This window comes from Pseudomonas rhizozeae (genome assembly GCF_031583775.1).
GTDB lineage: Bacteria > Pseudomonadota > Gammaproteobacteria > Pseudomonadales > Pseudomonadaceae > Aquipseudomonas.
Window position 1 is genome coordinate 57,456 of the sequence record NZ_JAVLSB010000072.1, and the last position, 54,825, is coordinate 112,280.

A 54,825-nucleotide genomic window follows, 5' to 3' on the forward strand; every position below is an offset into this window, starting at 1 on the left:
CGCACAACCCCAGCGTGATGCTCGACGGCGTGACGCTCAACACCGATGCCCTGACCTTGAGCCTGCGCGAAGGCGGATTGCCGATCATCGAAGTCCGTCCGAACGGCCTGCCGGCCTATCGCGTGCAACTGCCCGACGCCGCCTACAGCCTATACGTGCAGAACAGCCTGGAGTTCGTCAGCGACCGCATTCGCCTGCGTTATGAGGCCTTGAACCGCCCGGCCCAGGTGCGGCAACTGATCCTCGCCAGTGGCGAACAGACCGTGCTCAAGGAAACGCCGGTACTCGGTGTGTTCGACGCCGATGCCTATGTCAGCCAGCGCTTGTGGGCCACGGCGCCGGACGGTGTGCAAGTGCCGATCAGCCTGGTGGTGAAAAAGGAAGCGCTGGGGCAGCCGGTTCCGTTGTACTTGTACGGTTACGGCGCCTATGGCTCCAGCCTGGATCCGTGGTTCTCCCACGCGCGCCTGAGCCTGCTCGATCGCGGCGTCGCCTTCGCCATTGCCCATGTGCGCGGCGGCGGTGAGCTGGGGGAAGCCTGGTACCGCGCCGGCAAACAGGAACACAAGCACAACACCTTCAGCGACTTTATTGCCTGCGCCGAACACCTGATCGCCGAAGGCTTCACTACTTCGCCGCAACTGGTGATCAGCGGCGGCAGCGCCGGCGGCTTGTTGATCGGCGCCGTGCTCAATCAACGTCCGGAGTTGTTCGGCGCGGCGATTGCCGAAGTGCCGTTCGTCGACACCCTCAACACCATGCTCGACCCGGAGCTGCCGCTGACCGTTACCGAATACGACGAATGGGGCAATCCTGACGAGCCGGACGTTTACGAGCGGATCAAGGCCTACGCCCCCTACGAAAATGTGCGTGCCCAGGCGTATCCGCCGACGCTGGTGATCGCCGGCTACAACGACAGCCGCGTGCAATATTGGGAAGCCGCCAAGTGGGTGGCTAAACTTCGCGCCAGCAAAACCGATAACAATCTGCTGCTGCTCAAGACCGAACTCGGCGCAGGCCATGGCGGCATGAGCGGCCGTTATCAGGGATTGCGTGACGTAGCCCTCGAATATGGATTTGTTTTCAAGGTTTTGCGGATTGCCTGAGGAACTCCGTTCGGCGGCCGAGTCTTAACTCGGTAGGCGTAGTTCCTGTGGGAGCGAGCTCGCTCCCACGCAGGGCAACTGCGGCAGCAAGCCAAACAGCACTAAACACAAGAAAGACATAAAGCCATGTCAGAACCCACTTTTTTGAACAACGAAATTCGCGACTGGCTGATGGATTGCGGCCTGTTCGACCAACTGTTGCCGGCAGATTTCGCGGCGGCGTCGGGCTATTTCAGCATCACCTCGGTGGTCGAGGGCGAAGAGATCTTTCGCGAGGGCGATGCCGGCAGTTTCATGTGCATCATCCATACCGGCCAGGTGGCCGTGCAGAAAACCACCGAAGACGGCCAACGCGTGACCATGGCCACCCTGCGCAGCGGCCGGGCGTTCGGTGAAATGGCGGTGCTCGACGGCGAGCGGCGGTCGGCCAGTTGCGTGGCGGCGAGCAACTGCCAGTTGCTCAACCTGGGCAAAGATTCGCTGGAAAAAATGCTCAACGACGCACCGAAAATCGCCGCGAAAATCATCCGCGCCCTGGCCGTGTCTCTCTCCAAACGCCTGCGCATGGCCGACGGGCAACTGCTCTCGCAGCAGGTTTAGCCTCCCGGCGATTTCGACTTCGGTGGGGTGTCCTGCAGCCCCGGCAGTGGCTGATCCTTGCTGGGCGGGCTGGGCATTTCGATTGGCACCAATGGCGGGCCACCGCTGCCCGGCCCGGTTCGAGGCAGTGGCGCCGGGCTGATCTGTGGATACGGCGTGGGGGTGGCAGTGCCGGGCGAACCGGGCATCGGCATCGGGCTGCTCGGGACGCTTTGCAGTTCCTGGGCTTGCGCTGCAGTTATCGAGAGCGCGGCCAAGGCAATGACCGTTAGAATGGTGCGCTTCATCAATGGCTCCGTTGGCCTTGTTGTCTGTTTGCAGGCTACTCCCAACCGCGCGAGTTTGCCTTCCCCTTAAGAGACCGCCATGAAACGTTTCGTTCTGCTCGACACCGCGCCCATCCCTGACAACGGCGGCGCCCTGTGCCTGTTCGAGTATGGCGAGGATTTCGTCATCAAGATCCAGGGCGGCGACGGCGGGCAACTGATGAACACCCGCATGCACGGTTCCGAAGACGCCCTGGCGGAAATTCCCTGCCGCAAAGTCGCTGGCCGGCCAAACTCGCGGGTATTGATCGGCGGCCTCGGCATGGGCTTCACCCTCGCCTCCGCGCTCAAGCACCTGGGCAAGACCGCCGAAGTGGTGGTCGCCGAGCTGGTGCCTGGCGTGGTCGAGTGGAACCGTGGCCCGCTGGGGGAAAAGGCCGGCCAGCCGTTGCTCGACCCGCGCACCGTGATCCGAATGGAAGACGTGGCCAAGGTGCTGCAAGCCGAGCCGCAGGGCTTTGATGCGATCATGCTCGACGTCGACAACGGCCCCGAAGGCCTGACCCAGCGCGCCAACAGTTGGCTTTACTCCGCCGGTGGCCTGGCGGCGTGCGCCAAGGCCCTGCGCCCCAAAGGCGTACTGGCGGTGTGGTCGGCCAGCGCCGACCGGCAGTTTTCCGACAAGCTGAAGAAGGCCGGCTTCAAGGCCGAGGAAGTGCAGGTCTTCGCCCACGGCAACAAAGGCACGCGCCACACCATCTGGATTGCCGAGAAGCTCAAGGGCTGAGCTAAACTCTGCACATTGTTCGCAACTGTCATTAGTCTTTTTTACAAAGGTGAACCCATGAGTTCGTCAACCGACACCTCGAAGCTCGACCGCATCCTCGCCGACGCCAAGCGCGATAAAGAGATGGGTTACCGCGACAAGGCCTTGAAGATGTACCCGCACGTGTGCGGGCGCTGCGCCCGTGAGTTCGCCGGTAAGCGCCTGAGCGAATTGACCGTGCACCACCGCGACCATAATCACGACAACAATCCCCAGGACGGTTCGAACTGGGAACTGCTGTGCCTGTACTGCCACGACAATGAACACTCGCGCTACACCGACCAGCAATATTTCGGCGACGGCTCCTTGAGCAGCCCGAAAACCGCCAAAGCCACGCATAATCCGTTTGCCGCGCTGGCGGGGTTGATGAAGAAGGAAGACTGAGTTTTTCGATCGCCTTGGCTGGCCTCTTCGCGAGCAGGCTCGCTCCCACAGGGAATTTGTGAACGACGCAGATCCAGTGCGGGAGCGAGCCTGCTCGCGAAGACGACGTCACGATCAACCCACTTCTGACCACCCCTCCCCCATTCCCCCGTATAATCGCGCTCTTTTTCCCAAAGGCACCCCGCTCGTGGCAGACAAACGGTACAGCTGCATTGGTTTGTTCAACCCCAAATCACCGGAGAACGTCGGTTCGGTGATGCGCGCCGCCGGTTGCTATGGCGTGGCGTCAGTGTTCTACACCGGCAAGCGCTACGAGCGCGCCGCGGATTTCGTCACTGACACTAAGCGCGTGCATTACGACATCCCGCTGATCGGCATCGATGACCTGAAAAAAATCCTGCCGCTGGGTTGCGTCCCGGTCGCCGTGGAACTGGTCGAAGGCGCCCGTTCGCTGCCGGAATACACCCACCCCGACCGTGCTCTGTACATTTTCGGCCCGGAAGACGGCTCGCTGGATCAAGACATCCGCGATTGGTGCGAGGACGTGGTGTACATCCCCACCACCGGCTGCATGAACCTCGCCGCCACGGTCAACGTCGTGCTCTACGACCGCATGGCCAAGGGCCTGAATACCCGCTCGGGGCCGAAATTCCGCTGAGTCGCGGCAATTCAATGGAACGTCACGATCACTTCGGCAGTCAGTTTTGTATCAATCCCTGAAGGAGACCGATCATGAGCGAACTCAAACGCGTCGAACGTATTGATAGCACCCCGTTCCAGAGCCATCCGACCCAAAACGTGCAAGGCTGGGAACGCGTCGGCTCGCTGGCCGGCGGCGTGGTGATGATGGGCAAGGGTCTGCGCCGCGGCGGTTTTTTCGGCCTGATCCAGTTGGCGATTGGCGGCGTGGCACTGGCCCGCGGCATCACCGGCCACAGCTCGGCGAAAAGCCTGCTGGAGAAAAGCCGTCAGGACATGAACAACGTGCGCGCGAAAATCGAACGCGCCGGTGACGAACTGGCGAAGATGAAGGCCAGCGCTGAAGCGGCCACCAGCACCGCCACCGTGACCGGCAATGATTCGTTGAAGTCGCCGAAAGCGGGCGTCTGATTCTGTATGTCGGTTGAGGCCGCTGGCCTCTTAGCGGGCAAGCCCGCCCCCACAATGATTGAGAATGTCCACACAGTTGTGGTCGGACTCATAACTGGTGGGAGCGGGCTTGTTGCGTAAGGGCGACCGACCGCCATTGGTCGACTCTGCTCAAACTCACCCGGCGCGAAAGATCAGGTGATCTTCCCAGTCATCTTCAGCCACGCTGCCTTCGGCCAACATGCGTCCGGCCTGGGAGATGCGTTCGTGATGCACCGCTTCGCGATCGCCGCACACCAGGTGATGCCACAGCGGCAGGTCCTTGCCCTCGCTGACCAAACGGTAGCCGCAGGTCGGCGGCAGCCATTTGAACTCGTCGGCCCTGCCCGGCGTGAGCTGGATGCAATCCGGCACAAAGGTCATGCGGTTCGGGTAATTGGTGCATTGGCAGGTGTCAAGATCGAGCAGCTTGCAGGCGATGCGCGTGTAGTAGACCGAGTTGTCTTCCTCGTCCTCGAGCTTTTGCAGGCAGCACAGGCCGCAACCGTCGCACAGCGATTCCCATTCCTGGGCATCGAGCTGATCGAGGGTTTTGCGTATCCAGAACGGTTCGACTTTGGCGGCCATGGCTCAAGCATCTGCATCAGGTGGAGAAAAGTTCGCCAGTCTAGTGCCAGCACGCGCGCCGGCCAAGCATTGGCGACTGCCGGTACACAGGACTTGTTAATGGGTCGCTGAGCGGGATTTCAGCTGTGAGCCATTCATCCAATCTCCCACACTTTGGTCTGGCTGAATCAATAGCCGCGATTGAAATCCACCACCCCGCGCAACGCCTCACCCGCCTGATACGCCCGCAGGTTATCGACGAACAGCTGCGTCATCAGGGTTGGCGAGGTCGGCGCCGAGCTATGCCCGGTCAGCAGCAGGCCCCAGGCGGTCCAGAATGGATGGCGTTGCGGTAGCGGCTCCTGACGACAGACGTCGATCACCGCGCCGGCCAAATGGCCCTCCTTCAACGCTTCCACCAGATCGGCATCGACCACCGCAACGCCTCGTCCGACGTTGATAAACAAACCCGTCGCCTTGAATTGCTTGAACAGCGCCGCGTCGTAAAGGTCGTGAGTGGCCGGCGTATTGGGCAGCAGGTTGACCACGTAATCGACCTCACCCACCAGTCGCGGCAAATCAGCCAGCCCGCCGACTTCGATGAATGGCGCCTGTTCCCGGGCGCTGCTGGCGATGCCGTACAACTCGACACCGAACGGCAACAGAAACTGCGCCACAGTCTGGCCGATATCGCCGGTGCCGACGATCAGCACCTTGCGTCCGCGCAGGCTCTGGCCGGTGCGGTTGTCCCATTTGCGCTCGACCTGACTGACCAAACGCGCCAACACTTCACGCTCGTGGCCCAGCAGGTAAGTCAGCACGTATTCCGCCATCACCTGGCCGAAGATCCCCACGGCACGGGTCAGGCGGTATTCGCGCGGCAAACCGTCCGCCAGCAGCGGCGTGATGCCGGCCCAGGTCGATTGCAGCCATTGCGGGCGATGCCCCTGGCGCAACAGGGTCGCCAGCAAGTCCGGCTGGCCCAGCCACACCGGGCAGTCGGCCGCCAGACGCGACAGCTCGGCGGAATCACCGCTGGTCTGCACGTCCAGGTCCGGCGCCGTTTGGCGCAACAGTTGGGCGTACACAGGGTGGTCGTGTTCGGCAATCAGAACGCGCATGTCTAAAACCTTTCAAAAACGGTGCACACGGCCGCCGCGGGAGTCGTCCTCCACCGCAGGCGGTCATCGCCAATATCCAAATCCAGTGGTGCGTCAGGCCCGGTACAGGCCGTAATCGGTCACATCGGGTCGTTGCGTCTCAGCAACTCTTCGGGCAAATGCTCAATGTATTCGTCTTCGGCCGGCGGCATCTGCAAGTGATAACCCTGCTTGTCGAGGTTCTCCAGGACCACGGTGATGTCCTCGCGCGATAGCTTGCGCTCGGGGCTCAGCACCAGATCGAAGGCGTGGATCGCCTTGCCGAACGCCAGCATCAGCGGCTCCGGCACGCGCTCCAGGGCATCGCTCTTGAGCACATAGAGGTACATCTCGTTTTTCTTCGAGCTGCGGTAAATGGAGCAAATACGTTTCAAGGCTGTTCTCCAGCAGTGGCCAGGCTGTCGAGCAGCGCCTGGCCCATCAACTCGCGGCGCCAGCCACGCAGCGATTCAGGCAATTGGTAAGGACCATTGGGGTAGCCGCTCTTGAGCAAGGCTTCCAGGGTTTTCTTGCGCAGCATCAGTTCCGGCGCCATGTCCAAGCGTTCGGCTTCGGCCTGGCCGAGGGCGCGCAAACGCTTGAGCAGCGCGGCAGCTTCTACCGGAAGAGGTTCGGCAACCGCCGGTGGCCATTGGTCCGGGCCAACACTGCCGGCGCGCTTGATCAGGTCCAGCAGGAATTCGCCGTCCTGACGCACGGTGCGCGGATGCATGTCTTCGATTTTCGCCAGGGCGGTGAGGTTGTCCGGCTGGCTCTTGGCCAACGGCCATAGCGAGTGCTCGCGCACGATGCGGTTACGCGGCAAGTCGCGGGCGCGGGCCTCGTGCTCGCGCCAGGCGCAGAGTTCACGCAACACCGCGAGCTGTGCGCGGGACAGTTTCCACGCCAGTTTGGCCTCGCGGTAGACCTCGTAGGGGTCGACTTCGCGACGCAGGTTGGCGACCAGTTCGGCGCCGTCCTCCAATACCCAGGCGTACTTGTCGTCGGACAGCTTCGGCCGCAGCCGTACGAAAACTTCCGCCAGGTGCACGGCGTCTTCGGCGGCGTAGCTGATTTGCGTGTCGGACAGTGGGCGCTGCAACCAGTCGGAACGGGTTTCGCCTTTGGGCAAATCGATGTCCAGCACCGCTTGCACCAACCGCGAATAGCCCATGGAGAAACCCAGATTCAGGTAAGCGGCGGCCAGTTGCGTGTCGAACAGCGGGGTCGGCAGGCTGCCAGTCAGGCGCAGCAACACTTCGAGGTCTTCGCTGCACGCGTGCACCACTTTGACCACCGCCGGATCTTCCAGCAATGCGGCCAATGGCTGCCAGTTGTCGATGGTCAAGGGGTCGATCAGGTAAGCGCGTTCGCCGTCGCCAATCTGCAACAGGCCGGCGATCGGGTAGAAGGTGTCGACCCGCATGAATTCGGTGTCGAGGGCGACGAAGGGCAACTGCTGCCATTGGGCGCAAAACTGACCGAGGCTATCGTTGTCGCGAATCCAGTGAATATCGATGGCCACACGGCTCTCCCTTGAAGAATGGCGCGCAGTATATATCGCCCCCGGCGATTTCCGCGCATCCACTGAGCAGCCGCGTGTACGAAAATCCTCATTCTTTGGCCAGCACACCATCGATCACTGCGCCCCGGCAACCGGCAAACATGTCCAGGTCAGCGTTGTATACCTGGCTCTTGACCTCCAACAGCCCGAGCATCGAATGGAACAGGTTGTCCTGGCTCAACGGTTTGTCGCGGCTCAGTTGCAGGCAATGGGTGTCCACCGAGTAGGATTTTTGGAAGCTGTCGGAAAACCATGCCAGCATCGCCACATGTTTTTGCTGATCCGGCGCCAGCAGGTACGGAGTGCCGTGCAGAAAAAGGTTGTACTCACCCAACGACTCGCCGTGATCTGAGAGGTACAACATGGCGGTGTCGACTTTGTCCTGATTGTTGCGCAACACGTCGATCAGGGTCGCCAGCACGTGGTCGGTGTAAACCAGGGTGTTGTCGTAACCGTTGACGATGCTGTCGCGACTGCAATCGTTCAAGGCATTGCTCTGACAGACCGGGGAAAATCTTTCGTACTCCTTGGGGTAACGCTTGAAGTAGTCCGGGCCGTGGCTGCCCATCTGGTGCAGCACCAGCACGGTGTCCTTGTCGAGGTTATCGATGAACGCCTGCAAACCTTGCAGGAGGATTTCGTCACGGCATTCGCTGTTGGCACACAACACCGGGTCCTTGAGCTTGCTGACATCCTGCAACGTCACCCGATCACAGGTGTCCTTGCAGCCCGACTGGTTGTCGCGCCAGATCACGTCGAGGCCCGCCCGCTTGAGCACGTCCAGCAGCCCTTCTTCGTTCTTGGCCTTGCTCGCGTTGTAGTCCTTGCGGCCCATGTTGGAAAACATGCAGGGCACCGAGACTGCGGTCTCCGTCCCGCAGGAATGCACGTCGGTAAACGCGATCAGCCCCGACTCTTTATCAAGCTGTGGCGTGGTGTCGCGTTCATAACCGAGGATGCCAAAGTTTTCCGCGCGAGCGCTTTCGCCCACCACTAGCACCGTCAGGGATTTGCGTGGGCGCAGCTGCGCGTCTGGGGCGAGCCGCGCATCTTCACCGATCTTCACAAAGGGCTGCTGGGCAGACACGACTTGTTCACGAACGTAACCAAGGGTTGCGCCGATGTAATTACTCGGCACTACCATCAGGCGCAATTCGTGATGATTGCGAAACAACGAAGACAACCCTTGGTAATTGATTAAGGCAACGCCACCAATCACCGCCGCACTGGCGATACAGACCAACAACTTACTTAACAATTCACGGGGCCAGCGGCGATAACTAATCGGGGTTTTCCAAACAATCAGCGATGGCACGATACCTAGAAAAAAAACGTAGGCTAATAACTTCAACGACAACAAATCGCGAACTTCCGTGACATTCGTTTCTGCCAGATTACGCAACATGCCGGCGTCAATCAGCGCACCGTACTGACTCATGAAATACGCCACGCCGGCGCTGATCATGAAGAGCAGGATCAATACTGGCTTAAGCACATAACGGAACGCCAGAAGCGTCAGTATCAGATTGAACGCCCCCAGCAACATGGCCCCGAATGCGATACGCATGGCAATACCTTTACCATCCGCCGCGGTAATCTCAAACAAGTGCTGCCAAAGAACCAGGTTAAAACCCAATAACAAAAAGGCACAGGCAATCAACGTCACCCATTCCGGGCGCACGGCTTTAATAGTCAGCATGGCGGTCTGCTTGTCTGTTACGAAAGAGAGTTATCGCGGCTCAATGTGAAAAATTCATTGATGACGACAACACTAAGATTAGGCAGCCAAGCCTCAATTTTTTGTGAAAAAGAAGCCAACGATTAGTTGGCTTCCGGGTTGATCGAGTGACTTTCGAAGTATCTGAGAATGGTTCAGGTTTTATTCAGGCCTGATGCAAGTACCAGCGCCAATCCTGCTCACCCACCTCGCCCATGAACTGACGGTATTCGGCACGTTTAACCGCCAGGTACACCCCGAGAAACTCAGCGCCAAACGCGTCCCGGGCCCAGACCGATCGTTCAAGCGCGCGCAAGGTCGTCAACCAATCGGTGGGCAGCAACTCCGTGGCCTGGGCGTAGCCATTACCTTCAATCGGCGCGCCGGGGTCGCGCTGTTCGCGGATGCCCCGGTGAATACCAGCCAGGATCGCCGCCGCGGCGAGGTACGGGTTGGCATCGGCACCACAGATGCGGTGCTCGATGTGCCGCGAAAACGCCGGGCCGCCAGGCACGCGCAAACTCACGGTACGATTGTCGACGCCCCAGGTCGCCGCCAGCGGCGCGTAGCTGTTGCTCTGGAAGCGGCGGTAGGAATTGGCGTTGGGGCAAAACATCAGCAGCGTATCGAGCAAGGTACTGAGCATGCCGCCCACCGCTTGCCGGAGCAGCGGCGTGCCGTCGAGCGCTTCACTGGCGAACAGGTTGTTACCCGCCTTGTCCGCCAGGCTGACGTGCATGTGCATGCCGGTGCCCGCCAGGTCATCGAACGGCTTGGCCATGAAACACGCCGCCATCCCGTGCTTGTGCGCGACGCCCTTGACCAGGCGCTTGTAGCGCACCGCTTCGTCCATGGCCTGTAAGGCGTCGTGGCGGTGTTCGAGGGTGATCTCTACCTGGCCCGGCGCGTATTCGGAGATCGCCGTGCGCGCCGGAATCCCCTGGAGCTTGCAAGCGCTGTAGAGGTCGGCGAGAAAGGGTTCGATCTGCTCCAGTTCACGCAATCCATAGACTTGCGTCGAGCGCGGACGCCCGCCATCAATATCCCGCGCCGGTTGCGGCCGCCCCTGACTGTCGCGCTGCTGATCGAGCAAGTAAAACTCCAGCTCGGCCGCCATCACCGGGTAATAACCGTCGGCGTTGAGCCCTTCGATCACCCTGGCCAGCAAGTGTCGCGGGTCGGCAATCGTCGCCGGCATGCCCTGCTCCGGGTGCATGCTGACCTGCACCGCTGCCGTCGGAATCAAGCGCCAGGGCATCGGTTGCAAACTGCCGGCCAGCGGATAGGCGCGGCAATCGATATCACCGACGTCCCACACCAATCCGGAGTTTTCCACGTCATCGCCGTTGATGGTCAGCCCGAGAATGGTGCTCGGCAAAGGCCGGCCGCTTTCATACACCGCCAGCAACTCGTCGCGATGCAACAACTTGCCTCGAGGCACGCCGTTGTTGTCGACAATAAACAACTCGAACATTTCAATCTGCGGGTTCAATTCAAGAAAGCTCAGGGCTTCGTCGGGCGAGGCGAAACGGGCGGTAGCAGAGTTCATGGGGATCTCGTCTTTGCGATTGAGACTGGCGCAACTGCCAGCCGATGGGCCTGGTAAATATCAGCAAGGCCTGTAGGAACAATCAGCAGGAAAGACGCGCATCCGGCGGGCGCGCATGGCGACAATGCCACAGCGCCCAAAAGGCCAGTTCAGAAGGAAGAGCAGAGAGCGACGGCGCCAGGCAGGCGAGGCCATTTGATGCAGTGGGCGAACCGTCCATAACAACTAAACCGCAGATCCGATAGCACGGAGCGTCACACGGCGGGATAAGGCGTTAAATCGGCAATTGAAGAACTTTGGGTTGGAAGTGGCTAAACATTGCGCGGGGGTGTGTGCTGGCGGAGTTGGCGACGGTTCGACTTGCCAGTGATGGCAGGCCGTCATCGCGTGCAAGCTCGCGCTCCCAAATTTGAAGTGAGATGAGCATTGAGTGATGTGTCGGCGGTGAGGCCGTCATCGTTGGCAAGCCAACTCCCACAGGGGGTGGGGCTAAACCAGAGCGACCGCGTTCACCATCAGGTCGAGTGTCAGCTCGCCGCGCTCTTGATCTTGCTTTTGATCCACCCGCCCCGTCGGGAGGCTGAGTGGAGGCGTTTATCCGGGGATTGGCGCGAAGCGCCGCATGACGCAGTCATGCTCATCGCATGTAGGTGCCAGCGAAGCCAACCGGAGGGCGATGCCCCCGGATGAATGCCGGAGCGAAGGGACCCCGAGCCTCAGCGAGGGGCCGTACGTCAGGGGCGAGACCTTTGGTTCCTTTGGGGCGTTTGCCAAAGGGACTCGCCGTAAGGGCGAAACCCTAAGCAGCCGCTACCGCAGCAATGGATATGTACACCCTCAAAAAACCCAGCGCCAGCCGCATAGCCTTCGCGAGCAGGCTCGCTCCCACATTGGAGTGGGTGTACGCCTAAAAGTAGAGGCCGCCATCGCTGGCCAGTGATCCAGGGGTACCAGCGCCCCCATGCGCTGACCAATCAAAAATTGATAGCCACCTTGCTGTAGGACTCACGATCAATATCGAGAATCTCCACGCACAGCTGCACGGCAATGTCCGCCGGCCATTCGTACAAATCCTGCACCACCGCCAGCAAGTTTTCCGACAATTGCTTTTTAACCGCCGGCGAGCGGCCGCTGAGCATGGCCAGTTTCACATGGATGAAACCGCGCTCGCCCATGCCCGTGCCGACACGGAAGGTCTGGTGCTGCACCGCGCGGCTCTTGATGTCGTGCTCGGCGGCGAACTGCCCGGAGGCCACCAGCGCGTGATTCAGGCGCAACAACGCAACGTCGGCGTTGAGCCCGGACAGGTTGGCGGAGTATTCCAGGTGCAGTTGAGGCATGGCGGATTTCCACTAGCATTTTAGGAAGGGTCGTACATATACCACAGCGCCGTCGCACATCGACTCGGCTTTTTCACTCGGCCCGGCAGCGAGTTACGGCGAACTGTGCGGTGCCGAAACGCCTGACTCGCTCATGAAGGCCTCCAGACGCGAACGCAGCCAGCGCTCGGCGGGATCGCTGTCGACATGGCTGAGCCAGACCATGGACAGGTCCAGGGTCGGCGTCTCGAATGGAAAGGGTTCATTGAACAACTGCCCGGAAGCGGCCATCGCCACGGCGGTGTAGTCCGGCAGGCTGGCGATCATGTCGGTGCCGGCAAGCAAGGCCGGCAGCGCGCTGAATTGCGGCACCGACAGCACCACTTGGCGCTTGCGACCTATCTCGGCCAGCCATTCATCCGCAAAACCCACGACGTTAGCGGTGTGCGACACGATCACGTGCGGGCGCGAGCAGTATTCGTCGAGGCTCAGCGGCGTTTCCGAGGCGTCGGCGCGCAACACGCGCGGTTGAATATGTCGCAGTAACTTGCGTTTGGCATTGGCGGGCAGGCCGCGGGTCTGGCTGATGCCGACCGTGATATCACCGGACGCCAGCAGGTCGGGAATCCGCCAATAGTCGACGTGTTGCACCACGACCACCACCGACGGCGCTTCCTGGCGCAGGGCCCGCAGCAAGGGCGGCAACAGGCCGAACTCGACATCGTCCGACAGCCCGATGCGAAACGTCATGGTGCTCAGGGCCGGGTCGAAGGTGTGGGTCAGGCTCAGCGCCATTGACAGCGAATCCAGCGCCGGGCCCAAGTGGCGAAAAATTTCCTCGGCCCTGGCCGTGGGCTCCATGCGGTGGCCGACGCGGATGAACAGCGGATCGTTGAAGATCGTTCGCATCCGATTGAGCGCCGAACTGATGGTCGGCTGGCCGAGGAACAGCTTTTCCGCCGCCCGTGTGACGTTGCGCTCAAGCATCAAGGTTTCAAACACCACCATCAGGTTGATGTCAGCCTTGCGCAATTCGTTGCGATTCATTCAGTGCTCCCCTGCCCCCAAGGCAGGCGCCAGTTTAAAAAGCTCGAAGGTTGGCGTCTATCGGCATGATGGCTGGCGGCTGTTTGTTCGGCGGCTTGATCGGCCCTGGAAATATCTGCCAACGATTGGAAACAAATCCCCGATAGCCAAAAAAATCATCTCCGCTAGGCTTCGTTCCTGCGCCACACAGGTTGTCGCAATTGACCCATCGCATGGAGCGAACTGAATGTATTTTGAGATTTACCGGCAATCCCGCGGCACCCCGTCCACCGGCAAAGGCCAATGGCGCTGGCGGCTACGGGCGGGCAATCACGAAACGATCGCCAGCGGCGAATCCTACGTGAACAAAGCAGATTGCCTGCATGTGATAGAGCTAATCAAAGGAGCGGTGAGCGAAACGCCGGTGAAGGAGATTTAAGCACTGGCCACGGGCGCCGGAGCTGTTGCGCTGAACATCGGCTCCGGCGTGGTCGGTCAGCGCGGCGCTCCACCCTGCGCCCACTCCCGGGGGCTGACCCCGATCTTGCGGCGAAACGCCCGTGCCAGTGCCGACGGGCTTTCGTAACCCACTTCCTCGGCGATCAACGCGATCGACTTGCCTTCACGCAGACGCTTCTGCGCCAGGCTGATGCGCCAGCTCACCAGGTAATCCACGGGTGTCTGCCCCACCACCGAACGAAAGCGCTCGGCGAAGCTGGCGCGGGACATGTTCGCAGCAGCGGACAGTTCAGCCACGCTCCACGCCTTGCTCGGCGTGTCGTGGATCAGGCTCAAGGATCTGGCCAGGCGCGGGTCAGCCAGGCCGGCCATCATCCCGGGGGTTTGTTGGTGATTGGTCAGGATGTGCCGCAGCAACTGGATCACCAGCAACTCGAACAAGCGATCCATCATGGCTTCACGGCCGCAGACCTCGCCGAATGCCTCGTTGAACAGCCAGTCCAGCGTACCGCCGAGCGTCGGAATCTGGTCGAGTTGCAGCACCAGATAATCCGGCAACGCCATGGCCAAGGCATTGCCGGCGCCGCCATCGAAGGTTAGCGAGGCACAGACCAGCTGCGTATCGGAGGCGTCCGTGGCGAACAACCGATGGCGATACGGTCGTGGAAAAAACATCAGAGTGGGCTCGGACAATAGCTGGTCTCGCTCATCGCCAAGTTGCAGGCTCATCTCTCCCGACTTGAGCAAGTGCATATGCCCCGAGACTTGATGACCATCAAACGCGGTGGTGCCGCAGAAGGCACCACTGTGGAAGGTGCCGGCGTTGACGCCAAAGTGGGTGAGCAGGGTCGATAAGCGATCCATGATGAGTCTCCGAGGAACGGATTTGGACGATCTGTCGCATATCCTCGACGATTCGCACCCAAAACACCAGACAACATCCCTAACATGAGCTCCGTACCCAGCGCATACCGCGCCCGAATCCGGAGAATCATCATGAGCCGCATTGCCGCCCTGCCCCTCGAACAAGCCCCTGAAGCCACCCGTCCACTGCTGGAAGGCGTGCAGAAAAAAATTGGTTTCCTGCCCAATGTCTTCAAAGTCCTGGCCCAAGCACCCGCCGTGCTGGCGTCCTACGTACAGCAGTCGACCGCGTTGGGCAAAACCTCGTTGAGCGCTACCGAGAAGGAAGCGATCTTCCTTGCCACTTCGCAAGTGAACGGCTGCGACTACTGTCTGGCCGCCCACACTGTGTTTGCCGGCAAGGCCGGGTTGTCTAAACAAGACATCCTCAGCGCCCGCCACGGCGAGCTCAACGCCTACGCCACATTGGCCCAACAAATCACCGAGTCGCGCGGCCACTTGAGCGTCGAGCAGATCGAAGCGGCGCGCGCTGCCGGGATCAATGACTCGAAAATCATCGAGGTCATCGCCCACGTCGCGTCGCAAACCCTGACCAACTACCTCAACAACGCTGCCCTGACCGACATTGATTTCCCGGCAGCCGATGCCTGATCACGCCCCTGACGGGTGGAGGAACACCGATGAAAACTGTAACGCTCTACACCACTGACACTTGTCCGTACTGCTTCCGCGCCAAATCGTTACTGGCCCGCCAAGGCATCGAGACGCGGGAAATCAACGTTCAGTACGAACCGGGCAAGCTTCAGGAAATGCTCACCCGCAGCGGCCGTCGCAGCGTGCCGCAGATCTTTATCGATGACACCCACATCGGTGGCTTCGACGAACTGGCGAAGCTGGACCGTCAGGGGGCGCTGCAGTCGATGCTGGCGTAAGGGCCAGGATTCATGCTGCCGAACTCCCGGAAACGGAAAAGCCCCGACAGTGTTCAGTGTCGGGGCTTTTTCGTACTTGGCTTAAGTACTGAAGCCGGCTCGAACAGCCATTTCATCCCCCCGCCATCCTTAACTTACATCCTTGGTTAAAATGTGAGCGCTGAAGGCAAGAAAATCATCCAGATGCTTTGTGATGATGTTAACCGTGATGGGTAATTGCAGGGTTTGATACTCATGTACAGCAATGTTACGGAACCCCACCATGTTTTTAAGGCTTGTTAACAACGCCGCGTCGACCCATCCCCCTCTAAACAACAACTCGAATACATCGCGCGCACTTTGCGGCACTCCCAGTCGCTCGCGACGAATCAGGTTTTGGCCCATGTCCAGCGCTGCTTCGCACGCGCGCAGGATGTTAAGTATCGCGGCATCTTGACGGGTGATATCGGAGCCGAAGGTACCGGGATCTTTTTCGTACTCCTGACGTGCACGAGCAATGCAGCGTTCAATACTGGCAGCTTTGTTAAGGATGACATCATCGACCATGCACGTTTCCTTCGCTTTTGATGTCGGCGAGCAGCCCAGCCCTCGCAGTGTCCAGCGCTGTTTTTTCACTCAGGATGAAACTTTCGAAAAGGCTGGCCTGACTGTCGCGCGCCCACAGCCGGCGCCCCGTCGTCAGTACCTGATACTGCATAACCGTAGAGGCAGCACTCAAGTCTAATAAATCGACGGGAAGATTCACGACGTCCGCCAGTTCTCCTGACAAATCCCAAAGACGCAACGGATCGACTTTACCCGCACATAGAACGGCGACATCCAAGTCACTTCCGCTCCCGGCATCATCGGAGACTTGACTACCAAATACGTACACAGCCAACAGGTCTGGCAAGTGTTCCCGCAGATGCAACAGCACTTTCTCGAAGCTCATAGCCTGATATCCCGTCGCAATAATCCAGACCGTAACAGAATCATTGGACTATTTCCGCACTCAAACGAAAAAGCCCCGACACTGTTCAGTATCGGGGCTTTCTCTGTATATGGCGGAGAGATAGGGATTCGAACCCTAGGTACCGGTGAAGGTACAACGGATTTCGAATCCGTCCCATTCGGCCACTCTGGCATCTCTCCAACGGCGCGCATCATAACAGCACATTCACTGGAAGCGAACCCCCTGAGTGAATTTTTTTCCGTGCTATCAGATGCTTGCGTGGTTTAAAGCGGTACGCCCAGACGGTTGGCGACTTCTTCGTAGGCTTCGATGACGTCACCGAGGCCCTGGCGGAAGCGGTCTTTGTCCATCTTCTTCTTGGTGTCCTTGTCCCAGAGGCGGCAGCCGTCCGGGCTGAACTCGTCACCCAGGACGATCGAGCCGTCGCTGAAGACGCCAAATTCAAGCTTGAAGTCCACCAGCAGCAGGCCGGCGTCGTCGAACAGCTTGGTCAGCACGTCATTGACCTTGAGCGACAGTTCTTTCATGCGAACCAGTTGTTCAGCGGTGCCCCAGCCGAATGCCACGACGTGGGATTCGTTGATGAACGGGTCGCCCTTGGCGTCGTCTTTCAGGAACAGCTCGAAGGTGTACGGGTTGAGCTTGATGCCCTCCTCGACGCCCAGGCGCTTGACCAGGCTGCCGGCGGCGTAGTTACGCACGACGCACTCGACCGGGATCATGTCGAGTTTCTTCACCAGGCATTCATTGTCACCCAGCAGTTTGTCGAATTGGGTCGGAATGCCGGCCGCTTCGAGCTTCTGCATGATGAAGGCGTTGAACTTGTTATTGACCATACCTTTGCGGTCGAGCTGCTCGATACGCTTGCCGTCGAAGGCCGACGTGTCGTTGCGAAACAACAGGATCAAGCGGTCAGCGTCGTCGGTCTTGTAAACCGATTTGGCTTTGCCGCGGTAGAGTTCTTCACGTTTTTCCATGATGGGCTCCGCTTGCTAAGTAGGTGGGCTAGGCGATGTGCCGCCAGTCGAGCCCTGAATCTTGATCGGCCAATTGCAGCCAGTCCGGGTCGCACCCGAGGGTGTCGACAAAACATTGCCGGGCCAGCTGCGGCAGGTTGTTCTTGCTGCTCAGATGGGCCAGGACCAGGTGTTGCAGGTCTTTCCAGCCCAACTCGGCCACCAGGAATGCCGCCTGATGGTTATTCAAATGTCCCCGTTCACCGCCGACCCGCTGCTTGAGAAAGTACGGGTAGTAACCCCTGGCGAGCATGTCGCGGCAGTGATTGGACTCGATCATCAGCGCATCGAGGTCCTTGTAGCCATCCAGCACACGGTTGCAATAGGAACCCAGGTCGGTCAGCAGGCCGAAGCGCCGCTCACCGTCACTGAACACATACTGCGTCGGCTCTTGCGCATCGTGGGCCACGGCAATGACCTGGATGTTCAAGGCGCCGATCTGCAACTGCTCGCCACCGGCCACCAGGCCTGCGGGTTCAACGGGCTTGCGCATACCGCGCAAGGTGCCGCGACTCAAATACACCGGAAGATTGTAGCGCCGAGACAGCAAACCCACGCCATGCACGTGATCGGCATGTTCGTGGGTCACGAGTATCGCGCTCAACTGCGCCGGGTGCACACCCAGGCGCAGCAGGCGTTTTTCGGTTTCCCGCAGGGAGAATCCACAATCGACCAGGACGTACGTGTCATCGCTGGCTATCAGCGTGCCGTTCCCTTGGCTACCGCTGCCGAGAACGGCAAAACGCATCGGATCAGCCCAGGTTGTCCTGAATCACGCCCAACACTTTGCGCGCCACATCAGCTGGCGCCACGGTGTTGATGTTCTTCTCGACGGTGACCTGCACGTTCTCGCCAACTTTGCTCAGGCGAACCTGATAACGCTCGGCGCGTGCTTCCACTTCTTCCTTATCCGGCGCGCTGCCGAACAGGCTGCTGAAGAAACCAGGCTTCTCGTCTTTCTTCTCGGCTTTTTCCGCCAGGTTGATGTAGTACAGGCCCAGGCTGCGGTTGATGTCTTCAACGCGCCATTCACCTTGCTCCAATGCGCGACCCACGCTCGACCAGGCACGATCGAGGTCAGGGCCGACGTTGAGCACCGGGTTACCGCTGCCGTCTTCGCTGAGGCTGACGCGGCTTGGCGTGTCGAAATCACGGGAGGCGAGCATCGACACCGAACCACCCTTCTCGGCGGTACGACTCATGCTGGCGAGCATATCGTCGACCAGCGCCGCGTCCAGGCCGGTGTTGACCGAGCGGTTGGTGAAGTCCACATCCGCGGTGCTGCCGGATGGACGCTGGGCACTGACCACATAGACTTCACTGGTGTTGCGCTGCACGCCGGGCTCGATGCGCACGCGAACGCGAGTTTCGGCATCGGACGCGACGCCCGCCGCACCCAAGCGCTTGGCCATGGCCGCGGACAGCTCATCGGAGTGCTGCCAGGTGGTGGTGAATTCGCCGGTTTGCGGGCGTTGTTCATCCAGGCGGAAACCGTTGTCCTGGAAGAATTGCACCGCCACGGGCCAGACTTCGGCCGGCGGATGCTGGGCCATGACCCAGCTCGAATCGCCACTCTTTTGCAAGGTGTAGTCGCTGGCATCGGCGAGCGCCGACAATGGCTGCGGACGCGGCACGATGTATTCACCCTTGACGCTGTCGTCCGCGACGTTGCGCGGGATCGGCAACAGCGGGTCGAGGCGCTTGGACGTGCTGATATCCGGCGGCAATTGCATCGGGGCAGTCTGTTGTGCTTCCAGGTAATCGCTACCGCGGTCACGGAAGTAACCTTCCGGGCCCCAAATCCATCCACAGCCACTGGTGCTGGAGATAATCAAGGCAAGTGCGGAAAGTCCGGCCAATCGCTTCATGCGTAGTGCTTCCTCAATTAAACCAGTACGCCGGACTGGCGCAGGGCCTGCCGCAGCGGTTCGTGACAGGCTTCGCTGAGCCAGGTGAGCGGCAGACGGATACCGTCCGGCATCAGGCCCATCTCATGCAGCGCCCACTTCACGGGGATAGGGTTGGATTCGATAAACAGGGTTTTATTGAGCGGCATCAGCTTTTCGTGGAGCGCGCGGGCAGTCGCGGCGTCCCCTTTCAAAGCGGCGTTGCACAGGTCACTCATGTCTTTCGGCGCGACGTTGGCGGTCACCGAAATATTGCCTTTGCCGCCGAGCAGGATCAGCTCGACCGCGGTGGCATCGTCACCGGAGATCACCAGGAAATCTTTGCTGACACCGTCGATGATCGCTTTGGCGCGCGACAGGTCGCCGGTGGCTTCCTTGATGCCGATGATGTTTTTCACGGTCGACAGGCGAATCACGGTCTCGGCCAGCATGTCGCAGGCGGTACGGCCCGGCACGTTGTAGAGGATCTGCGGGATGTCGACGGCTTCGGCGATGGTCTTGAAGTGCTGGTACAAGCCTTCCTGGGTCGGCTTGTTGTAATACGGCGTAACCAGCAGGCAGGCATCGGCACCGGCGTTTTTTGCATTGGTGGTCAGCTCGATCGCTTCGCGCGTCGAGTTGGCGCCGGTGCCGGCGATGACCGGGATGCGCCCTGCCACTTGGTCGACAACGCGACGAATCACTTCAATGTGTTCGTTGACGTCAAGGGTGGCCGATTCACCTGTGGTGCCGACCGCCACGATGGCGTGGGTGCCGTTTTGCAGGTGAAAGTCCACCAGTTTGCTGAGGCTGTCCCAGTCGAGACGACCTTCTGCATCCATGGGTGTGACCAGTGCCACCATACTGCCCGCAATCATGCAACCGCTCCTGCCGGAAAAAGAGAGCGGTAATGGTACTGGCGCCAAGATGCTTGTACAAGCGAAGTACCATTCCCCTTGGCCGCGCTTTTCGCTACCCTTCAGGCTTTGATCGGTACCGATAAGCTCATTCGCCGGTTCCCAGCCTTCGTTTTCGGCCCCACAAGCCCCGATCCTGCGTTGCCGCCCCCCGCTCTCGCTGTACCGGAGCCCGTTGCAACCCACTGACCCCAGGCCTGTGCAATGCCGGTTCGAAGACTCGTGCGCCTGGTTGAGGCTGCTAAAGTACCGACCGCTCATCGCTTTAGGAATGCTGCATGTCCACCCCCACAGTTCGCGAACAATTCCTTGTCATCAGTGCCCTCGGCGCCAACCCCATGGAGCTGACTAACGTCCTGTGCCGCGCCAGCCATGAAAATCGCTGCGCCGTGGTGACGTCGCGTCTGACCCGCCATGGCGAGTGCAGTGCGCTGATTCTCGAAATCTCCGGTAGTTGGGACGCCCTGGCGCGCCTGGAAACCGGCCTGCCGAGCCTGGCCAAAAAGCACGCCTTCACGGTCAACGTGGTGCGCAGCGCCGCCCTGGAAAACCGCCCGCAAGCCTTGCCTTATGTGGCTTACGTCAGCTCGGCGTACCGCTCCGACATCATCAACGAGTTGTGCCAGTTCTTCATGGACCACAACGTTGAGCTGGAAAACCTGACCTGCGATACCTACCAGGCCCCGCAAACCGGCGGCACCATGCTCAATGCCACGTTCACCGTGACCTTGCCGGCCGGCGTGCAGATCAGCTGGCTGCGCGACCAGTTCCTCGATTTCGCCGACGCGCTGAATCTGGATGCGCTGATCGAGCCGTGGCGCCCACAAAACCCAATGTAAGGATGCTTTCATGGCCGTTGCCATCGACCAACCGGTTGCCGATTTCGAGGCCCCTGCCACCAATGGGCAAACCGTCAGCCTCGCTGCCCTCAAGGGCAAGCAAGTCGTCATCTACTTCTACCCGAAGGACAGCACGCCAGGCTGCACCACCCAGGGCCAGGGTTTCCGCGACCAACTCGAGGCGTTCAAAGCGGCCAACACCGAAGTCTTCGGTGTGTCCCGCGACAGCCTCAAGTCCCACGAAAACTTCAAGGCCAAGCAAGCCTTCACCTTCGAGCTGATCAGCGATAAAGAAGAAGCGCTCTGCCAGCAATTCGACGTGATCAAATTGAAGAAGCTGTACGGCAAGGAATACATGGGCGTCGATCGCAGCACCTTCCTGATCGACAAGAACGGCGTACTGCGTCAGGAATGGCGCGGTGTGAAGGTGCCGGGCCATGTGGATGCCGTACTGGCGGCGGCTCAGGCACTGAACAAGGCCTGAGCATTGTGGCGTCCTGCCAGCCTAGAGCAGCGGCGCCACCACCGGTTCCTTGCGGGGCCATGCGTCCAGCACAGCCTTGAACAGGGTCGCCAGGGGAATCGCGAAGAACACCCCCCAGAAGCCCCACAACCCGCCGAACAACAACACCGCACAGATGATCGCTACCGGGTGCAGGTTCACTGCGCCGGAGAACAGCAACGGCACCAACACGTTGCCGTCCAGCGTCTGGATGATCCCGTATACCGCCATCAAGTAGATGAACTGATCGCTCCAGCCCCACTGGAACAGAGCAATCAACGCCACCGGCACCGTGACAACCACCGCGCCGACATAAGGTACCACCACCGAAATCCCCACCAGCAATGCCAGCAGCGCCGCGTAGTTGAGCCCCAACGCGGCGAACGCGATGTAGGTCACCCCGCCGCAGATGACGATCTCGATCACCTTGCCGCGAATGTAATTGGCAATCTGCCGGTTCATTTCCTCGGCCACCCGGGTGATCAAGGCGCGTTCACGCGGTAGATATCCACTGACCCAGTGCCCGATCTTTTCCCGATCCTTGAGGAAGAAAAACACCAGGATCGGCACCAGCACCAGATAGATCATGATGTTCACCAGCAACGGCAGGCTGGACAGCGAGAATGTCAGCGCCCACTGGCCAAACTTACCGATCTCGCCGCGCGCCACCTCGATGGCTTGCAGCACCTGCTCGTCGGACACCAGATGCGGATAGCGCTCGGGCAGCAACAGCAGCAATGACTGCCATTTGGCGAGCATGCCCGGCAGCTCGTTGAACAGCGTGATCAGCTGATGCCATAACAGCGGCACCGCCACCAGAATGAACAGCAGCAACAATCCCATGAACAGTGCAAACACCAGCCCCACCGCCGCCGCCCCCGGCAGGCGCATGCGCTCGAGGGTGAGCACTAGGCCTTGCATCAGGTACGCCAGCACCATGCCGGCCAATACTGGCGCGAGCATGCCGCCCAGAGTCAGCACGGCGGTAAAGGCCAGAAACAACAGAACCGCCAGGACCACCGCCTCCTCGTCGGAGAAGTAGCGCTGGATCCAGTCGCGTAACACTTTGAACATCAAAATTTCCTAGGAAAAGGGGCAGAAGAGGTCAGGCTTTTTTCAGCCAGTAGCGATAGACACCGGCCTCGTCTTCCTCGCGCAGCAACGTGTGCCCGGCCAATCGGGCGAACGTGCGAAAATCCCGTTGCGAGCCGGCATCCGTGGCGATCACCATGAGCACGGCGCCACTGGCCAGACGATTGAGTTCCAGCTTGGCCTTGAGCAACGGCAGCGGACAATTCAGGCCGCTCGCATCCAGTTCGGCGTCATGGGCTACGGCGTCGGTCATCGATTCACTCCAGACAGGTGTTTGAGCCGCCTAGAATATCTGGTCCGAACGCAAGTGTCCGGCTACAGTAAGGTCTTTGTCGATTAAGGCTTTGTGCATGACCTTTCTGCGCCCTACCCTGCTGACGCTCGCTTGCCTGCTCGCCTCACCGGGCTTCGCCGACGACCTGCCGTCTCTCGGTGACGCCAGTTCTGCCATTGTCTCGCCACAACAGGAATACCAACTCGGTCGCGCATGGCTGGCATTGCTGCGCAGCCAGGTTTCGCAACTCAACGACCCGCAGCTCAAAGATTACGTCGAATCCAGCGTATACAAGCTGGTGGAAACCAGCCAGGTCAACGACCGGCGCCTTGAGTTCATCCTGATCAACAGCCCGCAGCTCAACGCCTTTGCCGCACCGGGCGGCATCGTCGGGGTCAACGGCGGCCTGTTCCTGAACGCGCAGACCGAAGGCGAATACGCATCGGTGCTGGCTCACGAACTGGCTCACTTGTCGCAACGGCACTTCGCCCGTGGCGTCGAAGCCTCGCAGCGGATGCAGGTGCCGATGATGGCCGCACTGCTGGCCGGGATCGTGATTGCGGCGGCGGGCGGTGGCGACGCCGGTATTGCCGCGATCGCCGGTACGCAAGCGGCGGCGATCCAGGAACAACGGCGCTTCTCGCGGCAGAATGAACAGGAAGCCGACCGCATCGGCATCCTGAATCTGGAAAAGGCCGGCTACGATCCCCGTTCGATGCCGACCATGTTCGAGCGCTTGTCTCGCCAGTACCGTTTCGATGCCAAGCCACCGGAATTCCTGCTGACTCACCCGGTTACCGAATCCCGTATCGCCGACACCCGCAACCGCGCCGAGCAGGCCCCGGCGGGCGGCATTGAAGACACCGTGCGCTATCAACTGATCCGTGCGCGGGTGCAACTGATCTACGAAGGAACCCCGGGCCTGGGCGCCAAACGCTTCCGCGCGCAGCTTGACGAAAATCCGCGAAGTGATGTCGCTCGATATGGTCTGGCCATCGCCCAGATCAAGGGCGGCCAACTCAATGAAGCGCGGGAGAACCTCAAACCGTTGCTGGCCAAGTCACCCAATGAAATCATCTACAACTTGGCGCAGGTGGACCTCGACATCACCAGCAACAAGCTGTCGGACGCGCAATCGCGAGTCGATCGCCTGCTCACGCAGTACCCCGGCAACTACCCGCTGAACCAGGTTCGTGTGGACCTGCTGCTCAAGCAGAACCGCGCACCCGAGGCAGAAAAAGCCCTGGAGTCGCTACTCAAGAGCCGACCGGACGATCCAGACGTCTGGTACATGGTGGCGGAGACACGCGGTTTGTCAGGCAACATCATCGGTTTGCATCAGGCCCGAGCGGAGTATTTCGCCCTGGTTGGCGACTATCGTCAGGCGATCCAGCAACTGGATTTTGCCAAACGCAAGGCCGGTGGCAACTTCCCACTGTCGTCGAGGATCGATGCTCGGCAGCGCGAGCTGATGGAACAAGAACGGATGGTTAAAGACATGATGGGCTGACATTTATCGCGCCCACAAAAAAACCGCCTCTTTCGAGGCGGTTTTCTATTCAACCGACATCTGCTTATTCAGCCAGTTTGAAGGTGATGAAGCTGGCACGACCCTGACGCAGAACGCGCATCGACACCGAACGATTCTTCGGCAGCGCCTTGGCAATCTCGGTAAATTCCTTGGTCGAACCGATCGCCTGATTGTTCAAGTGCGTGATGACATCACCCGGCTGCAAACCAATCAGTGCCGCAGGACCATCCTGCACTTCCTTGATCAGCACGCCGCCTTGCAGGTCGTAAGTTTTCTTCTGTTCGGCGGTCAGCTCCACCACGGCCACACCGAGGCGATTGCTGGTGCTTTCAACGCCGGATTTCGGCGCGGCATCCAGCTCTTTGCCTTCATCCGGGATGGCACCGACAGTCAACTCGACATTCTTGCGTTTGCCTTCGCGGATCACTTCGAGGTTGGCTTTGGCGCCAGCCTTAAGCGCGCCCACCAAGTGCGGCAGGTCTGCGGACATGACGATCGGCTGGCCGTTCATGCTCAGGATCACGTCACCGACTTTCAAGCCACCCTTGGCTGCTGGACCATCGTCCTGAATTTGCGCGACCAGTGCACCGGCCGGCTTATCAAGACCGAACGATTCGGCCAGGTCTTTGTTCACCTCCTGGATCACCACGCCCAGCCAGCCACGACTGACTTTGCCGCCACTTTTCAACTGGTTCGAAACGTCCATAGCCACGTCGATCGGGATAGCGAACGACACGCCCATGAAGCCACCGGAACGGGTATAGATCTGCGAGTTGATCCCGACCACTTCACCGGCAAGGTTGAACAACGGACCACCGGAGTTACCCGGGTTGATTGGCACATCGGTCTGAATGAACGGCACATAGTTTTCGTTCGGCAGGCTGCGGCCAATGGCGCTGACGATGCCTTGGGTGACAGTGTGGTCAAACCCGAACGGCGAACCGATCGCAACCACCCACTGACCGGCTTTCAGGTCCTGGGATTTACCCAGCTTAAGCACCGGCAGGTCTTTGCCTTCGATTTTCAGCAGCGCCACGTCGGACCGCGGATCGGTGCCGACCAGCTTGGCTTTCAACTCGCTACGATCAGCCAGACGCACGAGAATCTCATCGGCGTCAGCGATGACGTGGTTGTTAGTCAGGATGTAGCCATCGGACGAAATGATAAAGCCCGAACCCAGCGATTGCGCTTCACGCTGACGGTCACCGCGAGGCGAACGTGGCTGCGGCATGCCCCGCTCGAAGAATTCGCGCAGCATCGGCGGCAAGCCTTCCAGGTCGGGCATTTGCTGGCCGTTGACCTTGCGGTCCGGCAGCTTCTGCGTGGTACTGATGTTGACCACGGCGGGCGAAGCCTGCTCGACCAACTGAGTGAAGTCAGGCAACTGCGGCGCCATCGGGACGTCAGCAGCCTGAGCGCTCACAGACTGGCCGAGTACCAGCACGGTGGCGAAAATGGGTAGATAGGATTTCAAGCGAAGTATCGACATACGGCTCCCGTTACGACGAGCATGGTTAAGCGATAGGGACCAAGGAATACCGGGGAAGATACGCCGGTATTTTTGTTCCGGGAACAACAAACAAGGCCAGAGCCGAGGGGCTCTGACCTATAAGAAAATTCAGGATTTTATGCAAATGGAAATGCTCACCAAACATTTCGACGTCTCACCCTCAACAGCCTGACCAAGGTGCATAACGTTATCAGTTCATTGCTTGGTGGAAGATGAATCATTACGCATGGAAAGCGCGATGCGCTCTGCCGTGCCAATCGGAATTTCGCCAACTACGGTAACCATGATTTCTCCCTGCGGAGTGGTCAGTCGACGGGATACTGCGACGGTAGGGCCTAACTGAGTCCGCGTATCGGTGACCGTGGCGCCGTTGAGCGGTTCGAGGAACACCGAGAACCTGGCCAGCCCGTCGTCGAACATCATGCTGTTAACTTGGGTTTTCGTCTCTGGATCATTGCGCGATGTCGTACCGGTCAGCTCGAAGCCTGGCGGTAACCAATCCGAATGCCACGCCTGCGCAGTCTTCGCAGCCGACGCCTTATCGCTATCGAGCACGACCGCACGACAATCGTCGTTCGGTTGCAATTCAGCCTCTGAGGGCAGGTCTGTGGTATTCAGGCGAGTGAACTGGAAGCGCTCGAGCAACTGACCTTTGTCGTTGAGTAACAACGATTTCAAAGGCAAGCCGGTTTCTTTATCGAGGTGAAGTTCAAAGCCGTAACGATGCTGGTCCCGCGGCGTCAACGATACGATCACCGCTTCACGCCCGGCCACGCGCGACTTGCCGACGACGGCAAGGTCATACCAATTCTTGAGCTTTTGTGGATCAAAAGCACGAGCGGCGGATTTGGGCGAATCACCCAATCCCGCAATCAAGGCGCCGCTAACGCACTGGGTACGCCCATCGACACGAACGACTTCCTGAGCCGAACCGTCGAGCTGGAGCAGACGCTCGCGGACCTTGCCATCCTGGACACGATGCCAGATGGAGTGGGTAGAAAAACTACCGTTACGCTCGTAAACGAAGGTGCCTTCAAAGCTTTGCTTCTGCTCTGCCTGGCCCAGGCGGACTAACCAATCCTGGGCATCGTCGGCGTGGGCTGGAACGACGAACCAGCCACTCAGCAGAAGCGACAGTAGAGGTATGGCGCGCATGATCCTCCTTAGCGGTTTTCCAGGCTCGCTGCACGGGCATACGGCAAGGCACTTTCAGTCCCTTTCAACGCAGCTTGTTGTGCATGTTGACGCAGGTAGCTTGGCAGACGCTGATCGTGCCAGCCCGGCTGACCTTGCAATACGCCATTGGCCATAGGGCCAGTAGCATCCGAGCTCTCATTATAGCCGGCCAATACCGCAGGGCCTTTAACCTGTGGAACGGCCAGACCTGGCTGGTTGGACTGCTGCGCCAGCTCGACACCAGCGATTTCGTCCTGGTTGTACAAACGCACACCCGCCAACACGGCTACGGTAACCGAGGCTGCAACAGCCAGGCGACCGAGGCTACGCCATGGACCACGAGACGCTTTTGCCGGCACGCTTTCATCCGCGATCGCAGCAGAAACTGCCGCAGCAATGTCCAGACGAGGCAGGAGCAAATCCTTGTGCATGACAGCCCGAGCGATCTGGTAACGAGCCCAGGTCTCACGGGTTTCAACATCGTCAAAGGCGTTCAACACCCGACGCAATTCCAGTTCGTCCGCTTCGTTATCCATCACTGCGGACAGCGATTCCTGCAGGGCTTCCCGACTCATGGCGTTCCTCTCTTGGCTGTCGCCGCTGTCTTTAGTTTTCCTGCAACAAAGGTTGCAGAGCTTTATCGATGGCCTCCCGAGCGCGGAAAATCCGGGAGCGCACGGTACCAACTGGACATTGCATGACGCTCGCAATGTCCTCGTAACTCAGACCATCGAATTCACGTAAAGTTAAAGCGGTACGCAAATCTTCAGGCAATTGCTGGATGGTTCGGTGGACGGTGCCTTCAATCTCATCCCGCAGCAAAGCCCGCTCAGGAGACTCAAGGTCCTTCAGACCATGATCGCCATCATAGAACTCTGCATCTTCTGAACTGACATCACTATCCGGCGGCCGACGACCGCGTGAAACCAGATAGTTTTTCGCCGTGTTAATGGCGATGCGGTAAAGCCACGTATAAAACGCGCTGTCGCCGCGAAAATTTCCTAACGCACGGTAAGCTTTGATAAACGCTTCCTGTGCCACATCCTGGGCTTCATGGGTGTCGTGCACAAAACGCACGATCAACCCGAGAATTTTGTGCTGATACTTCAGCACTAACAGATCGAAAGCTCGCTTGTCACCGCGCTGTACGCGCTCGACCAGCTGCTGATCCTCTTCCTGGGTTAGCATGAACACTCCTCGATAAGCTTGGAGGAGACTGGCATAACTAATCGATCAGGCTTGCAAACATAGACTCGGGCTTTTCGCAAAAGTTCTCCCCCTCCAGGCAAGTTTCCTACGTGCTCTGATTTGACACGCACGAAAAGCGCAGCGCGAGATGGCTCGGCTGCGCAAATAATCTTTTTATCGGATCACTGGCGCGGACCATACCGCACATCCTGCCCTGAATCCGACACGTCCCTCGACTCGGGCAACGGTCTATTGATCCAGACCGTTTGGCAAAAGTTCCAATTATTTATAGCCGTACCGGCCAGACATTGCGCAACAGTGAGGAGAAAAAGGCCGTTTCAGCGGCGATACAGTGCTCCTGTCGCCGATCTCGTCATAATCGCTTCCGACGAACCGTTGAGCCTTTTCCGCCACGGTAGTTTCACAATGCCATGTGAGCCCGGCTATTGTGCCGCTCCCCCCCTCTATATACTAGTGGGCTGTGTGGCTGACTTGACCCTTCGATCAAGGTGTCTTGCGCTACCCCCGTCTTGGGTCGCTTTGAGCGGAATCCTGAAATGAGCCAACAGTTTCAACACGATGTTCTGGTAATCGGCAGCGGCGCTGCCGGCCTGAGTCTGGCGCTGACCCTCCCGGGGGATTTGCGCATTGCAGTATTAAGCAAAGGCGATCTGGCCAACGGCTCGACATTCTGGGCCCAGGGCGGCGTCGCGGCGGTACTGGATGACACCGACACCGTCGAGTCCCACGTCGAGGACACCCTCAATGCCGGTGGCGGTTTGTGCCATGAAGACGCGGTGCGATTCACGGTCGAGCACAGCAAAGAAGCGATCCAATGGCTAATCGACCAAGGCGTGCCCTTCACCCGCGATGAGCAATCCGGTACCGAAGACGGTGGTTTCGAATTCCACCTCACCCGCGAAGGCGGCCACAGCCATCGGCGCATTATTCATGCCGCCGATGCCACCGGCGCCGCGATCTTCCGCACGCTGCTCGACCAAGCCAAACAACGTCCGAACATTGAATTGCTCGAACAGCGGGTCGCAATCGATCTGATCACTGAAAAACGCCTCGGCTTGGGAGGCGACCGCTGCCTCGGTGCCTACGTGCTCAATCGCAGCACCGGCGAAGTCGACACCTACGGTGCGCGATTCGTGATTCTCGCGTCCGGTGGCGCGGCCAAAGTCTATCTGTACACCAGCAACCCCGACGGCGCCTGTGGCGATGGCATTGCCATGGCCTGGCGCTCGGGCTGTCGCGTGGCGAACCTGGAATTCAATCAATTCCACCCGACCTGCCTTTACCACCCGCAAGCCAAAAGCTTCTTGGTGACGGAAGCCTTGCGCGGTGAAGGTGCGCACCTCAAGTTGCCCAACGGCGAACGCTTCATGGAACGGTTCGACCCCCGCGCCGAACTAGCCCCGCGGGACATCGTCGCCCGTGCCATCGACCATGAAATGAAGCGCCTGGGCATCGACTGCGTCTACCTGGACATCAGCCACAAGCCTGAAGCCTTTATCAAAAGCCATTTCCCGACGGTGTACGAACGCTGCCTGGAATTCTCCATCGACATCACCAAACAGCCTATTCCGGTGGTCCCGGCCGCGCATTACACCTGCGGCGGCGTGGTGGTCGACCAACAGGGCCGCACCGACGTGCCGGGGCTGTACGCCATTGGCGAAACCAGCTTCACCGGCCTGCACGGCGCCAACCGCATGGCCAGCAATTCGCTGCTGGAATGCTTCGTCTACGCCCGCTCGGCGGCGGCAGACATCCTTGAGCAATTACCGCAGGTGTCGATCCCCATCGCCCTGCCCGTCTGGGATGCCAGCCAGGTGACGGACTCGGACGAGGACGTGATCATCGCGCACAACTGGGACGAGCTGCGGCGCTTCATGTGGGACTACGTCGGCATCGTGCGCACCAACAAACGCCTGCAACGGGCGCAGCACCGGGTGCGTTTGCTGCTGGACGAAATCGATGAGTTCTACAGCAACTACAAAGTCAGCCGCGACCTGATCGAGCTGCGCAACCTGGCGCAAGTGGCAGAGTTGATGATTTGCTCAGCGATGGAGCGCAAGGAGAGCCGGGGCTTGCACTACACCTTGGATTATCCGGACATGCTGCCGGTGGCGGTCGACACTATTCTGGTGCCGCCCACCTACGCCGACTGAACTTGAGCCGCACCCGCAGGCGGCGGTGCACCTCCGCCGCCTGCGAATCCCGCGGCACGCAGATCGCCCTGATCCGCCGTTCGCCGCGCAAACGGAAACGCAGCACCACGATCAGCGGCAGCGCTAGGCTATCCGGGCGCAGTTGCACCGCTTGCCATCCATCGGCCTGATTCCACAGTTGCCAACCCTCGCCATCGCGACGCAACCCGCTGAAGGCACGCGGATGCGTCAGCAGCACCTGACGCGGCAAGGCCCAGGCAGCATGCGCCAGGCAACACAACGCGCCGATCAGGCCGGCCCACGCAGGAATAGACAGCAGAAACAAAGAACCCAGAGCGAATGCCTGGGCCAATACGTACGCCACCAGCAACTGCCGCGAGGCATGCCAGCGGCATTCGAACGCGTTACTTGGGCTGAACACGGTCCAGAATCATGCGAACCATGCGTTGCAGTTCAGGGTCTTGCGACTCAGCGCGTTCCATGAACCAGCCAAACATGTCCTGATCTTCACACTCCAGTAACCGGACGTAGCAGTCGCGATCGACCTGGTTCAAGTGCGGATAAACCTCTTTCACGAACGGCACCAGCAACACGTCAAGCTCAAGCATGCCGCGGCGGCTGTGCCAGTAGAGGCGGTTCAGTTCAACATCTTCGACCATGGAGCGCTCCTCAAATAGGCCGCAAGTATACAGCCCCGCGCCGGGTCGAACAGTCGGCTTTGGTCGGGCACCACCGATCCTTTGTGAACTACCCATTTCAGGGGCGCCCCCTTATGATGTGCCCCATACTTTTTTCGATCCTGCGATGACCCATGGCCGATTCTGCTTTTTTCTGCACCCTGTCTCACGAAGGCGTACTGGCAGTACGCGGCGTCGATGCTGGCAAATTCCTGCAAGGCCAACTGACCTGCAACCTCAACTACCTCAGCGACACGCAATCGAGCCTCGGCGCCCGTTGCACGCAAAAAGGTCGCATGCAGTCGAGCTTCCGCATTCTGCTGCAAGGTGACGGCGTGCTGCTGGCCATGGCCAGCGAGCTGCTCGAAGCGCAATTGGCGGACCTGAAAAAATACGCAGTGTTCTCCAAATCCAAACTCACTGATGAAAGCGCTGCCTGGGTGCGCTTCGGTGTGGCCCACAGCGATGCCGTGCTCGCCAGCCTGGGCCTGACGCTGCCAGCCGACACCGACAGCGTGGCGCGCCACGAACAGCTCATCGCGATTCGCGTCTCCCCCGAGCGTGCCGAGCTGTGGGCGCCGGCCGATCAAACCGAGACCATCAAAGCCAACCTGGCCGCGCAGTTGCCGGAAGGGTCGCTCAACCAATGGCTGCTGGGGCAGATCCGCGCTGGCATCGGCCAGGTCATGCCGGCCACCCGTGAGCTGTTCATCCCGCAGATGCTCAATTTGCAAGCGGTGGGCGGGGTGAGTTTCAAGAAAGGCTGCTACACCGGCCAGGAAATCGTCGCGCGCATGCAATACCTGGGCAAACTCAAGCGGCGCCTGTATCGCTTGCAACTGGCGACCGACGATGTGCCGGAGCCCGGCACCCCGCTGTTTTCCCCCAACCATGGCAGCTCGATCGGCGAAGTGGTGATCGCCGCACGGGCGGAAAAAACCATTGAACTCCTGGCCGTGCTGCAAGCCGAAGCAGCAGAGGGTGGCAGCCTGCATCTGGGCGCGCTGGAAGGTCCGGGGCTGCAACTGCTCGACCTGCCTTACGCCCTGGATCGCGACCGCGAAATCCAGCGTTGATCGCCGTACTCCATCGCAAGACCCTAGAGAACATTCATGATTGAGCTGGCGGAAAAGGTCCAACGGGATTTGGTTGAGGCCATCGATAACGATGACCTGGTTCTGCCGACATTACCGGAAGTCGCCCTGCAGATTCGCCGTGCGGCTGAAGACCCGGAGATCAGTGTCAGTGATTTGAGCAAAGTGATCGGCCGCGACACCGCATTGACCGCGCGCCTGATCAAAGTGGTGAACAGCCCGTTACTGCGTGCTACCCAGGAAGTCACCGACCTGCACACCGCCATCACGCGCCTGGGCATCAACTACAGCAGCAATCTGGCGATTGGCTTGGTCATGGAACAGATTTTCCACGCCCGCTCCGAAGTGGTGGAGCAAAAGATGCGTGAAGTCTGGCGCCGCAGCCTGGAAATCGCCGGCATCAGCTACGCCTTGTGCCGCAGGTACACCACGCTGAAACCGGATCAAGCGGCGCTGGGCGGCTTGGTCCATCAGATTGGCGTGCTGCCGATCCTGACCTACGCCGAAGATCATTACGAACTGCTCGCCGATCCCGTCAGCCTCAACCACGTCATCGACAGCATCCACCCGTTGCTCGGCGACAAACTGCTCAGCGGCTGGGAGTTTCCCGAGAAGCTGTCGAAACTGCCGGGACAGTATCTGGATTTCACCCGCGAATCGGCCAAGCTCGATTACATCGATGTGGTTCAGGTGGCGTGCCTGTATTGCTACAAGGACAGCGATCACCCGTTGAGCCGCATTGACGCGTTCAGCGTCCCTGCGTTCAAGAAGCTGAAAATCGACCCCGAGAACAAAGCCATGTGCGCCGACCTCGAAGAGTCGCGGTCGATGTTTTACTGACGCTGGCCGTCACCCCGCGACAAAACTCACCCGCACCTTCAAACCCGACTCGGCGCCGTCATGCAGGCTGATCTGCGCCAGGTGCGCGCGGCAGATTTCGCCGACGATCGCCAGGCCCAGTCCCGAACCGGCCACCTGCTGGTTGCGCCGGTAGAAGCGTTCGAACACCCGGTCCCGTTCTTCGTAGGGAATACCCGGCCCGTCATCCTCGACCTCCAGCACCGCCGGCGCCTTGACCCGCAGGATCACATTGCCGCCGTGCGGCGTGTGCGCCAGGGCGTTGTCCACCAGGTTGCTGAGTAACTCGTTGAGCAAGGTCGGCTCGCCCCGCAGCCAAACCGGTTCGTCCGCTTCCAGCGCCAGCGCCACGCCACGGGCATGGGCCAGCGGCGCCATCGCCATGCCCAGCTCGCGGGCCAATTGGCTCAGATCGAGCAACTGCGCACCGCCCTCGGCGATGGCCCGTGCGCCGTTTTCCACCCGTGCCAGCGACAGCAATTGATTGGCCAAGTGCGTCAAGCGATCGGTGCCTTGCGCCGACGATTCCAGGGTACTGCGCCAGGTCTGCGGCTCGGTGGAACGCAAGCCCAGTTCCAGCCGCGCCTTGAGCGCCGCCAGCGGTGTGCGTAACTCATGGGCGGCGTCGGCAATGAATTGCGCCTGGCGCTCGAACTGGCCACGCAAGCGTTCGGTAAAGTGGTTCAACGCTTGTACCAGCGGCCACAACTCGCGCTGCACCTCTACCAGTGGCAACGGTCGCAAATCATCGGACTGGCGCTCCTCCACCGCCGTGCGCAAACGCTCCAGCGGACGCAGCGCCGCGCTCACGGCAAACCACACCAACATCAACGCGCCCACCGCCAGCATGCCGAGACGCAGCAAGGTATCAGCGGCCAGGCTGCGCGCCAGTTTGACCCGCGCTTCGTCGGTTTCGGCGACGCGGATCTCTGCCATGCCGTTCATGTTTGGCTCGCTGACTGCTTTGAGCAGACTGACCACTCGCACGTTCTGGCCCTGATACGTCGCGTCGTAGAAGCGTGCGAGCGCTGGATAGTCATCGGTGCGCGGCGTGCCCAGCGGCGGACCGGGGAGGTTTTCGTAGCCGGAAATCAGCTTCTGATTGATGTCGTTGACCAGGTAGAAGATCCGCCCGGCGCTGTCGTAGGCAAAGGTATCGAGGGCCACGTAGGGCACGTCGGCGCTGAGGCTGCCGTCCCGTTGAGACAACCCGGCGGCGATGGTTCGCGCCGAGGCCAGCAAAGTCCGGTCATACGCGGTATCGGCGGCCTCGCGGCCGTTCCAGTACGCGCTCAAACCGCTGGCCAGCATTAACACCACGAGCAGCAACGCGAGGTTCCACAGCAACCCCCAGCGCAGGCTGCTGGGCTTATGCATCGCGGCTTTCCAGCAAGTAGCCGAGGCCACGGAAGGTCACGATCGCCACGGCCTGGCCATCGAGCTTCTTGCGCAAGCGGTGGACATAGATTTCGATGGCATCCGGGCTGGCTTCTTCGTCGAGGCCGAACACCTGGGCTGCCAGTTGCTCCTTGCTCATCACCCGACCAGGACGGGCGATCAAGGCTTCGAGCACCGCTTGTTCGCGAGAGGTCAACGTCAGCAATTCGTCGCCGAGGGTGAAACGCCGGGTGTCGAGGTCGTAGGCCAATGCGCCGCAGCGCTGCTGCCGTTCACCGCCGAGCACGCTGCGGCGCAACAGGGCTTTGACCCGTGCTTCGAGCTCGGTGAGTTCGAAGGGCTTGGCCAAATAATCGTCGGCACCGAGGTTAAGGCCGTGCACCCGATCCTTGACATCGCTGCGGGCCGTGAGCATCAGCACCGGCAAGGTCTTGCCCCGCGCGCGCAGGCGCGCCAGCACTTCAAAGCCGTCCATGCGCGGCAGGCCGACATCGAGCACTGCCACCGCGTATTCCTCGCTGCTCAAGGCCAGGTCCGCCGCCACGCCATCGTGCAGCACGTCCACCGTCAGACCGGTGCTTTTAAGCGCCTGGGCGACACTTTCCGCCAACTGCAAATGGTCTTCGACGAGCAGGACACGCATGGATCGTTACCTCATTCAGGAAGGGTCGGCGCCATTCTTTGGCGCGGAGTTTACAGCCGCCACCGCCACTGTGAAGCCCGTAAACCGTGAAAACCGGATTGAAAGGCCGATGAAAGGTTAGTGAAAGGTTCGGCCGTTACAGTCGGCCCAGGTCCGATTGCGCCTGCCCGGCATGCTCGGCCACCGCTTTGAAACTGTAGCTCCCGAAAAACGCCACGAAGCGTTTTCGCCAATAAGAACAATAACCGAGGTACTGCGCCATGCTGTCCACACAGCGACCGGCTTGTCCGCTGCATCCATTCCCCCGATCTTTCCCGTTTACGCTCGCCAGCGCTGTCGCCGGCTGTTCGTCGTTCAGGCTGACACCCCCCGACAGCACCGCGTAAACCCGCTGCTTCTGACTCATCCCCAAAAACAATAACTCCCGTGGAGACACCCATGAACCGACCACTTCGCCGTTTCGCCCTTGCCGCTGGCTGCCTGATGTTTGCCGGGCAACTGCTGGCTGCCGCTGAGCCCAAGCGCCCGGAATGCATCGCCCCGGCTTCCCCCGGCGGCGGCTTCGACCTGACCTGCAAACTGGCCCAAAGCGCTCTGGTTAACGAAAAACTGCTGAGCAAGCCGATGCGCGTGACCTACATGCCCGGCGGTGTCGGCGCGGTGGCGTACAACGCGGTGGTGGCCCAACGTCCAGCGGATGCCGGGACCCTGGTGGCCTGGTCCAGCGGTTCGTTGCTGAACCTGGCGCAAGGCAAGTTCGGGCGTTTCGATGAAACCAACGTGCGCTGGCTCGCCGCTGTGGGCACCAGTTACGGCGCCATCGCGGTGAAAAGCGATTCGCCCTACAAGACGCTCGATGATCTTGTTCAGGCTTTGAAGAAAGATCCGAGCAAAGTGGTGATCGGTTCCGGCGGCACCGTCGGCAGCCAAGACTGGATGCAAACCGCGCTGATCGCCAAGGCCGCCGGGATCAACCCGCGCGACCTGCGTTACGTTGCCCTCGAAGGTGGCGGCGAAATCGCCACCGCCCTGCTCGGTGGCCACATTCAAGTGGGCAGCACCGACATTTCCGACTCCATGCCGCACATCCAGAGCGGCGACATGCGCCTGCTGGCGGTATTCGCCGACAAGCGCCTGGACGAGCCGGAAATGAAAGACATTCCGACCGCCAAAGAGCAGGGCTACGACATTGTCTGGCCGGTGGTGCGCGGCTTCTACCTCGGGCCAAAGGTCAGCGATGAAGACTACGCCTGGTGGAAAGAAGCCTTCGACAAACTGCTGGCCTCGGAAGAATTCGCCAAGCTGCGCGATCAGCGTGAGCTGTTCCCGTTTGCCATGACCGGTCCGGAACTCGACACCTACGTGAAGAAGCAGGTCGCCGATTACAAAACGCTGGCGAAGGAATTTGGCCTGATCCAGTAATCGCCCCGGTTCTTGCGGCGGCGTCTTTCACCGGGCGTCGCCAAGGAGTTGTTCATGCTTTTACAACGCATTTTCGCCTCGGTGCTATTGCTGGCCTGTGCCGGTCTGGCACTGATGGCGTGGCCGTATCAGGCGGCTTTTTCCTACGAACCAGTGGGCCCTCGGGCGTTTCCGTTGCTGATGCTCGGGCTGATGGGCCTGGCGCTGCTGTACATGATCTTCCGTCCAACGGCGATCAAGCACAGCGAAGACGAACCACCCCTGGACCGTGAAACCCTGACCAAGATCGGTATTTGCATCGTCTTGCTGCTGATTTTCGCCGGCCTGTTCGAGCCCCTCGGGTTCATCCTCAGCAGCATGCTGATCGGCATTCCCATGGCGCGCCTGTACGGCGGCCGCTGGTGGCCGAGCATCGTCGTGACCACCCTGATGAGCATCGGCTTGTACGTGCTGTTCGACAAGTTGATGGACGTGCCGCTGCCCCTCGGGCTGCTCGACGTTCTGGAGAACTGATATGGATACTCTTGGCTACTTGGGCCAGGGCTTCGGCGTTGCGCTGAGCCCGTACAACTTGATCACCGCATTGATCGGCACCTTGATCGGCACCGTGGTCGGCCTGCTGCCGGGCCTGGGACCGATCAACGGCGTGGCGTTGCTGATTCCCATCGCTTTCGCCCTTGGCCTGCCACCGGAATCGGCGCTGATCCTGCTGGCGGCGGTGTACCTGGGCTGCGAATACGGCGGGCGAATCAGCTCGATCCTGCTGAACATTCCCGGCGAAGCGTCGACCGTGATGACCACCCTCGACGGCTACCCGATGGCCCGCCAGGGTCTGGCGGGCGTGGCGTTGTCGCTGTCGGCCTGGAGCTCGTTCATCGGCGCGTTCATCGCCACCTGCGGCATGGTGCTGTTCGCCCCGCTGCTGGCGAAATGGGCGATTGCCTTCGGCCCGGCGGAATACTTCGTGCTGATGGTGTTCGCGATTGTCTGCCTGGGCGGGATGGCCGGTGATCGACCGCTGAAGACCTTTATCGCGGCGTTGATCGGGCTGTTCCTGTCCACCGTCGGCATCGACGCCAACAGCGGCGTCTACCGTTTTACCGGGGACAACATTCACCTGACCGACGGCATTCAGTTCGTGGTGCTGGTGCTGGGCCTGTTCTCGGTCAGTGAAATCCTCTTGCTGCTGGAGAAAACCCATCGCGGCCAGGAAGCGGTGAAAGCCACCGGGCGGATGATGTTCAACCTCAAGGAAGCTTCGTCGGTGTTCGTAGTGAACATTCGTTGCGGCCTGCTCGGGTTTATCATGGGCGTGTTGCCGGGTGCTGGCGCGACGCTGGCCAGTGCCGTGGCCTACATGACCGAGAAACGCATCGCTGGTGCAGGCGGCAAATTCGGCCAGGGCGACGCTCGTGGCCTGGCCGCGCCGGAAACCGCCATCGGTGCTTCGGCCTGCGGTGCGCTGGTGCCGATGCTGACCCTTGGCGTTCCAGGTTCGGGCACCACTGCGGTGATGATCGGCGCGCTGTCGCTGTACAACATCACCCCTGGCCCGCTGCTGTTCCAACAGCAACCGGACATCGTCTGGGGCCTGATCGCGTCGTTGTTCATCGCCAACATCATGCTGGTGATCCTCAACATCCCGATGATCCGCATCTTCACCCGTATCCTCGCCGTGCCGAACTGGGCGCTGGTGCCGGTGATTGCGATCATTACCGGGATCGGCGTCTACGCGGTGCACGCCACCACCTTCGACCTGTTCCTGATGGTCGGCATCGGCATCTTCGGCTACATCCTGCGCAAGCTCGACTTCCCGTTGTCGCCGGTGTTACTGGGCTTTATCCTCGGCGGCCTGATGGAGCAGAACCTGCGTCGTGCGTTGTCGATCTCAAACGGTGCGCTGGAAATTCTCTGGTCGAGCCCGATCACCTTCGGTGTCTGGGTACTGACCGCCGTCATGCTGTTGATGCCGATCCTGCGCATCTGGCGCAAACGTTCGATTGCAAGGCGCGCTATTGCCGATGTCTGACCGGCCTTTCAAAACCTGGTGGGGAACACCGCTGGTGGGTGCACTCGGCGGTTACCTCGCCAGCCTGGTCGGCTGGCCGCTGCCCTGGATGGTCGGCTCGTTACTGGCGATCATCCTGGTGCGCTGCCTCACTCCCTGGCAATTGGCGGAAATCCCTGGCGGCCGCAAGTGCGGCCAGTGGATCGTTGGTATCGGTATCGGCCTGCACTTCACCCCGGTGGTGATGGAGCAGGTCCTCAGCCATTTCGGGCTGATCTTTTTCGGCGCGCTGGTCACCAGCGTGTCCAGCGTGGTCGGGGTGTGGCTGATGCGCCGCACCGGTGAAGACCGCGCCACCGCGTTTTTCTCCAGCATGCCGGGCGGCTCCGGCGAGATGGTCAACCTTGGCGCGCGCAACGGCGCGGTGCTCAGCCGCGTGGCGGCGGGGCAAAGTCTGCGGGTGCTGGTGGTGGTGCTGTGTGTGCCGGCGGCGTTCAAGTATTTGCTCGGGGACGGCGCACCGCTGACACACGCCACCGAAGTCAACTGGTGGTGGCTGGCGCTGCTGTTCCCGGCCGGCGCTTTGCTCGCCTGGGGCTGGGAGCGTCTGCGGCAACCTAATCCGTGGTTGTTCGGGCCGTTGCTGGTGAGCGCCGCTGTCAGCATCGGCTGGGACCTGCACATCGCCCTGCCCCACGGCGGTAGCCAGATCGGCCAATGGCTGATCGGCAGCGGCCTGGGCTGTCACTTCAATCGGCAGTTCTTCCGTCGGGCCCCGTCGTTCATGGGCCGGACGCTGATCGGCACGGTGCTGACCATGCTGATCGCCACCCTCGCCGCGCTCGGTCTGAGCGCCCTGACCCATCTCGATTTGCGCTCGCTGACCCTGGGCATGATGCCCGGCGGCATCGCCGAAATGAGCCTGACCGCCGAAACCCTGCAACTCTCGGTGCCCCTGGTGACGGCGATGCAGGTGATGCGGCTGTTGTTCGTGCTGTTTCTGGCGGAGCCGTTGTTCAAGTATTGGAACCGGAATCCCGAGTAAGACCGAGTCGACTGCATCGCGGGCAAGCCCGCTCCCACAGTGACCGCGCCGGATACACTTTTTTCGAACGACGCCAAACCTGGGGGACCGGGCTCGCTCCCGATGGGTCCGCAAGGTCAGTCCGTCAAACCGGCGGCAAGCGCCACTCGATCGGCGTTTCGCCGTTCTGCTCGAGAAACTTGTTGGTGCGACCGAAGTGCCCGCAGCCGAGGAAGCCGCGATAGGCGGACAGCGGCGACGGGTGCACCGAGGTCAGGACCAGGTGTTTGCTGGCGTCGATCAGTTTCTGTTTGCTCTGGGCATGGGCGCCCCACAGCATGAACACCAAATGTGGCTGATGGGCGCTGACCACTTCGATGATCCGGTCGGTAAAGAACTGCCAGCCCTTGTCCTTGTGCGCATTGGCGTTGGCGCGCTCGACGGTCATGGTGGTGTTGAGCAGCAGCACGCCCTGATCGGCCCAGCTTTGCAGGTAGCCGTGGTTGGGGATGTCGATGTTCAGATCGCGCTTCAACTCTTTATAGATGTTGACCAGCGACGGGGGCGCCGGTACGCCCGGTTGCACCGAGAAGCACAAGCCGTGGGCCTGGCCAGGGCCGTGGTACGGGTCCTGGCCAAGGATCACTACTTTTACCTTAGCCAGCGGTGTCGAGTTGAGCGCGTTGAAAATCAGTGGGCCTGGCGGGTAGATCTCCTTGCCGGCCGCCCGCTCCTGCTGCAAAAAGCGGCGCAACTCTGCCATGTACGGCTGGTCGAACTCAGCACGCAGTGCCTCCTTCCAGCTCGGTTCGAGTTTGATACGGTCGTCGGCAGTCATGGTCATACCCGGTAAAAACAATGGGGCGAACCCTAGGAAACCCTATGGGCCTTGTCAATTGATCTGACGCCGATCCGGCACTTTCCTATATTGCGATCATACTGAACGCTCATTTTCCCGATCGAGGTCACGATGAATCTGCACTTCGAAGAACTGACCGGCACAGACGGCGCCCGCCTCGGCATTGCCAGCCTGGACGCCGAACACTCCCTGAATGCCCTGTCGCTGCCGATGATCAACGCGCTGAGCGACCAACTCGGTGCCTGGGCCCGGGACCCGCAAATCGTCTGCGTGCTGCTGCGCGGCAATGGCGCCAAGGCATTTTGCGCCGGTGGCGAAGTGCGCAGCCTGGTGGAGGCCTGTCGCGCTCATCCCGGCGAAGTGCCACCGCTGGCCGCGCAGTTCTTCGCCGCCGAATACCGTCTGGACTTTCACCTGCACACCTACCCCAAACCGTTGATCGCCTGGGGCCACGGTTACGTGCTCGGCGGCGGCATGGGCCTGTTGCAAGGGGCGAATATCCGGGTTGTCACGCCGAGCAGCCGCCTGGCGATGCCGGAAATCACCATCGGCTTGTACCCGGACGTTGGCGCCAGTTGGTTTCTGTCGCGGCTGCCCGGCAAGCTCGGCTTGTTTCTCGGCCTGACCGGCGCGCACATGAACGGGCGCGATGCCATCGACCTCAACCTCGCCGACCGTTTTTTGCTCGACGATCAACAGGAAGCGCTGATCGAGGGCCTGCTGCAACTGAACTGGCAGGAACAGACCGCGATGCAGCTCAACAGCCTGCTCAAGGCCCTGCAACAGGAAGCGCTGGAGCAAATGCCGCAAGCCCAGTGGCTGCCGCGCCGTCAGCAGATCGACGAACTGCTGGACGTCAGCGATGTGCGCTGTGCCTGGCGGGCGCTGAGCCTGTGCCGCGAGCATGCCGATCCGTTGCTGGCGCGCGCGGCGAAGACCATGAGCGAAGGCTCGCCGCTGACTGCGCACCTGGTCTGGGAACAGATCGTGCGGGCGCGGCATTTGTCGCTGGCGCAGGTTTTCCAGATGGAATACACCCTGAGTCTCAATTGCTGCCGGCATCCGGAATTCAGTGAAGGGGTGCGCGCACGTTTGATCGACAAGGATCAGAAACCACACTGGCACTGGCCCGACATTAATGCGGTGCCGGAGGCGGTGGTCGAAGCGCATTTCCACAAGGCCTGGGAAGGCCGGCATCCGTTGGCGGACTTGTCGGAGTACTGAATCTCGGGCACAAAAAAGCGGCGCTGAATGCGCCGCTTTTTTTTGAGTGCCGCCTGAGTTTTACCAGCGACCGCCACGTCCACCGTGGTCGCCACGGCCACCGCGATCGCCGCGATTGCTGTGGTGGTCGCGACCGCCACGGCCTCGGTGGTCATTGTTCCAGCCGCCGCGACGATCATTGTCCCAGCGGCCCCGGTCGTGCCCTTGCCAGCCACGGCTCTGATAGTGCCGTGGCGCCGGTTGGTAATAGCGCGGCGCCGAGTAATAGCGGGGAGCCGACTGGTAATAGCGCGGTTGCGCCTGGTAGTAACGCGGGGCGGAATAGTAGTTGCTGCCGCCGCTGTAATACCCGCCGCCGCCAGAATAGTAGGCTGGCGCCGGTGAGGTATACACCTGGGAACTGTAGTAACTGCCTCCGTCTCCGTAGGAATAAGGTACGCATCCTGCCAAGGACCAACCCATTACAACCAGTAGAAGAATTCGACGATACATGGCGGCCTCCTGGACCGCGAGCGAGCCAAACCAGCGACGCTGGCAGGCGACAGTCTTTTACGGTGACTGACGAGTTATCTGACAGCACTTTCAGAATCTGGTGCGTTCCTGCAACAAGTTGAAACAAGTGATTTATGAAAGCTTTGTCACGTGCTCGGTACTGCTCGTTCGACTGAGCGCGAACCATCGCGGTGCAACCACGCACCATCACAAGGCGCATTTTCTGCTCTGTCACTCGGCGTAATCGCCCAAGCCCCCTGTGCAGACCGCTCCCGCCGACTTGGCACGGCTCTCGCTTAAGTTAAAGCGTGCAGGAGTCATCACAGGTTCGCGGCACCACAATTTGCAATGGCCGACTAGGGTTCCGGCTCGCGAAAGCGAGTGGCTGGTCCGAGAGTTGGCGACCTCCAGTTGAGGTTACACGGCGGGACAAAAGCCCGGGAGACAAGCCACCGTACACGGTGCCGCGTTGCCTCCTGTCCGCCCTTGATCAACTGGAGAACCACCCATGCTCAAGCTTCGTTTACCCGCCCTGCTCGCCGCTTCTTTCGCGGCCCTCGTCAGCCTCTCTTCCCAAGCGGCACAAAAAGACCATTTCAACGTCTGCTGGACCATTTACGCCGGCTGGATGCCGTGGGAATACGCCGGCAGCCAAGGCATCGTCGACAAATGGGCGAAAAAGTACGGGATCAAAATCGATGTCGTGCAGCTCAACGACTACGTCGAGTCGATCAACCAATACACCGCTGGCCAGTTCGACGGCTGCACCATGACCAACATGGACGCGCTGACCATCCCGGCCGCCGGCGGCGTTGACAGCACCGCGCTGATCGTCAGCGATTTCTCCAATGGCAACGACGGCGTAGTGATCAAGGGCGAAGGCAAGAAAGTCGCCGATCTCAAAGGCATGGACATCAACCTGGTAGAGCTCTCCGTCTCCCATTACCTGCTGGCGCGGGCGCTGGAATCCGCCGACCTGACCGAGAAAGACCTGAAAGTGGTCAACACCTCCGACGCCGACATTTCCGCCGCTTTCAACACCGATCAAGTCAACGCCGTCACCACCTGGAACCCGATGCTTTCGGACATCAAGGCCAAGCCCGGCGTGACTGAAGTGTTCAATTCCAGCCAGATCCCTGGCGAGATCATGGACATGATGGTGGTCAACACCCAGACCCTCAAAGACAACCCGGCCCTGGGCAAAGCCCTGACCGGCGCCTGGTTTGAAGTGGTGGCGCTGATGAACGCCAAGAACGCCGCCAGCAAAAGCGCGCTCGAGCATATGGCCAAGGCCTCGGGCACCGACCTCGCCGGTTTCCAGGCACAACTCGACACCACCAAGCTGTTCGCCACCCCGGCCGAAGCCCTGGCATTCGCCACCAGCAAGCAACTGCCGGACACCATGCGCAAGGTTGCCGAGTTCTCCTTCCAGCACGGTCTGCTGGGTGAAGGCGCGAAGGACACCAGCGCCGTGGGCATGGCCTTCGCCAATGGCGTGACCAGCGGTGACAAGGGCAACCTCAAGCTGCGCTTCGACCCGAGCTACGTGCAGATGGCCGCCGACGCCAAGCTGTAAACCGGAGGACTGGCCATGCGCCTGATCAATCGCCACCCGGACCGTCCGAGTCGCCTGTTGTTGGTGATCCTGCCGTTCGCGTTGCTGCTGCTGGCCTACTTCATGGGCTCGGCCGAGCGCCTGACGGAAAACCCCAACGACAAGCTGCTGCCCAGCGCCGTGCAAATGACCGATGCGGTGAAACGCCTGGCCTTCAACGCCGACAGCCGCACCGGCGAATACCTGCTGTGGCAAGACACGGCGTCCAGCCTGCGACGCCTGGCCATCGGCCTGGGCATCAGCGCGCTGGCCGGCCTGTGCCTGGGCATCGCCGCCGGCACGCTGCCGCTGTTCGGCGCGCCGTTGTCGCCGTTGCTGACGGTGCTGTCGATGGTGCCGCCGCTGGCGATCCTGCCGATTCTGTTCATCGTCTTCGGGCTGGGGGAGTTGTCGAAAGTGATGCTGATCGTCATTGGCATCACTCCGTGCCTGGCGCGGGATCTGGAACAGCGCGCCCGGGAAATCCCCGTGGAGCTGCTGATCAAGGCGCAAACCCTCGGCGCCTCGACTTGGACCCTGATGCTGCGGGTGGTACTGCCGCAATTGCTGCCACGGCTGCTGATCTCGCTGCGGCTGATGCTCGGTTCGGCGTGGCTGTTTTTGATCGCCGCCGAGGCCATCGCCTCCACCGACGGCTTGGGTTATCGGATCTTCCTGGTGCGTCGTTACCTGGCGATGGACGTCATCCTGCCCTATGTGGTGTGGATCACCCTGCTCGCCTGGCTGATGGACTGGGGCTTGAAATACCTGACTCGCCGGGCCTTTCCCTGGTACGAAGGGGCCGCCAAATGAGCTTCATCACGGTAAAGAACGTGTGGCAGCAATACGCCGACCAAGTGGTGCTTGAAGGTCTGAACCTGCACGTCAACGAGGGCGAGTTCTGCACCCTGGTCGGGGCGTCCGGTTGCGGCAAATCGACCTTCCTGCGCCTGCTGCTCGGCCAGGAAAAAGCCAGTCGCGGCGAGATCCTGCTCGACGGCCAACCGCTGGCCAACGAGCCCGATGCCAGCCGTGGCGTGGTGTTCCAGCGCTACTCGGTGTTCCCACACCTCACGGTGCTCGACAACGTGGCGCTGGGCCTGGAACTGCCGCGCTCGCCGCTGCTCGGGCGGTTGTTCGGCAGCGCCAAGAAAGATGCCCGGGAACAGGCGGCGGTGTTGCTGCACAAGGTCGGCCTCGGCCATTCGCTGGACAAGTATCCGGCACAGTTGTCCGGCGGCATGCAGCAACGGCTGGCGATCGCCCAGGCCTTGATTATGAAGCCCCGGGTGTTGCTGCTCGACGAACCCTTCGGCGCCCTTGACCCAGGCATTCGCAAAGACATGCACGGGTTGCTGCTGGCGCTGTGGCGCGAGACCCAATTGACGGTGTTCATGGTCACCCACGACCTGTCGGAAGGCTTCAGCCTGGGCACCCGTTTGCTGGTGTTCGACAAGGTCCGTGTCGACCCGCACGCCCCCGGCGCCTACGGCGCGCGCATCACTTACGACATTCCATTGAACAGCGAGCGCCGCGTCAGCCGCGCTGCCGTCGACGCCCTGCCCGCCTCGTTGGCCGGCACCCTGCGTCTTGCTTGAGAGGAGTATTCACATGACCGATTCGACCCAACTGTTCCCGCCCTTCGCCGAAGAAATGTTGCTCGGTGGCGGCCACCGTTCCTTCGTGCTCAAGCGCGGCCAACTGCTGCGCCTGACCGACCTGCGCGGCGGCGCCAACGTCAGCCTGACGCTGCTCAACGCCAACGAAAAAACCGAGCGACTGAACCTGCCCGACAGCCTCAAGTGCCAACACACCGCCAAGCTCACCGCCGGCCATTGTCTGTATTCGGACATGGGCCGGGTGTTGGCCGCGATCACCGCCGACACCTGCGGCTGGAGCGACAGTCTTGGCGGCGTGCTCTGCGCTGAGGAAGTCGCGGAAAAATACGGCGAGGGTCGCTATCAGGAACTGCGCAACGGCTTCTTCCGCAACGGCACTGACAACCTGCTGGTGGAGCTGGGCAAGTGGGGCCTGGGCCTGTCCGACCTGCTGATGACCCTGAACCTGTTCAGCCGGGTCAACGTCGACGACGCCGGGCGTTTCCATTTCGTCGAGGGCAATTCCAAGGCCGGTGACTACATCGAGTTGTACGCGCCGATGGACACCCTGGTGGTGCTCACCGCCCTGCAACACCCGATGGACCCGGCGCCGGACTACGCGCCACAACCGCTGAAGCTCAGCTGGATGAACGCCGATGCCAGCGTCGCCGAGCACTGCCGCACCTCGCGCCCGGAAAACGAGCGCGGCTTTATCAACACCGACCGTTTGTTCGCCTGAGGATTGCTGCCATGTCACTTGCTATCGCCACCGCTGCCTCCACCGACAAACAGCCGGAAAACGCCGTATACCGCGCGACCATTCCCGCCGGCGAACCCTGGTTGACCGAGATCAAGGCCGGGCAGACCCTGCGCATCCTCGACCTGGAAGGTAACCAGGCCATCGACACTTTGTTCTACAGCGTCGCCAACCCGAAGGAACGCTACGACGTGCAGCGCACCCTGCGCCGGCAGAACAGCGTGTACCTGAGCACCGGCAGCGTACTGTTTTCTAACCTCGGCAAGCCGATGCTGACCATCGTCGCCGACACCTGCGGCCGCCACGACACGCTCGGCGGCGCCTGCGCCCAAGAGAGCAACACCGTGCGCTACGCCCTGGAAAAACGCTACATGCACAGTTGCCGCGACAACTACCTGCGCGCCTGCGTGCACGACGGCCGACTGGGCAAGGGCGACATCGGGCCGAACATCAATTTCTTCATGAACGTACCGGTCACCGCCGACGGCGGCCTGACCTTCGAAGACGGGATTTCCGCGCCGGGCAAATACGTCGACCTGCGGGCCGAGATGGACGTGATCGTGCTGATTTCCAACTGCCCACAACTGAACAACCCGTGCAACGCCTACAACCCGACCCCGGCGGAGCTGCTGGTATGGAACTGAAACTCACGAAGCTGCGGCGCTGGTTGTTTGCCCTGTGCCAGGCGCGGTCAGGGCAGTGCCTCAAACCCAAAGACCGCCACTGAACCCTTTAGGAGCGGGCTTGCCCGCGATGTGGCCGGACCATCCGGCATTGAGGGTGCCTGACACATCTCCATCGCTGGCAAGCCAGCTCCCACAAGGTTGTGGGTGTTCTCAAGAAAATTGATTCTGCCGCCCTGGACGACCTCGGCGCTCATCGAAAAACTGCGGGACGGCCCGCATCCCCTTCAGGGGTCATGCCATGTTTGAAAAACTGTTGATCGCCAACCGTGGCGCCATTGCCTGCCGGATCCTGCGCACCTTGCGCGAACTGCAGGTCAAGGGCGTTGCGGTGTACTCCGAAGCCGACATCGCCAGCCTGCACATCCTGCACGCCGATGAAGCCCATAGCCTCGGCGAAGGCGCCGCCGCCGGTACTTATTTGTCGGTGGAAAAAATCCTCGCCATCGCCCACGCCTCCGGCGCCACGGCGATTCATCCGGGCTACGGCTTCCTCTCGGAAAACGCCGCGTTTGCCGAAGCCTGCGAAGCGGCCGGCATTGCCTTCGTCGGCCCGACGCCGGAACAACTGCGGGTGTTCGGCCTTAAGCACACCGCCCGCGCCTTGGCCAAGCAACACAGCGTGCCGATGCTCGAAGGCACCGAGTTGCTCGAGGGCCTCGACGCCGCGCTGCTGGCCGGTGAGCAAATCGGTTACCCGGTGATGCTCAAAAGCACGGCTGGCGGTGGCGGCATCGGCATGCGCGTGTGCCGTAGCGCCAGCGAATTGAGTGAATCTTTCGAAGCGGTGAAACGCCTGGGACAGAACAATTTCAGCGACGCCGGGGTGTTCATCGAGAAGTACATCCAGCGTGCGCGGCACCTCGAAGTGCAGGTGTTCGGCGACGGCCACGGCGAAGTGATCGCCCTCGGCGTGCGCGACTGTTCGGTGCAACGGCGCAACCAGAAAGTGCTGGAAGAAACCCCGGCGCCGAACCTGCCCAAAGGCATGGCCGACGAGCTGTGCGCGGCGGCGATCAAACTGGCGAAAGCGGTGAATTACCGCAGCGCCGGCACCGTGGAATTCGTGTTCGACAGCGAAGACCAGCGCTTCTATTTCCTCGAAGTGAATACGCGCTTGCAGGTCGAGCACGGCGTTACCGAGCAAGTGTGGGGCGTGGACCTGGTGCGCTGGATGGTGCAACTGGCGGCCGGTGATTTGCCACCCTTGAGCACCTTGCGCCAGGGCCTGAAACCGGTGGGCCATGCGATCCAGGCGCGGCTGTACGCGGAAGACCCGGGCCGAGATTTCCAGCCGAGCCCGGGGCTGTTGACGGCAGTCGATTTTCCCGCCGCCGATGGCCAGAAACTGCGCATCGACACTTGGGTCGACGCCGGTTGCGAGATCTCGCCGTACTTCGACCCGATGCTGGCCAAACTCATCAGTTGGGCGCCAAGCCGTGAAGAGGCCCGCGCCGATCTGCACCAGGCCTTGGGCGACAGCCTGTTGTACGGCGTGGAAACCAACCGCGATTACCTGCGGCAAATCCTTCTCGACACGCCGTTCGCCAGCGGCCAGCCGTGGACCCGTTGCCTGGAAGCACTGGTCTACCAGGCCGATACCTTCGAAGTGCTCAGCGCTGGCACCCAGACCAGCGTCCAGGACTATCCGGGACGCCTCGGTTACTGGGCGGTGGGCGTGCCGCCGTCGGGGCCGATGGACAGCCGCGCCTTACGCCTGGGCAACCGTTTGCTGGGCAACGAAGAAGGCGCCGCCGCGCTGGAAATCACCATGAGCGGGCCGTTATTGCGCTTCAATTGCGACGCGGTGGTGGCGGTCACCGGCGCGATCATCCCGCTGACCCTGGACGGCGCGCCGGTGCCGATGAACACCGCGCTGCTGATCCCGGCCGGCACCACCCTGGCAATAGGTACCATCGCCGGGGCCGGTGCGCGCAGTTACCTGTGCCTGCGCGGCGGCCTGCAAGTGCCGGATTACCTGGGCAGCAAAAGCACCTTCACCCTCGGCCAGTTTGGCGGCCATGGCGGCCGAGCATTGCGCGCTGGCGATGTGTTGCACCTGGCGCCTTTGATTGATCGCAGCGTCGGTCAGGTGCTGGAAAACGTAACTGAACTCGGCGCCGTGCGGCAGATTCGAGTGATCTACGGGCCGCACGCTGCACCGGAATACTTCACTGAGCGCTACATCGAGACCTTCTTCGCCACCCAATGGGAAGTGCATTTCAACTCCAGCCGCACCGGCGTGCGCCTGATCGGACCGAAGCCAGAGTGGGTGCGCGCCGACGGCGGCGAGGCCGGGCTGCATCCGTCGAATATCCATGACAACCCCTATGCGATCGGCGCGGTGGATTTCACTGGCGACATGCCGGTGATCCTCGGCCCTGACGGCCCCAGCCTCGGCGGCTTCGTATGCCCGGTGACGGTGATCGAGGCGGACCTTTGGCAGTTGGGGCAATTGAAGGCTGGCGACAAAGTGCAGTTCCTGCCCGTAGACCTCAAGACTGCCCGATCACTTGCCCATAAATGGGATACCTGTGGGAGCTGGCTTGCTAGCGATGGGGCCCGGCCAGACACCGCATCAATTTCATCGCTGGCAAGCCAGCTCCCACAGGTTCTTGTGTCGCCCGTGGTGTTGGAGCTGGGTCACGGCGATACACGCCTGATTGCGCGCCTCTCCGGCGATACCCACCTGCTGCTGGAAATCGGCGCGCCAGAACTCGATCTGGTCCTGCGCTTCCGCGCCCACGCGCTGATGCAGGCGCTGGAAAGCAAACACCTGCACGGCGTGATCGATCTGACGCCGGGCATTCGCTCGCTGCAAGTGCACTACCAGCCCGAGCAACTGCCGCTGGCGGATTTGCTCGGCATCGTCGCCGGTGAGTGGGACGCGGTGTGTGCTGCCCGCGACCTGCAAGTGCCGTCGCGCATCGTCCATTTGCCGCTGTCGTGGGATGACCCGGCGTGCCAATTGGCGATCGAAAAATACATGACCACGGTGCGCAAAGACGCGCCCTGGTGCCCGAGCAACCTGGAGTTCATCCGGCGCATTAACGATTTGCCGAACCTCGATGAAGTGCAGCGCACGGTGTTCGACGCCAGCTACCTGGTCATGGGCCTGGGCGACGTGTACCTCGGCGCCCCGGTGGCCACCCCGCTCGACCCACGGCATCGGCTGGTCACCACTAAATACAACCCGGCGCGCACCTGGACTGCCGAGAACTCGGTGGGCATCGGCGGCGCCTACATGTGCGTGTACGGCATGGAAGGGCCTGGCGGCTATCAGTTCGTCGGGCGCACGCTGCAGATGTGGAACCGCTACCGCAAAGTCGCCGCGTTCGACGGCAAACCCTGGTTGCTGCGTTTCTTCGATCAGATCCGTTTTTACCCGGTCAGCGCTGACGAACTGCTGCGCATCCGTCGCGACTTCCCGCTGGGGCGATTCGAGTTGAGCATCGAGCACAGCCAGTTGAACCTCGCCGATTACCAGGCCTTCCTTGCGCAGGAAGCCGAGACCATCGCTGCCTTCCGTCAGCAGCAACAGGGCGCGTTCAACGCCGAGCGCGAGCGCTGGATCGCCAGCGGCCAGGCGCATTTCGACAGCGAAGAAGCCCCGGTCGAACCAAGCGAAGACGCGGCGCTCAGCGACGGCCAATTGAGCGTCGACAGCCACATCGCGGGCAACCTCTGGCAGGTGCAAGTCGAGGTCGGTAGCACGGTCGCTGCGGGCGATGTGCTGGTGATTCTGGAATCGATGAAGATGGAAATCCCGCTGCTCGCGCCGGTCGCCGGTGTGGTGCGCGACATCCGTGTGCAACCGGGTTCGGCGGTTCGCGCCGGGCAACGGGTCGTGGTGCTGGAACGCGACTGAACTCAATTGAAAAAGGATCAAGCGATGACCCCCAATCTGCAACTCGACGCCCTGCGCTCGGCCTACCGCGACGGCAGCACCACGCCCCGGCAATTGCTGCTGAGCCTGCGCGACAAAGCCGCAGCGCTGAACCCGGACTATCACCTGTTCATTCACTTGCTCAGCGTCGAAGAACTCGAGCCGTATCTCGCCGCTCTCGATGGTCGCGACATCGACAGCCTGCCGCTGTACGGCGTGCCCTTCGCGATCAAGGACAACATCGACCTGGCGGGCATCCCGACCACCGCCGCCTGCCCGGCGTTTGCCTATGTGCCGGAGCGCTCGTCGACGCTGGTCGAGCAATTGCTGGCGCTGGGCGCGGTGCCGCTGGGCAAGACCAACCTCGACCAGTTCGCCACCGGCCTCAACGGCAGCCGCTCGCCTTACGGCGTGTGCCGCAACAGCGTGTTGCCGGAGTATCCGTCGGGCGGCTCCAGCGCCGGTTCGTCGCTGGCAGTGGCGCTGGGCGTGGCGAGTTTTTCCCTGGGCACCGACACCGCCGGCTCCGGCCGCGTGCCAGCGGCGTTGAATAATCTGGTCGGTTTGAAAGCCACCAAAGGTCTGTTCTCAACGACAGGCGTGGTGCCGGCCTGTCGCACCCTGGATTGCGTCACCACCTTCACCGCCACGGCGAGGGAGGCCAGTCAATTGCTGGCGTTGACCGCCAAACACGATCCCCGTGACGCTTACAGCCGCGCCAACCCGCTGTGGAACGACGGCTCGGCGTTCGGCTCGCCGCGACCGTTCCGGTTCGGCGTACCCCGCGCTCAGGACCTGGAATTTTTTGGCTGCCCGGAAGGTCCGCTGATGTTCGGCGATGCCATCGATAAGTTGAAAGCCATAGGCGGCGAATCGGTGGAGCTGGACCTGACGCCGTTCCTCGAAGCCGCCCGCCTGCTGTACGAAGGCCCATGGGTGGCCGAGCGCTACAGCGTGGCCGGCGATTTGATGGAGCAAAACCCGGAAGCGGTGCTGCCGGTGATTCGCGCGGTGCTGGCCAAGGCCCCAGCGGTGAGTGGCGTGCAAACCTTCCGCGCGCAGTATCGGCTGCAAGCCTTGAAAGCCCTGTGCGACCAGGCGCTGGAAGGCCTCGACTGCGTGCTAACGCCGACCATCGGCCGCCCGGTCACCCTCGCCGAGCTGGCGGCCGAGCCGGTGCTGCGCAACTCCGAACTGGGTTACTACACCAACTTCATGAACCTGCTGGACTATGCCGCCGTCGCCGTGCCCAGCGGGTTCATGGGCAATGGCCTGCCATGGGGCGTGACACTGTTCGGCCGCGCCTTCACCGATCAGTACTTGCTGAGCGTCGCGGACGCCATGCAGCGCCAGCAAGGTGCGAGCGCTTCGGCCCCGCAAACCGTGGCTCGCCACGATCGCGCGCGGCTGGTGGTGTGCGGCGCGCACCTCGAAGGCCTGGCGCTGAACTGGCAGCTCAAACAACGCGGTGCGCGGCTGATAGAAGTTACCCAGAGTTCACCGGATTACCAACTCTATGCCCTGGCCGGCGGCCCACCGCTGCGCCCGGGCATGCTGCGGGTGGCCGAGGGCGGCGTGGCGATTGAGGTGGAAGTGTGGGAATTGCCGAGCAGTGAACTGGGCTCATTCCTTACCGGGATTCCCGCCCCGCTGGGTCTGGGCAAAGTGCAACTGGCCGACGGTCGCTGGGAAAGCGGCTTTATCTGCGAGCCCTATGGGCTGGAAAGCGCGCGGGATATCAGCTCTCTGGGCGGCTGGCGGGCGTACCTGAACACGCTGCGTTGAGCCCACCCTTCGCGAGCAGGCTCGCTCCCACAAAAAACGCTGCAACCAGTGGGAGCGAGCCTGCTCGCGAAGAGGGCCCGCGCCGCGATGACGATTTCAATGGTTGAACTCAGCACAATTGCCGCAGTTATTTCCGCGCACTCCCACTAGAATGCTTTCCATCGGGTCACTGCCAACGGAACTGTCATGCCGCTTCGCTCTCCGCTGTATTCCCAACGTTCGCTGGTCCTTACGTTAATTGCGCTGCTGGGCGCGGGATTTCTGGCTACCTCGCTGCTCAGTTACTTCGCTTCGCGCACGTCGATCCGCGACAACATCGTCAACACCGAATTGCCGCTGACCTCCGACACCGTTTACTCGGAAATCCAGAAAGACCTGGTCCGGCCAATCCTGATTTCCTCGATGATGTCCCGCGACACCTTCATGCGCGACTGGGTGGTGGCCGGCGAGCGCGATCCCGACCAAATGACCCGCTACCTAAACGAAGTGATGACCCACTACGGCGCTTACACCGCGTTTTTCGTGTCCGACAGCAGCCTGACGTACTACCACGCCAAAGGTGTGCTCAAGCAGATCAAGGTCGATGAGCCGCGCGACACCTGGTATTTCCGCGTGCGCGACATGAAAGACCCCTACGAGATCAACGTCGACCCGGACCTGGCCAACAAGGACAGCCTGACCTTCTTCATCAACTACAAGGTTTACGACTATCACAACCGCTTCATCGGCGCGGCGGGCGTCGGCCTGACCGTGGACGCGGTGATCAAGCTGATCGACAAATACCAGCAGCGCTATCAGCGCAGCGTGTATTTCGTCGACACCTTCGGCCGCCTGGTGCTGACCGGCGCCGAGGGCGGCCCCGAAGGCGCGCAGGTCGGGCAAACCCTGCATGAACTCGACAGCATGAAAGACCTGCAGGCGCGCCTGCCGAAACCCCACAGCGGCAGCTACGAATATTCGTCCCACGGCCAGGGGCACTTCCTCAATGTGCGCTTCATTCCCGAGCTGAACTGGTACCTGTTCGTCGACAAACGCGAGGACGGCGCCCTCAGCGAGATCCGCCAGTCGCTGTACCTCAACCTGCTGATCTGCCTGGTGGTGACCCTGAGTGTGCTGTTTCTGCTCAACCGCGTGATTAGCCGCTACCAGCGACGCATCCACGCCCAGGCCACCCTCGACAGCCTGACCGACCTGCCGAACCGCCGTGGTTTTGACTTGTTGGCGGCCCAGGCGATGCACGAAGCGCAACGCGAGCCCAAGCCGCTGACCGCGATGCTGCTGGACCTCGACCATTTCAAAGCCTTGAACGACACCCACGGCCATCTGGCCGGCGACCAGGTGCTGGCCGGGTTCGCCCGCGACCTCGAAAGCTGTCTGCGTCACGCCGACATCGTCTGCCGCTGGGGCGGTGAAGAGTTCATCGTGCTGCTCAAGGACACCGACGGCGACACCGGGCACAAAATTGCCGAGAAGATTCGCCAGCATGTCGAGCAACAGCGCTACGCCTACGATGGCAAATCCCTGCAACTGACCGTGAGCATTGGCGTCACCAGCCTGCAAGCCGACGACACCTTGCACAGCCTGCTGTCGCGGGCCGATCATGCGATGTACCGGGCCAAGCAAGCTGGCCGTAACCGCACCTGCGTGGAAATGCCCCACTCCCGTTATGAATGAGCAACCGCAACTCTGCCCGGCCTGTGGCTCGCGCAACGACTGCAGCCTGGCCGACCCGCGAACCGCCGACCAGGCCTGTTGGTGCTACGGCGTAACGATCGACCCGGCCGTGCTGCAAGCGCTGCCGGCCGAGTTGCGCAACGCCGCCTGCCTCTGCCCGCGCTGTGCCCAGGTGGACGCGCAATTGCGCGCTGCTCAGGCACCCAAGGCCTGACATGCGCGTCGATCGGTTCCTCAGCAACCTGCCCCGCTTCAACCGTCAGCAGGTACGTCTGCTGCTGGTGGAAAACCGCGTTCGGGTCGACGGCCAGGTGGTGCGCGATCCACACTTCGACGTGCGGGAATTCAGCCGCGTCGAAGTCGACGGTGAATTGCTGCAAGCCGGCAAGCCGCCGCGTTTTTTCATGCTGCACAAACCCGCCGGTTGCGTCAGCGCCACCCGCGATCCGCAGCACCCGACGGTGCTCGACCTGATCGACGAACAGGACAAGCACGACCTGCACATCGCCGGGCGCCTGGACTTCAACACCACCGGGTTGATGATCATCACCAACGACGGCACTTGGTCGCGCCGGCTGACGCAACCGCAGACCAAACTGCCCAAGGTGTATTACGTCGAGACCGAGCAAGACATCGGCCCGGCGTA

The 54,825-nt window shown here is 61.2% G+C and carries 59 protein-coding genes, 1 tRNA gene and 1 riboswitch (2 of these 61 running past the window's edge); of the genes, 30 read left to right on the plus strand and 30 right to left on the minus strand.

What is annotated here, in order from left to right; translation table 11 throughout:
• Nucleotides 1-1,106, plus strand: partial view of a S9 family peptidase gene (locus tag RG836_RS25095; protein WP_310850392.1) — the 3' portion only. The gene continues 949 nt to the left of window position 1, outside the view; only the last 1,106 of its 2,055 coding nucleotides appear in the window; its start codon lies off the left edge, out of view; it ends in the stop codon at nucleotides 1,104-1,106.
• A 126-nt stretch (nucleotides 1,107-1,232) separates the two neighbouring features.
• Entirely contained in the window at nucleotides 1,233-1,706 is a 474-nt protein-coding gene (locus RG836_RS25100; RefSeq protein WP_310850393.1) for a Crp/Fnr family transcriptional regulator, read from the plus strand.
• Here the strand turns inward: RG836_RS25100 and RG836_RS25105 are convergent.
• Nucleotides 1,703-1,993: a hypothetical protein gene (locus RG836_RS25105; RefSeq protein ID WP_310850394.1), complete on the minus strand. Its 291-nt coding sequence runs from the start codon at nucleotides 1,991-1,993 to the stop codon at nucleotides 1,703-1,705. The two genes, RG836_RS25100 and RG836_RS25105, sit on opposite strands and share 4 nt — an antisense overlap.
• Before the next feature lie 79 nt (nucleotides 1,994-2,072).
• Here RG836_RS25105 and RG836_RS25110 point away from each other — a divergent pair, with 79 nt between their 5' ends.
• The 4 genes from RG836_RS25110 to RG836_RS25125 all read left to right on the plus strand — a co-directional run bounded on the left by RG836_RS25110 (nucleotide 2,073) and on the right by RG836_RS25125 (nucleotide 4,292).
• Entirely contained in the window at nucleotides 2,073-2,759 is a 687-nt protein-coding gene (locus RG836_RS25110; RefSeq protein ID WP_310850395.1) for a spermidine synthase, read from the plus strand.
• A 57-nt stretch (nucleotides 2,760-2,816) separates the two neighbouring features.
• The gene (locus RG836_RS25115) at nucleotides 2,817-3,182 is read left to right on the plus strand and encodes a YajD family HNH nuclease (RefSeq protein ID WP_310850396.1); all 366 of its coding nucleotides are present in this window, start codon (nucleotides 2,817-2,819) and stop codon (nucleotides 3,180-3,182) included.
• Nucleotides 3,183-3,369: 187 nt separating this feature from the next.
• Entirely contained in the window at nucleotides 3,370-3,840 is a 471-nt protein-coding gene (locus RG836_RS25120) for an RNA methyltransferase (RefSeq protein ID WP_310850397.1), read from the plus strand.
• Between the two features lie 74 nt (nucleotides 3,841-3,914).
• Nucleotides 3,915-4,292 (plus strand): YgaP family membrane protein, encoded by a 378-nt coding sequence (locus RG836_RS25125; protein ID WP_310850398.1) that lies wholly within the window; start codon nucleotides 3,915-3,917, stop codon nucleotides 4,290-4,292.
• Between the two features lie 156 nt (nucleotides 4,293-4,448).
• Here the strand turns inward: RG836_RS25125 and RG836_RS25130 are convergent, their stop codons facing one another.
• The 8 genes from RG836_RS25130 to RG836_RS25165 form a co-directional block, all read right to left on the minus strand.
• Entirely contained in the window at nucleotides 4,449-4,898 is a 450-nt protein-coding gene (locus tag RG836_RS25130; protein ID WP_310850399.1) for a YcgN family cysteine cluster protein, read from the minus strand.
• 167 nt (nucleotides 4,899-5,065) lie between these two features.
• Nucleotides 5,066-5,998 (minus strand): D-2-hydroxyacid dehydrogenase, encoded by a 933-nt coding sequence (locus RG836_RS25135; RefSeq protein ID WP_310850400.1) that lies wholly within the window; start codon nucleotides 5,996-5,998, stop codon nucleotides 5,066-5,068.
• A 119-nt stretch (nucleotides 5,999-6,117) separates the two neighbouring features.
• Nucleotides 6,118-6,411 (minus strand): YcgL domain-containing protein, encoded by a 294-nt coding sequence (locus RG836_RS25140; protein ID WP_310850402.1) that lies wholly within the window; start codon nucleotides 6,409-6,411, stop codon nucleotides 6,118-6,120.
• Nucleotides 6,408-7,541, minus strand: a complete 1,134-nt coding sequence (rnd, locus tag RG836_RS25145) for a ribonuclease D (protein ID WP_310850403.1) — start codon at nucleotides 7,539-7,541, stop codon at nucleotides 6,408-6,410. Before rnd ends, RG836_RS25140 begins: the two co-directional genes overlap by 4 nt.
• A gap of 88 nt (nucleotides 7,542-7,629) precedes the next feature.
• Complete coding sequence (locus tag RG836_RS25150) at nucleotides 7,630-9,279, minus strand: phosphoethanolamine transferase (protein WP_310850404.1); 1,650 nt, start codon at nucleotides 9,277-9,279, stop codon at nucleotides 7,630-7,632.
• Between the two features lie 184 nt (nucleotides 9,280-9,463).
• Nucleotides 9,464-10,846: a glutamine synthetase family protein gene (locus RG836_RS25155; RefSeq protein WP_310850405.1), complete on the minus strand. Its 1,383-nt coding sequence runs from the start codon at nucleotides 10,844-10,846 to the stop codon at nucleotides 9,464-9,466.
• A gap of 974 nt (nucleotides 10,847-11,820) precedes the next feature.
• Nucleotides 11,821-12,186, minus strand: a complete 366-nt coding sequence (locus RG836_RS25160) for a 5-carboxymethyl-2-hydroxymuconate Delta-isomerase (RefSeq protein ID WP_310850406.1) — start codon at nucleotides 12,184-12,186, stop codon at nucleotides 11,821-11,823.
• 93 nt (nucleotides 12,187-12,279) lie between these two features.
• Complete coding sequence (locus RG836_RS25165; protein ID WP_310850407.1) at nucleotides 12,280-13,212, minus strand: LysR substrate-binding domain-containing protein; 933 nt, start codon at nucleotides 13,210-13,212, stop codon at nucleotides 12,280-12,282.
• Nucleotides 13,213-13,438: 226 nt separating this feature from the next.
• Here RG836_RS25165 and RG836_RS25170 point away from each other — a divergent pair, with 226 nt between their 5' ends.
• The gene (locus RG836_RS25170; RefSeq protein ID WP_310850408.1) at nucleotides 13,439-13,630 is read left to right on the plus strand and encodes a YegP family protein; all 192 of its coding nucleotides are present in this window, start codon (nucleotides 13,439-13,441) and stop codon (nucleotides 13,628-13,630) included.
• Between the two features lie 56 nt (nucleotides 13,631-13,686).
• Here the strand turns inward: RG836_RS25170 and RG836_RS25175 are convergent, their stop codons facing one another.
• Complete coding sequence (locus RG836_RS25175; RefSeq protein WP_310850409.1) at nucleotides 13,687-14,514, minus strand: AraC family transcriptional regulator; 828 nt, start codon at nucleotides 14,512-14,514, stop codon at nucleotides 13,687-13,689.
• Nucleotides 14,515-14,646: 132 nt separating this feature from the next.
• Between RG836_RS25175 and RG836_RS25180 the strand changes: the two genes are divergently transcribed.
• On the plus strand, nucleotides 14,647-15,165 hold the full coding sequence (locus RG836_RS25180) for a carboxymuconolactone decarboxylase family protein (RefSeq protein WP_310850410.1): 519 nt from the start codon (nucleotides 14,647-14,649) through the stop codon (nucleotides 15,163-15,165).
• A gap of 29 nt (nucleotides 15,166-15,194) precedes the next feature.
• A complete protein-coding gene (gene grxC / locus RG836_RS25185) occupies nucleotides 15,195-15,446 on the plus strand; it encodes a glutaredoxin 3 (protein ID WP_310850411.1) in 252 nt (83 codons plus the stop codon).
• A 129-nt stretch (nucleotides 15,447-15,575) separates the two neighbouring features.
• Here grxC and hepT read toward each other — a convergent pair whose 3' ends face one another.
• The 7 genes from hepT to dapA all read right to left on the minus strand — a co-directional run bounded on the left by hepT (nucleotide 15,576) and on the right by dapA (nucleotide 20,178).
• Nucleotides 15,576-15,992, minus strand: a complete 417-nt coding sequence (hepT, locus tag RG836_RS25190) for a type VII toxin-antitoxin system HepT family RNase toxin (RefSeq protein ID WP_310850412.1) — start codon at nucleotides 15,990-15,992, stop codon at nucleotides 15,576-15,578.
• Complete coding sequence (gene mntA, locus RG836_RS25195; RefSeq protein ID WP_310850413.1) at nucleotides 15,982-16,377, minus strand: type VII toxin-antitoxin system MntA family adenylyltransferase antitoxin; 396 nt, start codon at nucleotides 16,375-16,377, stop codon at nucleotides 15,982-15,984. Before mntA ends, hepT begins: the two co-directional genes overlap by 11 nt.
• Before the next feature lie 110 nt (nucleotides 16,378-16,487).
• A tRNA-Ser gene (locus RG836_RS25200) sits at nucleotides 16,488-16,577 on the minus strand.
• Between the two features lie 84 nt (nucleotides 16,578-16,661).
• On the minus strand, nucleotides 16,662-17,375 hold the full coding sequence (gene purC, locus RG836_RS25205) for a phosphoribosylaminoimidazolesuccinocarboxamide synthase (protein WP_310850414.1): 714 nt from the start codon (nucleotides 17,373-17,375) through the stop codon (nucleotides 16,662-16,664).
• Between the two features lie 28 nt (nucleotides 17,376-17,403).
• Complete coding sequence (locus RG836_RS25210; protein WP_310850415.1) at nucleotides 17,404-18,162, minus strand: MBL fold metallo-hydrolase; 759 nt, start codon at nucleotides 18,160-18,162, stop codon at nucleotides 17,404-17,406.
• A gap of 4 nt (nucleotides 18,163-18,166) precedes the next feature.
• Nucleotides 18,167-19,282 (minus strand): outer membrane protein assembly factor BamC, encoded by a 1,116-nt coding sequence (gene bamC / locus RG836_RS25215; protein WP_310850416.1) that lies wholly within the window; start codon nucleotides 19,280-19,282, stop codon nucleotides 18,167-18,169.
• Between the two features lie 17 nt (nucleotides 19,283-19,299).
• Nucleotides 19,300-20,178, minus strand: a complete 879-nt coding sequence (gene dapA / locus RG836_RS25220; protein WP_310850417.1) for a 4-hydroxy-tetrahydrodipicolinate synthase — start codon at nucleotides 20,176-20,178, stop codon at nucleotides 19,300-19,302.
• A gap of 317 nt (nucleotides 20,179-20,495) precedes the next feature.
• Between dapA and RG836_RS25225 the strand changes: the two genes are divergently transcribed.
• Together RG836_RS25225 and RG836_RS25230 are read left to right on the plus strand one after the other, a co-directional pair.
• Nucleotides 20,496-21,056 (plus strand): glycine cleavage system transcriptional repressor, encoded by a 561-nt coding sequence (locus tag RG836_RS25225; RefSeq protein WP_310850418.1) that lies wholly within the window; start codon nucleotides 20,496-20,498, stop codon nucleotides 21,054-21,056.
• A gap of 10 nt (nucleotides 21,057-21,066) precedes the next feature.
• Complete coding sequence (locus RG836_RS25230; RefSeq protein WP_310850419.1) at nucleotides 21,067-21,540, plus strand: peroxiredoxin; 474 nt, start codon at nucleotides 21,067-21,069, stop codon at nucleotides 21,538-21,540.
• 21 nt (nucleotides 21,541-21,561) lie between these two features.
• Here RG836_RS25230 and RG836_RS25235 read toward each other — a convergent pair whose 3' ends face one another.
• Nucleotides 21,562-22,632, minus strand: coding sequence for an AI-2E family transporter (locus tag RG836_RS25235; RefSeq protein WP_310850420.1), 1,071 nt, complete (start codon nucleotides 22,630-22,632; stop codon nucleotides 21,562-21,564).
• Nucleotides 22,633-22,663: 31 nt separating this feature from the next.
• The gene (locus tag RG836_RS25240; protein ID WP_310850421.1) at nucleotides 22,664-22,903 is read right to left on the minus strand and encodes a sulfurtransferase TusA family protein; all 240 of its coding nucleotides are present in this window, start codon (nucleotides 22,901-22,903) and stop codon (nucleotides 22,664-22,666) included.
• 97 nt (nucleotides 22,904-23,000) lie between these two features.
• On the opposite strand from RG836_RS25240, the gene RG836_RS25245 reads away from it, so the two are divergent.
• The gene (locus tag RG836_RS25245; protein WP_310850422.1) at nucleotides 23,001-24,434 is read left to right on the plus strand and encodes a M48 family metalloprotease; all 1,434 of its coding nucleotides are present in this window, start codon (nucleotides 23,001-23,003) and stop codon (nucleotides 24,432-24,434) included.
• Nucleotides 24,435-24,498: 64 nt separating this feature from the next.
• Here the strand turns inward: RG836_RS25245 and RG836_RS25250 are convergent, their stop codons facing one another.
• The 4 genes from RG836_RS25250 to rpoE form a co-directional block, all read right to left on the minus strand.
• Nucleotides 24,499-25,944, minus strand: coding sequence for a DegQ family serine endoprotease (locus RG836_RS25250; protein ID WP_310850423.1), 1,446 nt, complete (start codon nucleotides 25,942-25,944; stop codon nucleotides 24,499-24,501).
• A 216-nt stretch (nucleotides 25,945-26,160) separates the two neighbouring features.
• Nucleotides 26,161-27,120, minus strand: a complete 960-nt coding sequence (locus tag RG836_RS25255) for a MucB/RseB C-terminal domain-containing protein (protein ID WP_310850424.1) — start codon at nucleotides 27,118-27,120, stop codon at nucleotides 26,161-26,163.
• 8 nt (nucleotides 27,121-27,128) lie between these two features.
• Nucleotides 27,129-27,716 carry a sigma-E factor negative regulatory protein gene (locus RG836_RS25260; protein WP_310850425.1) on the minus strand — a complete coding sequence of 196 codons (588 nt, stop codon included), beginning with the start codon at nucleotides 27,714-27,716 and terminating at the stop codon, nucleotides 27,129-27,131.
• Nucleotides 27,717-27,747: 31 nt separating this feature from the next.
• Nucleotides 27,748-28,329: an RNA polymerase sigma factor RpoE gene (gene rpoE / locus RG836_RS25265; protein WP_003172477.1), complete on the minus strand. Its 582-nt coding sequence runs from the start codon at nucleotides 28,327-28,329 to the stop codon at nucleotides 27,748-27,750.
• A 557-nt stretch (nucleotides 28,330-28,886) separates the two neighbouring features.
• Between rpoE and nadB the strand changes: the two genes are divergently transcribed.
• A complete protein-coding gene (nadB, locus tag RG836_RS25270; RefSeq protein WP_310850446.1) occupies nucleotides 28,887-30,503 on the plus strand; it encodes an L-aspartate oxidase in 1,617 nt (538 codons plus the stop codon).
• Here nadB and RG836_RS25275 read toward each other — a convergent pair.
• Nucleotides 30,472-30,924: a protein YgfX gene (locus RG836_RS25275; RefSeq protein ID WP_310850447.1), complete on the minus strand. Its 453-nt coding sequence runs from the start codon at nucleotides 30,922-30,924 to the stop codon at nucleotides 30,472-30,474. The genes nadB and RG836_RS25275 overlap by 32 nt on opposite strands.
• Complete coding sequence (locus RG836_RS25280) at nucleotides 30,908-31,162, minus strand: FAD assembly factor SdhE (protein ID WP_310850448.1); 255 nt, start codon at nucleotides 31,160-31,162, stop codon at nucleotides 30,908-30,910. Before RG836_RS25280 ends, RG836_RS25275 begins: the two co-directional genes overlap by 17 nt.
• Before the next feature lie 152 nt (nucleotides 31,163-31,314).
• On the opposite strand from RG836_RS25280, the gene ygfZ reads away from it, so the two are divergent.
• Nucleotides 31,315-32,256, plus strand: coding sequence for a CAF17-like 4Fe-4S cluster assembly/insertion protein YgfZ (gene ygfZ / locus RG836_RS25285; RefSeq protein ID WP_310850449.1), 942 nt, complete (start codon nucleotides 31,315-31,317; stop codon nucleotides 32,254-32,256).
• A 36-nt stretch (nucleotides 32,257-32,292) separates the two neighbouring features.
• Complete coding sequence (locus tag RG836_RS25290; protein WP_310850450.1) at nucleotides 32,293-33,114, plus strand: HDOD domain-containing protein; 822 nt, start codon at nucleotides 32,293-32,295, stop codon at nucleotides 33,112-33,114.
• 9 nt (nucleotides 33,115-33,123) lie between these two features.
• Here RG836_RS25290 and RG836_RS25295 read toward each other — a convergent pair whose 3' ends face one another.
• The 3 genes from RG836_RS25295 to RG836_RS25305 all read right to left on the minus strand — a co-directional run bounded on the left by RG836_RS25295 (nucleotide 33,124) and on the right by RG836_RS25305 (nucleotide 35,579).
• Complete coding sequence (locus RG836_RS25295; protein ID WP_310850452.1) at nucleotides 33,124-34,509, minus strand: sensor histidine kinase; 1,386 nt, start codon at nucleotides 34,507-34,509, stop codon at nucleotides 33,124-33,126.
• A complete protein-coding gene (locus RG836_RS25300; RefSeq protein ID WP_310850453.1) occupies nucleotides 34,502-35,173 on the minus strand; it encodes a response regulator in 672 nt (223 codons plus the stop codon). Before RG836_RS25300 ends, RG836_RS25295 begins: the two co-directional genes overlap by 8 nt.
• Before the next feature lie 136 nt (nucleotides 35,174-35,309).
• Nucleotides 35,310-35,579, minus strand: coding sequence for a hypothetical protein (locus tag RG836_RS25305; protein WP_310850455.1), 270 nt, complete (start codon nucleotides 35,577-35,579; stop codon nucleotides 35,310-35,312).
• A 32-nt stretch (nucleotides 35,580-35,611) separates the two neighbouring features.
• Here RG836_RS25305 and RG836_RS25310 point away from each other — a divergent pair, with 32 nt between their 5' ends.
• The 4 genes from RG836_RS25310 to RG836_RS25325 are packed head-to-tail and all read left to right on the plus strand — an operon-like array spanning nucleotide 35,612 to nucleotide 39,648.
• On the plus strand, nucleotides 35,612-36,595 hold the full coding sequence (locus tag RG836_RS25310; protein WP_409078107.1) for a Bug family tripartite tricarboxylate transporter substrate binding protein: 984 nt from the start codon (nucleotides 35,612-35,614) through the stop codon (nucleotides 36,593-36,595).
• Nucleotides 36,596-36,649: 54 nt separating this feature from the next.
• Nucleotides 36,650-37,108 (plus strand): tripartite tricarboxylate transporter TctB family protein, encoded by a 459-nt coding sequence (locus RG836_RS25315; protein ID WP_310850456.1) that lies wholly within the window; start codon nucleotides 36,650-36,652, stop codon nucleotides 37,106-37,108.
• 1 nt (nucleotide 37,109) lies between these two features.
• The gene (locus RG836_RS25320; protein ID WP_310850458.1) at nucleotides 37,110-38,624 is read left to right on the plus strand and encodes a tripartite tricarboxylate transporter permease; all 1,515 of its coding nucleotides are present in this window, start codon (nucleotides 37,110-37,112) and stop codon (nucleotides 38,622-38,624) included.
• Nucleotides 38,617-39,648: an AbrB family transcriptional regulator gene (locus RG836_RS25325; RefSeq protein ID WP_310850459.1), complete on the plus strand. Its 1,032-nt coding sequence runs from the start codon at nucleotides 38,617-38,619 to the stop codon at nucleotides 39,646-39,648. Before RG836_RS25320 ends, RG836_RS25325 begins: the two co-directional genes overlap by 8 nt.
• Before the next feature lie 124 nt (nucleotides 39,649-39,772).
• Here RG836_RS25325 and ung read toward each other — a convergent pair whose 3' ends face one another.
• Entirely contained in the window at nucleotides 39,773-40,465 is a 693-nt protein-coding gene (ung, locus tag RG836_RS25330) for a uracil-DNA glycosylase (RefSeq protein WP_310850460.1), read from the minus strand.
• Nucleotides 40,466-40,597: 132 nt separating this feature from the next.
• Between ung and RG836_RS25335 the strand changes: the two genes are divergently transcribed.
• Nucleotides 40,598-41,710: an enoyl-CoA hydratase/isomerase family protein gene (locus RG836_RS25335; protein WP_310850461.1), complete on the plus strand. Its 1,113-nt coding sequence runs from the start codon at nucleotides 40,598-40,600 to the stop codon at nucleotides 41,708-41,710.
• Nucleotides 41,711-41,770: 60 nt separating this feature from the next.
• Here RG836_RS25335 and RG836_RS25340 read toward each other — a convergent pair whose 3' ends face one another.
• Nucleotides 41,771-42,202: a hypothetical protein gene (locus RG836_RS25340; protein WP_310850462.1), complete on the minus strand. Its 432-nt coding sequence runs from the start codon at nucleotides 42,200-42,202 to the stop codon at nucleotides 41,771-41,773.
• Nucleotides 42,203-42,547: 345 nt separating this feature from the next.
• Nucleotides 42,548-42,648: riboswitch (guanidine-I (ykkC/yxkD leader) on the plus strand.
• 62 nt (nucleotides 42,649-42,710) lie between these two features.
• On the opposite strand from RG836_RS25340, the gene RG836_RS25345 reads away from it, so the two are divergent.
• From RG836_RS25345 to RG836_RS25390, 10 genes are all read left to right on the plus strand, one after another.
• Nucleotides 42,711-43,778: a putative urea ABC transporter substrate-binding protein gene (locus tag RG836_RS25345; RefSeq protein WP_310850464.1), complete on the plus strand. Its 1,068-nt coding sequence runs from the start codon at nucleotides 42,711-42,713 to the stop codon at nucleotides 43,776-43,778.
• A gap of 15 nt (nucleotides 43,779-43,793) precedes the next feature.
• Complete coding sequence (locus tag RG836_RS25350; protein WP_310850466.1) at nucleotides 43,794-44,609, plus strand: ABC transporter permease; 816 nt, start codon at nucleotides 43,794-43,796, stop codon at nucleotides 44,607-44,609.
• Nucleotides 44,606-45,394, plus strand: a complete 789-nt coding sequence (locus RG836_RS25355; RefSeq protein WP_310850467.1) for an ABC transporter ATP-binding protein — start codon at nucleotides 44,606-44,608, stop codon at nucleotides 45,392-45,394. Before RG836_RS25350 ends, RG836_RS25355 begins: the two co-directional genes overlap by 4 nt.
• 13 nt (nucleotides 45,395-45,407) lie before the next feature.
• Nucleotides 45,408-46,133, plus strand: a complete 726-nt coding sequence (locus RG836_RS25360) for an urea amidolyase associated protein UAAP1 (RefSeq protein WP_310850470.1) — start codon at nucleotides 45,408-45,410, stop codon at nucleotides 46,131-46,133.
• 11 nt (nucleotides 46,134-46,144) lie between these two features.
• Nucleotides 46,145-46,795, plus strand: coding sequence for an urea amidolyase associated protein UAAP2 (locus RG836_RS25365; protein ID WP_310850471.1), 651 nt, complete (start codon nucleotides 46,145-46,147; stop codon nucleotides 46,793-46,795).
• Between the two features lie 280 nt (nucleotides 46,796-47,075).
• Complete coding sequence (uca, locus tag RG836_RS25370) at nucleotides 47,076-50,702, plus strand: urea carboxylase (RefSeq protein ID WP_310850472.1); 3,627 nt, start codon at nucleotides 47,076-47,078, stop codon at nucleotides 50,700-50,702.
• 24 nt (nucleotides 50,703-50,726) lie between these two features.
• Nucleotides 50,727-52,505, plus strand: coding sequence for an allophanate hydrolase (gene atzF / locus RG836_RS25375; RefSeq protein ID WP_310850473.1), 1,779 nt, complete (start codon nucleotides 50,727-50,729; stop codon nucleotides 52,503-52,505).
• 186 nt (nucleotides 52,506-52,691) lie between these two features.
• Nucleotides 52,692-54,179, plus strand: coding sequence for a sensor domain-containing diguanylate cyclase (locus RG836_RS25380; protein ID WP_310850474.1), 1,488 nt, complete (start codon nucleotides 52,692-52,694; stop codon nucleotides 54,177-54,179).
• Entirely contained in the window at nucleotides 54,172-54,393 is a 222-nt protein-coding gene (locus RG836_RS25385) for a cysteine-rich CWC family protein (protein ID WP_310850475.1), read from the plus strand. Before RG836_RS25380 ends, RG836_RS25385 begins: the two co-directional genes overlap by 8 nt.
• Before the next feature lies 1 nt (nucleotide 54,394).
• A protein-coding gene (locus RG836_RS25390) for a pseudouridine synthase (RefSeq protein ID WP_310850477.1) crosses the window boundary here: on the plus strand, nucleotides 54,395-54,825 show its 5' portion. The gene runs 262 nt beyond the window's last position; 431 of the gene's 693 nt are visible here — the first part of the coding sequence; the start codon lies at nucleotides 54,395-54,397; the stop codon falls past the right edge of the window.

Excerpts from the sequence above, each read along its gene's own strand:
- RG836_RS25240 (WP_310850421.1), bottom strand. The coding sequence starts at position 22,903 with ATGACCGACGCCGTAGCCCATGACGCCGAACTGGATGCGAGCGGCCTG.
- RG836_RS25180 (WP_310850410.1), top strand. The coding sequence starts at position 14,647 with ATGAGCCGCATTGCCGCCCTGCCCCTCGAACAAGCCCCTGAAGCCACC.
- hepT (WP_310850412.1), bottom strand. The coding sequence starts at position 15,992 with ATGGTCGATGATGTCATCCTTAACAAAGCTGCCAGTATTGAACGCTGC.
- RG836_RS25235 (WP_310850420.1), bottom strand. The coding sequence starts at position 22,632 with ATGTTCAAAGTGTTACGCGACTGGATCCAGCGCTACTTCTCCGACGAG.
- RG836_RS25110 (WP_310850395.1), top strand. The coding sequence starts at position 2,073 with ATGAAACGTTTCGTTCTGCTCGACACCGCGCCCATCCCTGACAACGGC.
- dapA (WP_310850417.1), bottom strand. The coding sequence starts at position 20,178 with ATGATTGCGGGCAGTATGGTGGCACTGGTCACACCCATGGATGCAGAA.
- RG836_RS25230 (WP_310850419.1), top strand. The coding sequence starts at position 21,067 with ATGGCCGTTGCCATCGACCAACCGGTTGCCGATTTCGAGGCCCCTGCC.
- RG836_RS25260 (WP_310850425.1), bottom strand. The coding sequence starts at position 27,716 with ATGAGTCGGGAAGCCCTGCAGGAATCGCTGTCCGCAGTGATGGATAAC.
- RG836_RS25380 (WP_310850474.1), top strand. The coding sequence starts at position 52,692 with ATGCCGCTTCGCTCTCCGCTGTATTCCCAACGTTCGCTGGTCCTTACG.
- RG836_RS25290 (WP_310850450.1), top strand. The coding sequence starts at position 32,293 with ATGATTGAGCTGGCGGAAAAGGTCCAACGGGATTTGGTTGAGGCCATC.
- RG836_RS25130 (WP_310850399.1), bottom strand. The coding sequence starts at position 4,898 with ATGGCCGCCAAAGTCGAACCGTTCTGGATACGCAAAACCCTCGATCAG.
- RG836_RS25300 (WP_310850453.1), bottom strand. The coding sequence starts at position 35,173 with ATGCGTGTCCTGCTCGTCGAAGACCATTTGCAGTTGGCGGAAAGTGTC.
- bamC (WP_310850416.1), bottom strand. The coding sequence starts at position 19,282 with ATGAAGCGATTGGCCGGACTTTCCGCACTTGCCTTGATTATCTCCAGC.
- RG836_RS25210 (WP_310850415.1), bottom strand. The coding sequence starts at position 18,162 with ATGCGTTTTGCCGTTCTCGGCAGCGGTAGCCAAGGGAACGGCACGCTG.
- ung (WP_310850460.1), bottom strand. The coding sequence starts at position 40,465 with ATGACTGCCGACGACCGTATCAAACTCGAACCGAGCTGGAAGGAGGCA.
- atzF (WP_310850473.1), top strand. The coding sequence starts at position 50,727 with ATGACCCCCAATCTGCAACTCGACGCCCTGCGCTCGGCCTACCGCGAC.
- RG836_RS25305 (WP_310850455.1), bottom strand. The coding sequence starts at position 35,579 with ATGAGTCAGAAGCAGCGGGTTTACGCGGTGCTGTCGGGGGGTGTCAGC.
- ygfZ (WP_310850449.1), top strand. The coding sequence starts at position 31,315 with ATGGCCGATTCTGCTTTTTTCTGCACCCTGTCTCACGAAGGCGTACTG.
- RG836_RS25255 (WP_310850424.1), bottom strand. The coding sequence starts at position 27,120 with ATGCGCGCCATACCTCTACTGTCGCTTCTGCTGAGTGGCTGGTTCGTC.
- RG836_RS25250 (WP_310850423.1), bottom strand. The coding sequence starts at position 25,944 with ATGTCGATACTTCGCTTGAAATCCTATCTACCCATTTTCGCCACCGTG.
- purC (WP_310850414.1), bottom strand. The coding sequence starts at position 17,375 with ATGGAAAAACGTGAAGAACTCTACCGCGGCAAAGCCAAATCGGTTTAC.
- RG836_RS25385 (WP_310850475.1), top strand. The coding sequence starts at position 54,172 with ATGAATGAGCAACCGCAACTCTGCCCGGCCTGTGGCTCGCGCAACGAC.
- RG836_RS25295 (WP_310850452.1), bottom strand. The coding sequence starts at position 34,509 with ATGCATAAGCCCAGCAGCCTGCGCTGGGGGTTGCTGTGGAACCTCGCG.
- RG836_RS25150 (WP_310850404.1), bottom strand. The coding sequence starts at position 9,279 with ATGCTGACTATTAAAGCCGTGCGCCCGGAATGGGTGACGTTGATTGCC.
- RG836_RS25365 (WP_310850471.1), top strand. The coding sequence starts at position 46,145 with ATGTCACTTGCTATCGCCACCGCTGCCTCCACCGACAAACAGCCGGAA.
- RG836_RS25280 (WP_310850448.1), bottom strand. The coding sequence starts at position 31,162 with ATGGTCGAAGATGTTGAACTGAACCGCCTCTACTGGCACAGCCGCCGC.
- RG836_RS25115 (WP_310850396.1), top strand. The coding sequence starts at position 2,817 with ATGAGTTCGTCAACCGACACCTCGAAGCTCGACCGCATCCTCGCCGAC.
- RG836_RS25225 (WP_310850418.1), top strand. The coding sequence starts at position 20,496 with ATGTCCACCCCCACAGTTCGCGAACAATTCCTTGTCATCAGTGCCCTC.
- RG836_RS25175 (WP_310850409.1), bottom strand. The coding sequence starts at position 14,514 with ATGGATCGCTTATCGACCCTGCTCACCCACTTTGGCGTCAACGCCGGC.
- RG836_RS25360 (WP_310850470.1), top strand. The coding sequence starts at position 45,408 with ATGACCGATTCGACCCAACTGTTCCCGCCCTTCGCCGAAGAAATGTTG.
- RG836_RS25105 (WP_310850394.1), bottom strand. The coding sequence starts at position 1,993 with ATGAAGCGCACCATTCTAACGGTCATTGCCTTGGCCGCGCTCTCGATA.
- RG836_RS25335 (WP_310850461.1), top strand. The coding sequence starts at position 40,598 with ATGAATCTGCACTTCGAAGAACTGACCGGCACAGACGGCGCCCGCCTC.
- RG836_RS25170 (WP_310850408.1), top strand. The coding sequence starts at position 13,439 with ATGTATTTTGAGATTTACCGGCAATCCCGCGGCACCCCGTCCACCGGC.
- RG836_RS25155 (WP_310850405.1), bottom strand. The coding sequence starts at position 10,846 with ATGAACTCTGCTACCGCCCGTTTCGCCTCGCCCGACGAAGCCCTGAGC.
- RG836_RS25165 (WP_310850407.1), bottom strand. The coding sequence starts at position 13,212 with ATGAATCGCAACGAATTGCGCAAGGCTGACATCAACCTGATGGTGGTG.
- nadB (WP_310850446.1), top strand. The coding sequence starts at position 28,887 with ATGAGCCAACAGTTTCAACACGATGTTCTGGTAATCGGCAGCGGCGCT.
- RG836_RS25325 (WP_310850459.1), top strand. The coding sequence starts at position 38,617 with ATGTCTGACCGGCCTTTCAAAACCTGGTGGGGAACACCGCTGGTGGGT.
- RG836_RS25100 (WP_310850393.1), top strand. The coding sequence starts at position 1,233 with ATGTCAGAACCCACTTTTTTGAACAACGAAATTCGCGACTGGCTGATG.
- RG836_RS25320 (WP_310850458.1), top strand. The coding sequence starts at position 37,110 with ATGGATACTCTTGGCTACTTGGGCCAGGGCTTCGGCGTTGCGCTGAGC.
- RG836_RS25310 (WP_409078107.1), top strand. The coding sequence starts at position 35,612 with ATGAACCGACCACTTCGCCGTTTCGCCCTTGCCGCTGGCTGCCTGATG.
- RG836_RS25245 (WP_310850422.1), top strand. The coding sequence starts at position 23,001 with ATGACCTTTCTGCGCCCTACCCTGCTGACGCTCGCTTGCCTGCTCGCC.
- RG836_RS25315 (WP_310850456.1), top strand. The coding sequence starts at position 36,650 with ATGCTTTTACAACGCATTTTCGCCTCGGTGCTATTGCTGGCCTGTGCC.
- RG836_RS25135 (WP_310850400.1), bottom strand. The coding sequence starts at position 5,998 with ATGCGCGTTCTGATTGCCGAACACGACCACCCTGTGTACGCCCAACTG.
- RG836_RS25160 (WP_310850406.1), bottom strand. The coding sequence starts at position 12,186 with ATGCCTCAACTGCACCTGGAATACTCCGCCAACCTGTCCGGGCTCAAC.
- RG836_RS25340 (WP_310850462.1), bottom strand. The coding sequence starts at position 42,202 with ATGTATCGTCGAATTCTTCTACTGGTTGTAATGGGTTGGTCCTTGGCA.
- uca (WP_310850472.1), top strand. The coding sequence starts at position 47,076 with ATGTTTGAAAAACTGTTGATCGCCAACCGTGGCGCCATTGCCTGCCGG.
- RG836_RS25125 (WP_310850398.1), top strand. The coding sequence starts at position 3,915 with ATGAGCGAACTCAAACGCGTCGAACGTATTGATAGCACCCCGTTCCAG.
- grxC (WP_310850411.1), top strand. The coding sequence starts at position 15,195 with ATGAAAACTGTAACGCTCTACACCACTGACACTTGTCCGTACTGCTTC.
- RG836_RS25355 (WP_310850467.1), top strand. The coding sequence starts at position 44,606 with ATGAGCTTCATCACGGTAAAGAACGTGTGGCAGCAATACGCCGACCAA.
- RG836_RS25345 (WP_310850464.1), top strand. The coding sequence starts at position 42,711 with ATGCTCAAGCTTCGTTTACCCGCCCTGCTCGCCGCTTCTTTCGCGGCC.
- mntA (WP_310850413.1), bottom strand. The coding sequence starts at position 16,377 with ATGAGCTTCGAGAAAGTGCTGTTGCATCTGCGGGAACACTTGCCAGAC.
- RG836_RS25350 (WP_310850466.1), top strand. The coding sequence starts at position 43,794 with ATGCGCCTGATCAATCGCCACCCGGACCGTCCGAGTCGCCTGTTGTTG.
- rpoE (WP_003172477.1), bottom strand. The coding sequence starts at position 28,329 with ATGCTAACCCAGGAAGAGGATCAGCAGCTGGTCGAGCGCGTACAGCGC.